Annotated in this window: 48 protein-coding genes (1 of these 48 cut by a window edge); 21 read left to right on the plus strand and 27 right to left on the minus strand. The window is 60.9% G+C overall.

Features of this window, described 5'->3' with window-relative positions; all coding sequences use genetic code 11:
- Positions 1 to 747: the 5' portion of a sterol desaturase family protein gene (locus tag HU759_RS29525; protein ID WP_017135240.1), read on the minus strand. Its footprint begins 489 nt before the window's first position; only the first 747 of its 1,236 coding nucleotides appear in the window; its start codon is at positions 745 to 747; its stop codon lies beyond the left edge, outside the window.
- Between the two features lie 116 nt (positions 748 to 863).
- Here HU759_RS29525 and elbB point away from each other — a divergent pair, with 116 nt between their 5' ends.
- A complete protein-coding gene (elbB, locus tag HU759_RS29530; RefSeq protein WP_017135239.1) occupies positions 864 to 1,529 on the plus strand; it encodes an isoprenoid biosynthesis glyoxalase ElbB in 666 nt (221 codons plus the stop codon).
- Positions 1,530 to 1,716: 187 nt separating this feature from the next.
- On the opposite strand, the gene HU759_RS29535 is transcribed toward elbB, so the two are convergent.
- On the minus strand, positions 1,717 to 2,172 hold the full coding sequence (locus HU759_RS29535) for a YaiI/YqxD family protein (protein ID WP_017135238.1): 456 nt from the start codon (positions 2,170 to 2,172) through the stop codon (positions 1,717 to 1,719).
- 2 nt (positions 2,173 to 2,174) lie between these two features.
- The gene (locus HU759_RS29540) at positions 2,175 to 4,070 is read right to left on the minus strand and encodes an FTR1 family protein (protein WP_017135237.1); all 1,896 of its coding nucleotides are present in this window, start codon (positions 4,068 to 4,070) and stop codon (positions 2,175 to 2,177) included.
- Between the two features lie 268 nt (positions 4,071 to 4,338).
- Here HU759_RS29540 and HU759_RS29545 point away from each other — a divergent pair, with 268 nt between their 5' ends.
- Genes HU759_RS29545 through HU759_RS29560 form a run of 4 tightly spaced genes read left to right on the plus strand, consistent with a single transcriptional unit; the run spans position 4,339 to position 7,482 of the window.
- On the plus strand, positions 4,339 to 5,733 hold the full coding sequence (locus HU759_RS29545) for a hypothetical protein (RefSeq protein ID WP_170036746.1): 1,395 nt from the start codon (positions 4,339 to 4,341) through the stop codon (positions 5,731 to 5,733).
- Between the two features lie 10 nt (positions 5,734 to 5,743).
- The gene (locus tag HU759_RS29550; protein WP_017135235.1) at positions 5,744 to 6,115 is read left to right on the plus strand and encodes a YcfL family protein; all 372 of its coding nucleotides are present in this window, start codon (positions 5,744 to 5,746) and stop codon (positions 6,113 to 6,115) included.
- A 35-nt stretch (positions 6,116 to 6,150) separates the two neighbouring features.
- Positions 6,151 to 6,738, plus strand: coding sequence for a penicillin-binding protein activator LpoB (gene lpoB / locus HU759_RS29555; protein ID WP_017135234.1), 588 nt, complete (start codon positions 6,151 to 6,153; stop codon positions 6,736 to 6,738).
- Between the two features lie 3 nt (positions 6,739 to 6,741).
- Positions 6,742 to 7,482, plus strand: a complete 741-nt coding sequence (locus tag HU759_RS29560; RefSeq protein ID WP_170036744.1) for a penicillin-binding protein activator LpoB — start codon at positions 6,742 to 6,744, stop codon at positions 7,480 to 7,482.
- A gap of 153 nt (positions 7,483 to 7,635) precedes the next feature.
- On the opposite strand, the gene HU759_RS29565 is transcribed toward HU759_RS29560, so the two are convergent.
- The 3 genes from HU759_RS29565 to HU759_RS29575 all read right to left on the minus strand — a co-directional run bounded on the left by HU759_RS29565 (position 7,636) and on the right by HU759_RS29575 (position 10,839).
- Positions 7,636 to 8,268, minus strand: a complete 633-nt coding sequence (locus HU759_RS29565; protein WP_017135232.1) for a LysE family transporter — start codon at positions 8,266 to 8,268, stop codon at positions 7,636 to 7,638.
- An 88-nt stretch (positions 8,269 to 8,356) separates the two neighbouring features.
- A complete protein-coding gene (locus tag HU759_RS29570; protein WP_169988013.1) occupies positions 8,357 to 8,929 on the minus strand; it encodes a mechanosensitive ion channel family protein in 573 nt (190 codons plus the stop codon).
- Positions 8,929 to 10,839: an ATP-binding cassette domain-containing protein gene (locus tag HU759_RS29575; protein ID WP_056860786.1), complete on the minus strand. Its 1,911-nt coding sequence runs from the start codon at positions 10,837 to 10,839 to the stop codon at positions 8,929 to 8,931. The genes HU759_RS29570 and HU759_RS29575 overlap by 1 nt, the downstream gene beginning before the upstream one ends.
- 50 nt (positions 10,840 to 10,889) lie before the next feature.
- Here HU759_RS29575 and HU759_RS29580 point away from each other — a divergent pair, with 50 nt between their 5' ends.
- Complete coding sequence (locus tag HU759_RS29580; RefSeq protein WP_170036742.1) at positions 10,890 to 11,351, plus strand: TIGR02444 family protein; 462 nt, start codon at positions 10,890 to 10,892, stop codon at positions 11,349 to 11,351.
- On the opposite strand, the gene HU759_RS29585 is transcribed toward HU759_RS29580, so the two are convergent.
- Positions 11,348 to 12,568, minus strand: a complete 1,221-nt coding sequence (locus HU759_RS29585; RefSeq protein ID WP_170036740.1) for an AlgP family protein — start codon at positions 12,566 to 12,568, stop codon at positions 11,348 to 11,350. The genes HU759_RS29580 and HU759_RS29585 overlap by 4 nt on opposite strands.
- 192 nt (positions 12,569 to 12,760) lie before the next feature.
- Between HU759_RS29585 and HU759_RS29590 the strand changes: the two genes are divergently transcribed.
- The gene (locus HU759_RS29590) at positions 12,761 to 13,438 is read left to right on the plus strand and encodes an FKBP-type peptidyl-prolyl cis-trans isomerase (RefSeq protein WP_170036738.1); all 678 of its coding nucleotides are present in this window, start codon (positions 12,761 to 12,763) and stop codon (positions 13,436 to 13,438) included.
- A gap of 53 nt (positions 13,439 to 13,491) precedes the next feature.
- Here HU759_RS29590 and HU759_RS29595 read toward each other — a convergent pair whose 3' ends face one another.
- From HU759_RS29595 to HU759_RS29630, 8 genes are all read right to left on the minus strand, one after another.
- Entirely contained in the window at positions 13,492 to 13,950 is a 459-nt protein-coding gene (locus tag HU759_RS29595) for an Rsd/AlgQ family anti-sigma factor (protein WP_017135007.1), read from the minus strand.
- Between the two features lie 209 nt (positions 13,951 to 14,159).
- On the minus strand, positions 14,160 to 14,681 hold the full coding sequence (locus tag HU759_RS29600; protein ID WP_186618393.1) for a disulfide bond formation protein B: 522 nt from the start codon (positions 14,679 to 14,681) through the stop codon (positions 14,160 to 14,162).
- Positions 14,682 to 14,709: 28 nt separating this feature from the next.
- On the minus strand, positions 14,710 to 14,910 hold the full coding sequence (locus HU759_RS29605) for a hypothetical protein (RefSeq protein WP_032865418.1): 201 nt from the start codon (positions 14,908 to 14,910) through the stop codon (positions 14,710 to 14,712).
- A gap of 2 nt (positions 14,911 to 14,912) precedes the next feature.
- Positions 14,913 to 16,154: a heme biosynthesis protein HemY gene (locus HU759_RS29610; RefSeq protein ID WP_138451791.1), complete on the minus strand. Its 1,242-nt coding sequence runs from the start codon at positions 16,152 to 16,154 to the stop codon at positions 14,913 to 14,915.
- 5 nt (positions 16,155 to 16,159) lie between these two features.
- The gene (locus HU759_RS29615; RefSeq protein WP_099550279.1) at positions 16,160 to 17,275 is read right to left on the minus strand and encodes a uroporphyrinogen-III C-methyltransferase; all 1,116 of its coding nucleotides are present in this window, start codon (positions 17,273 to 17,275) and stop codon (positions 16,160 to 16,162) included.
- A 41-nt stretch (positions 17,276 to 17,316) separates the two neighbouring features.
- Positions 17,317 to 18,066 carry a uroporphyrinogen-III synthase gene (locus HU759_RS29620; RefSeq protein WP_138451795.1) on the minus strand — a complete coding sequence of 250 codons (750 nt, stop codon included), beginning with the start codon at positions 18,064 to 18,066 and terminating at the stop codon, positions 17,317 to 17,319.
- Positions 18,063 to 19,004 (minus strand): hydroxymethylbilane synthase, encoded by a 942-nt coding sequence (gene hemC / locus HU759_RS29625; RefSeq protein ID WP_017135003.1) that lies wholly within the window; start codon positions 19,002 to 19,004, stop codon positions 18,063 to 18,065. Before hemC ends, HU759_RS29620 begins: the two co-directional genes overlap by 4 nt.
- Before the next feature lie 139 nt (positions 19,005 to 19,143).
- On the minus strand, positions 19,144 to 19,890 hold the full coding sequence (locus HU759_RS29630; protein ID WP_186618392.1) for a LytTR family DNA-binding domain-containing protein: 747 nt from the start codon (positions 19,888 to 19,890) through the stop codon (positions 19,144 to 19,146).
- Between the two features lie 504 nt (positions 19,891 to 20,394).
- Between HU759_RS29630 and argH the strand changes: the two genes are divergently transcribed.
- Complete coding sequence (argH, locus tag HU759_RS29635) at positions 20,395 to 21,789, plus strand: argininosuccinate lyase (RefSeq protein WP_008439335.1); 1,395 nt, start codon at positions 20,395 to 20,397, stop codon at positions 21,787 to 21,789.
- A gap of 100 nt (positions 21,790 to 21,889) precedes the next feature.
- Here argH and HU759_RS29640 read toward each other — a convergent pair whose 3' ends face one another.
- Positions 21,890 to 22,549: a glutathione S-transferase gene (locus HU759_RS29640; protein WP_170036736.1), complete on the minus strand. Its 660-nt coding sequence runs from the start codon at positions 22,547 to 22,549 to the stop codon at positions 21,890 to 21,892.
- Between the two features lie 126 nt (positions 22,550 to 22,675).
- Here HU759_RS29640 and HU759_RS29645 point away from each other — a divergent pair, with 126 nt between their 5' ends.
- The 3 genes from HU759_RS29645 (at position 22,676) to HU759_RS29655 (ending at position 26,322) form a co-directional block, all read left to right on the plus strand.
- Positions 22,676 to 22,960 (plus strand): hypothetical protein, encoded by a 285-nt coding sequence (locus HU759_RS29645; protein ID WP_017135000.1) that lies wholly within the window; start codon positions 22,676 to 22,678, stop codon positions 22,958 to 22,960.
- Positions 22,961 to 23,055: 95 nt separating this feature from the next.
- Complete coding sequence (locus HU759_RS29650) at positions 23,056 to 23,310, plus strand: TIGR02647 family protein (RefSeq protein ID WP_010207442.1); 255 nt, start codon at positions 23,056 to 23,058, stop codon at positions 23,308 to 23,310.
- Positions 23,311 to 23,481: 171 nt separating this feature from the next.
- Positions 23,482 to 26,322: a class I adenylate cyclase gene (locus HU759_RS29655; protein WP_170036734.1), complete on the plus strand. Its 2,841-nt coding sequence runs from the start codon at positions 23,482 to 23,484 to the stop codon at positions 26,320 to 26,322.
- Here HU759_RS29655 and rnk read toward each other — a convergent pair.
- From rnk to cyaY, 3 genes are all read right to left on the minus strand, one after another.
- Positions 26,319 to 26,729 (minus strand): nucleoside diphosphate kinase regulator, encoded by a 411-nt coding sequence (gene rnk, locus HU759_RS29660; protein ID WP_017134998.1) that lies wholly within the window; start codon positions 26,727 to 26,729, stop codon positions 26,319 to 26,321. The two genes, HU759_RS29655 and rnk, sit on opposite strands and share 4 nt — an antisense overlap.
- Before the next feature lie 131 nt (positions 26,730 to 26,860).
- Positions 26,861 to 27,079, minus strand: coding sequence for a DUF1289 domain-containing protein (locus HU759_RS29665; RefSeq protein ID WP_056860802.1), 219 nt, complete (start codon positions 27,077 to 27,079; stop codon positions 26,861 to 26,863).
- Positions 27,080 to 27,081: 2 nt separating this feature from the next.
- A complete protein-coding gene (cyaY, locus tag HU759_RS29670) occupies positions 27,082 to 27,414 on the minus strand; it encodes an iron donor protein CyaY (protein ID WP_099550435.1) in 333 nt (110 codons plus the stop codon).
- 239 nt (positions 27,415 to 27,653) lie between these two features.
- Here cyaY and HU759_RS29675 point away from each other — a divergent pair, with 239 nt between their 5' ends.
- The 6 genes from HU759_RS29675 to HU759_RS29700 are packed head-to-tail and all read left to right on the plus strand — an operon-like array spanning position 27,654 to position 32,242.
- Complete coding sequence (locus HU759_RS29675) at positions 27,654 to 27,821, plus strand: lipoprotein (RefSeq protein ID WP_017134995.1); 168 nt, start codon at positions 27,654 to 27,656, stop codon at positions 27,819 to 27,821.
- A 9-nt stretch (positions 27,822 to 27,830) separates the two neighbouring features.
- Positions 27,831 to 29,078, plus strand: a complete 1,248-nt coding sequence (gene lysA, locus HU759_RS29680) for a diaminopimelate decarboxylase (RefSeq protein ID WP_170036732.1) — start codon at positions 27,831 to 27,833, stop codon at positions 29,076 to 29,078.
- Between the two features lie 3 nt (positions 29,079 to 29,081).
- Positions 29,082 to 29,912, plus strand: coding sequence for a diaminopimelate epimerase (dapF, locus tag HU759_RS29685; protein ID WP_017134993.1), 831 nt, complete (start codon positions 29,082 to 29,084; stop codon positions 29,910 to 29,912).
- Positions 29,913 to 29,925: 13 nt separating this feature from the next.
- Positions 29,926 to 30,642, plus strand: a complete 717-nt coding sequence (locus HU759_RS29690) for a DUF484 family protein (RefSeq protein ID WP_056860805.1) — start codon at positions 29,926 to 29,928, stop codon at positions 30,640 to 30,642.
- A 2-nt stretch (positions 30,643 to 30,644) separates the two neighbouring features.
- Positions 30,645 to 31,544: a tyrosine recombinase XerC gene (gene xerC, locus HU759_RS29695; protein WP_017134991.1), complete on the plus strand. Its 900-nt coding sequence runs from the start codon at positions 30,645 to 30,647 to the stop codon at positions 31,542 to 31,544.
- Entirely contained in the window at positions 31,541 to 32,242 is a 702-nt protein-coding gene (locus HU759_RS29700; protein ID WP_170036730.1) for an HAD family hydrolase, read from the plus strand. Before xerC ends, HU759_RS29700 begins: the two co-directional genes overlap by 4 nt.
- 168 nt (positions 32,243 to 32,410) lie before the next feature.
- On the opposite strand, the gene sutA is transcribed toward HU759_RS29700, so the two are convergent.
- The 4 genes from sutA to glnK form a co-directional block, all read right to left on the minus strand.
- The gene (gene sutA / locus HU759_RS29705; RefSeq protein WP_017135899.1) at positions 32,411 to 32,737 is read right to left on the minus strand and encodes a transcriptional regulator SutA; all 327 of its coding nucleotides are present in this window, start codon (positions 32,735 to 32,737) and stop codon (positions 32,411 to 32,413) included.
- A gap of 101 nt (positions 32,738 to 32,838) precedes the next feature.
- Positions 32,839 to 33,264 carry a secondary thiamine-phosphate synthase enzyme YjbQ gene (locus HU759_RS29710; protein WP_099550273.1) on the minus strand — a complete coding sequence of 142 codons (426 nt, stop codon included), beginning with the start codon at positions 33,262 to 33,264 and terminating at the stop codon, positions 32,839 to 32,841.
- A 209-nt stretch (positions 33,265 to 33,473) separates the two neighbouring features.
- Complete coding sequence (locus tag HU759_RS29715; RefSeq protein WP_017135897.1) at positions 33,474 to 34,814, minus strand: ammonium transporter; 1,341 nt, start codon at positions 34,812 to 34,814, stop codon at positions 33,474 to 33,476.
- A gap of 35 nt (positions 34,815 to 34,849) precedes the next feature.
- The gene (gene glnK / locus HU759_RS29720) at positions 34,850 to 35,188 is read right to left on the minus strand and encodes a P-II family nitrogen regulator (protein WP_002555808.1); all 339 of its coding nucleotides are present in this window, start codon (positions 35,186 to 35,188) and stop codon (positions 34,850 to 34,852) included.
- Between the two features lie 421 nt (positions 35,189 to 35,609).
- Between glnK and HU759_RS29725 the strand changes: the two genes are divergently transcribed.
- Positions 35,610 to 35,873, plus strand: coding sequence for an accessory factor UbiK family protein (locus HU759_RS29725; protein WP_058421153.1), 264 nt, complete (start codon positions 35,610 to 35,612; stop codon positions 35,871 to 35,873).
- A gap of 197 nt (positions 35,874 to 36,070) precedes the next feature.
- The gene (locus HU759_RS29730) at positions 36,071 to 37,567 is read left to right on the plus strand and encodes a YifB family Mg chelatase-like AAA ATPase (RefSeq protein ID WP_138452421.1); all 1,497 of its coding nucleotides are present in this window, start codon (positions 36,071 to 36,073) and stop codon (positions 37,565 to 37,567) included.
- Between the two features lie 182 nt (positions 37,568 to 37,749).
- Here HU759_RS29730 and HU759_RS29735 read toward each other — a convergent pair whose 3' ends face one another.
- Entirely contained in the window at positions 37,750 to 38,328 is a 579-nt protein-coding gene (locus HU759_RS29735) for a TetR family transcriptional regulator C-terminal domain-containing protein (protein ID WP_170036728.1), read from the minus strand.
- Positions 38,329 to 38,440: 112 nt separating this feature from the next.
- On the opposite strand from HU759_RS29735, the gene HU759_RS29740 reads away from it, so the two are divergent.
- A complete protein-coding gene (locus HU759_RS29740) occupies positions 38,441 to 39,355 on the plus strand; it encodes an ABC transporter six-transmembrane domain-containing protein (protein WP_170036726.1) in 915 nt (304 codons plus the stop codon).
- A 3-nt stretch (positions 39,356 to 39,358) separates the two neighbouring features.
- Here the strand turns inward: HU759_RS29740 and HU759_RS29745 are convergent, their stop codons facing one another.
- Both HU759_RS29745 and HU759_RS29750 read right to left on the minus strand, forming a co-directional pair.
- A complete protein-coding gene (locus HU759_RS29745) occupies positions 39,359 to 41,335 on the minus strand; it encodes a methyl-accepting chemotaxis protein (RefSeq protein ID WP_170036724.1) in 1,977 nt (658 codons plus the stop codon).
- 167 nt (positions 41,336 to 41,502) lie between these two features.
- Complete coding sequence (locus tag HU759_RS29750; protein ID WP_017135874.1) at positions 41,503 to 42,423, minus strand: LysR substrate-binding domain-containing protein; 921 nt, start codon at positions 42,421 to 42,423, stop codon at positions 41,503 to 41,505.
- Positions 42,424 to 42,559: 136 nt separating this feature from the next.
- Between HU759_RS29750 and HU759_RS29755 the strand changes: the two genes are divergently transcribed.
- Positions 42,560 to 43,963 carry a NorM family multidrug efflux MATE transporter gene (locus HU759_RS29755; protein ID WP_017135873.1) on the plus strand — a complete coding sequence of 468 codons (1,404 nt, stop codon included), beginning with the start codon at positions 42,560 to 42,562 and terminating at the stop codon, positions 43,961 to 43,963.
- A gap of 129 nt (positions 43,964 to 44,092) precedes the next feature.
- Here HU759_RS29755 and HU759_RS29760 read toward each other — a convergent pair whose 3' ends face one another.
- Positions 44,093 to 45,757, minus strand: coding sequence for an EAL domain-containing protein (locus tag HU759_RS29760; RefSeq protein WP_170036719.1), 1,665 nt, complete (start codon positions 45,755 to 45,757; stop codon positions 44,093 to 44,095).
- Positions 45,758 to 46,012 lie beyond the last annotated feature (255 nt).

Here is a 46,012-nt window from a genome sequence, read left to right on the forward strand (position 1 = left end):
ACTCCACAACTGTGCATAAAACTGCAGGTTGGCCCATAGCGGGTTCCAACTGGCCAACGGCGTGGTTACGCCGAAGATCACCGGCTCGTTATCGTCTTCTTCCTGGAAGCTGCCGAACAGGCGGTCCCAAATAATGAACACCCCGCCGTAGTTGCGATCCATGTAGAGAGCGTTTTGCGCATGGTGGGCACGATGATTGGACGGCGTGACGAAAAACCACTCGAACCAGCCGAGCTTGGGCACGTGACGGGTGTGTACCCAGAATTGATACAGGAGATTGAGCGAGGCCACGCTGATAAACACCACCAGCGGCACGCCCACGACGGCCAGGGGCAAGTAGAAGATCCAGCTCAGCAGGAAGCCGGTACTGGTCTGGCGCAACGCGGTGGTGAGGTTGTAGTCCTCGCTCTGGTGATGCACCGAGTGCGCAGCCCAGAGGATGTTGCGCTCATGGCCGCAGCGGTGCAGCCAGTAGTAACAGAAGTCGTAAAACACAAAGGCGAACACCCAGGTCCACACGCTTTGGGCAGGCAGCTCAATCAGCGCCAGGTGCTTGAGGGCAAACGCGTAGGTCAGCAGGCCCACGCCTTTGGTCAACAACCCGGTGGTGGTGGACAGCACACCAGTGCTGAGGCTGTTGATGGCGTCCGCCACCCGATAATTGCGTTCACCGCGCCAGCGATCGGCCAGCAGCTCGACCACGATCAAGGCAATAAAAAACGGTACCGCGTAAGGCACGAAGTCCATGGGCTAGTCCGATGTATTTTTGTTACATCAAGATTAGGTGTAGCCGCAGGAGATCCCATTGGCAACAGGTGACAAATTAGTAGACATTTAACGCCACAAAAACAGGAGAGATGCCCATGAGCAAAAAGATTGCAGTGATCCTTTCCGGCTGCGGCGTGTACGACGGCGCAGAGATTCATGAAAGTGTGATCACGCTGCTGCGCCTGGATCAGCGCGGCGCTCAGGTCCAATGTTTTGCGCCAGACATTGCGCAGCTGCACGTGATCAACCACCTTACCGGTGAAGAGATGCCCGAGTCGCGCAATGTGCTGGTGGAGTCGGCGCGCATCGCTCGAGGTGAGGTGAAAGACATTCGTGAAGCCAACGCCGACGAGTTCGACGCACTGATCGTGCCTGGCGGGTTTGGCGCAGCGAAGAATCTCTCGAACTTTGCCGTGGAGGGCGCCGGTTGCAGCGTCAACCCGCAAGTGCTGGAGCTGGCCGAAGCCTTTGCCGAAGCCGGCAAGCCTGTGGGACTGATCTGCATCTCGCCAGCCCTGGCCGCAAAAATCTACGGCCCCGGCGTGACCTGCACCATCGGCAACTGCCCCGACACGGCGGCGGCCCTGGACAAGATGGGCGCCACTCATCAGGAGTGCGCTGTCGAGGATATCGTCGAGGACAAGGCCCGCAAGCTGGTGACCACGCCGGCCTACATGCTCGGCAAGCGCATCAGCGAGGTGGCGTCAGGCATCAACAAGTTGGTGGATCGCGTGCTGGAACTGACCCACGAGAATGATTAACCCGCGATAAATGGGGTGGCGAGCAGGCTTGCCCTGCGCTGGGTGGCGAAGCCGCCCCAATTCAGGCCGCGCGGTGTGTCAGGCTGGGCGAGGTTGTGGGGTCTAGGGCTGCTGCGCAGCCCAACGCAGGGCAAGCCTGCTCGCCACAACAAGCCCAGCTGCTACAACAAACCCACTCACTGCAAGGTCAGGCCTGGCGCATTAATCGGGTGAGGATACGATCCAGCGCATTGGCAAACGCCTGCTTGTCCTTTTCCCCATGGGGCGGTGGGCCGCCGCCCATCTGGCCCTGCTCACGCAGGTCAGTGAACAGGTTGCGCACCGCCAGCCGTTCACTCATGTTCGCCGGGCTGAACTCCTTGCCGCGGGGGTCGAGGGCTGTGACGCCCTTCTTCACCAGGCGGTCGGCCAACGGCACGTCGCTGCAGATCACCAACTCACCGGGCACGGCGTGCTCCACCAGATAGTCATCCGCCGCGTCCGGGCCGCTGGGCACCACGATCAGCTTCACACAGGCAAAGCTCGGCTTGATCTGGCTCTGACCCGCCACCAGCACCACTTCGAACTGGCGCTTGAGCGCGAACTTCACCACTTGGTCCTTGGCTGCTCGCGGGCAGGCGTCTGCATCGATCCACACCCGCATGCTTATGCCACCACTCGACGCTTCTCGGCCAGGCGACTGCGGCCGTACAGCACCACAATCGCCAGGATCGCCACAGCCTGCGCACTCAACGAGTACGCATCGGCGTGAATGCCCAGCCAGTCGAAATCAAAGAACGCCACCGGCCGTGTGCCGAAGATGCCCGCTTCCTGCAAGGCCTTGACGCCGTGCCCGGCGAACACCACCGACAGCGCGCACAGCAGCGCCGCGTTGATACCGAAGAACAACGCCAGCGGCAGTTTCGCCGAGCCGCGCAGGATCACCCACGCCAACCCTACCAGTAGCACCAGCGCCGTGGCGCCGCCCGCCAGTACCGCGTTGTGTCCGGCAGGACCCGCCTGCAGCCACAGGGTTTCGTAGAACAGGATCACCTCGAACAGCTCGCGGTATACCGAGAAAAACGCCAGCATCGCGAAACCGAAACGGCCACCGCCACCGACCAGGCTGCTCTTGATGTAATCCTGCCAGGCCGCCGCGTGGCGTCGGTCATGCATCCATACGCCCAGCCACAACACCATCACACTGGCGAACAACGCCGTGCAGCCTTCGAGCAATTCGCGCTGGGCGCCGCTCACGTCGATCACATATGCCGCCAGTGCCCAGGTCGCCAAGCCAGCCAGCAGCGCCAAACCCCAGCCGACGTTGACACTGCGCACCGCCGATTGCTGGCCGGTGTTACGCAGGAACGCCAGGATCGCCGCCAGTACCAGGATCGCCTCAAGGCCTTCGCGCAGCAGAATCAGCAAACCAGAGATGTAGCTCAGCGACCAGCTCAGGCCATCACTGCCCAACAATCCGGCGGATTCGGTGAGTTTGCCTTTGGCCACGTCCAGGCGCTGTTGCACCTGCTCGACCGGCAGGCCGTCCTGCAACGACTGCCGGTAGGCCATCAAGGCTTTCTCGGTGTCTTTACGCACGTTGGCGTCGACGTTATCCAGGGAGCTTTCTACCAGCTCAAAGCCTTCCAGGTACGCTGCGACCGAAAGGTCATAGGCCTGTTCGTGATCGCCGTTGCGGAACGCGGCGAGGCTCTTGTCCAACGTGGTCGCGGTGTAGTCGAGCAACTGCGCCGGGCCACGCTTAACCTGTGGCGGCTGCGCACGCTGGGCGCGGAACGTCGCGGCAGCGGCTGGGCCACTGGCTGCCAGCACCTCGTTGGGGGTTTGGCGAGCGAGGTCGGCAAGGTTGAAAGGCTGTTCGCTTTTGGCGGCAGCCGGGTCGGCGGTGAAGCCTGCAATGTAGGTGGCCAGGTCCCAGCGCTGACGGTCATCCAGTTGGTCGGCGAAGGACGGCATGTCGGTGCCTTCAACACCCAGGCCCAACGTGTTGTAAATCGCGTAGAGACTCAGGCGGTCCAGACGTACCGCATCGCGCAGGTTCGCTGGCGGCGGCGTCATGCCCGTGGACGCCGGGCCATCACCCGCACCGGCAGTACCGTGGCACACCGAGCAGTGCTGGGCGTACAGCGGCGCCCCCCGCGCAGGGTCTGGCGTGATAGCCGGTGCCTGGCTGACTTCATAGGCCACCGCCAACTTGGCGCCCAGCTGACGGGCTTGGCGGGCGACGGTCGCGCCGTCCTGGTGAGCGGATACAGCCGCTAACAATTCGTCGACGCCCTTGACCAACTCGGCGCGCTCCGGCCTTTGCGGCAGCTCGGCCACCAGCCCCTGCAACACCCCGAGAAACTCTACTTGTTCGCGATATTCGGATTCATCGATAACCTTGCCCGCCTCCACCGTCGGAGGGTAGTCAGCGCCAATGTAGTCCAACAAATGCAGGGCTTGTGGGGCGCCCTCGGCAGTCGCGGCCAGCAGGTTGAAGCTGCATGACATCAAGGCTGGCAGCAGCAACCAGGCGAGAAAACGGATGGGGGCAATCATGAATGAATCTCAAAGGGAAATACGAAGTAACACATTGTTGAATTTTAAAGCGTTTGACTCAAGGCGTTCGTGATTTGGCGCCTGTGAGCCCCGTGCAATCAAGAGACAAGCAATGGCATCTCAGCGCCACTTGCAGCGGCAAAAAGCCATTGTTTTGCCAGCAATGACGCCTATAATGCCGCGCCCTGTTATTGCAAAAGGGAATTTATTTCCTCGTTTTTATGAGGAATTTGCACATCAGCCGATCACTCTCAGGGAAGAAGTTTGCATGGCATTTCGCGCCTTAACCCCGCTCACACTGGCGGCGGTTACCTTGCTCTCCGGTTGTTCAATGTTTCGCAGCTACGACACCGAGCTGCAAGCCACCAACCAGCAGTTGGCCACCGGTAACGTCGACGGCGCCCTGACCCTGCTGGAAAAAAACAACACCGGCGAAGACAAGGACCTGCTCTACTTCTTTGAAAAGGGCGAGTTGTTGCGCGCCAAAGGCGACCTCACCGGCAGCCAGACCGCCTGGCGCAGCGCCGACCTGCAAGTGTTCAAGTGGGAAGAATCGGTCAAGTTCGACAGCGAAAAGTACCTCGCCCAGTTCGGCAGCTTCCTGGTCAACGACAAGGTGCGTCGCTACGAAGGTTATGACTACGAAAAAGTCATGCTGACCACCCAGATGGCCCTGAACCTGCTGGCCCTGAATGATTTCGACGGCGCCCGCACCGAGATCAAGAAGACCCACGAGCGCGAAGCCGTAATCGCCGACCTGCGGGACAAGGAATACTTAAAGCGCGAAAACGAAGCCGAGCGCCAGGGCGTCACTACCCAGATCAAAGACCTGCGCGGCTACCCGGTGGAAGCGCTGGACGCGCCGGAAGTGGTCGGCCTGAAGAACAGTTACCAGAGTGCGTTCAGCCATTACCTGGCAGGCTTTGTCTACGAAGCCCTGGGTGAAAAAGACCTGGCTGCACCGGGCTATCGCAAGGCTGCCGAGTTGCGCCCCAACACACCGCTGCTGGAACAGGCGTTGTTGGACCTGGACAAGTCCAAGGTCGGCGCCGACGAGACCGATGTACTCATCGTGGTGCAGAGTGGCCTGGCACCGGCGCGTGACTCGATCCGCCTGCCGCTGCCGATTCCGATTGACGGCCACTTGGTGATCACCCCGCTGTCGTTCCCGGTGATCAAGGCCGACACTTCCACCCAGGCCTTCGGCCAGATCGGCGTCGACGGAAAACAGCAGAACCTCACCGCGCTCAACAGCACCACCGCCATGTCCCGCCGCGCCCTGCGTGACGACATGCCGGGGATCATCCTGCGCACCACTGTGCGTGCGGTCAGCCGTGGCGTGACACAAAACAACCTGAACAAGACCAACCCCATGGCGGGGCTGGTGCTGGGCATCGCCTCGGCCGTGACCGAAGGCGCCGACACCCGCACCTGGCGCACCCTGCCGGACATGACCCAAGTGACACGCCTGCGCCTCAAGCACGGCGAGCACCAAGTCAGCTTGCCCAACGCACTGGGCGGCACGCGGGTGACGGTCAAGGCCGACCAGCGCTATCAGGTCATCACCCTGCGCGTGGTCGGCAACCAGGTGTTCGCCGGTGGCCTTGCAGCCCATGTGGTGCCGAGCACTTCCGTCCAGGCTATCGCCCTCAAACAACCTTAAGGAGCACGCTATGCGTCATTTCATCCTCGGCGCCCTGGCGCTGGTCCTGCTCGCCGGCTGCGCCACTGCGCCGCCACCGGAACCCGGCAGCGCCGCCAGCAAAATCGTGGTGATGGGCAAGTTCAAGGGCATCGCCGTCGGCGCCATTCGCGTGGCCCGCGAAAATGGCTTCCTGACCGCCAAGGTGCAGTTGAGCAACATCACCAGCAGCAACCAGATGATGTATTACCGCTTCGCCTGGCTGGGTGCCGATGGTTTCCCGGTGGGTGATGAAGAAACCTGGAAAGTGCTGAACCTGTACGCCAACCAGGCAACGTTCCTGCCTGCGATCGCCAACCTGCCCCAGGCCGCTGACTTCCGTCTCGAAGTGAAAACCCCTTGAGCCGCTGCGCTAACCGTATTCAGAGAGATTTCCCCATGTTTGCACGCTTCTCGATTCTCGCCCTCGTTGCCCTTCTGGCCAGCGGTTGCTCCAACACCTCGCCGGTACTCGGCGGCAAGAACATCAGCTACGGCGACTCCAAGGCCGTGGAACTGGTGACCAACGAGTTCGGCTCCACCGACCTGCAGATGATTGCCGAGAGCATGACCCGCTCCCTGGCCCAGTCCGGCATCCTGCAAGGCCGCCCGGTGGTACAGGTCTATGACGTGAAGAACAAGACCAGCGAGTACATCGATACCCGCGAGATCACCACGTCGATCAAGACCCAGCTGATGAAAACCGGCACCGCGCGTTTCGCCAGCGATAACACCGACATGCAAAGCCAGGTCGACCAGCTCAAGCTGCAAAACCAGAGCGGCCTGTACAAGAAATCCACGGTGAGCAAGACCGGCAACATGGTCGCCGCCAAATACCGCCTGGAAGGTTCCATCAGCTCCATCGTCAAGCGCAGCTCGGACTACAAGGACGTGTTCTACAAGTTCAGCCTGCAACTGATCGACGTTGAAAGCGGCCTGGCCGAATGGATGGACGAGAAAGAAATCCGCAAGACCACGGAGCGCTAAGCAATGCGTGCATGGATCGGCATGATCAGCCTGCTGTGCGCCTTTGGCGCCTCGGCCGCCCCGAAGATCGCGGTCACCGACCTGGCGTATGAGGCGCGCGTCGAGGAGTACATCCACGCGGTGTCGGCCAGCAACAACTTCCAGGCCAGCGCGTACAACGCCAGCGGTGCCTCGACCTACAGCGAGTACGAGAGCCGCACCAGCTACATCGAACAGACTGAGTTGCGTAAATTCAGCGGTGATATCAAGGGCGAGATACTCAAGTCACACCAGTTTCAGCTGGTTCAGGGCACGCCCTACACCGCCGACGCCAAGGGTGACGTCTATGATGTGATCAAACGCATCAAGGCCGGTAACTTCAAGGGCGCGGACTATGTGCTGTTCGGTACGCTGTCAGACATCGACTTCACCCAGGACATCAACGCCCTGGACCACACCAACAGCTACTCCGCAGTGCTGGGCCTGACGTTGGTGGCCGATTTCAGCCTGATCAATACCCGCACCTTCGAGATCACCTCGGCATTTACCGCCATGGGTGAAGGCCAGGACACCAAGCTGGTGAACAACCGTGACGTGCGTGTGAGCCTGAACCGGCCGCGTGTGGTGCGGGAAGTGTCGAAAGCCTTGGGTGAGGATGTGGCGCGCCAACTGGCGGAACAGCTGGGAGGTGGCTACGCAGACCCGGGCAAGCCTGCATTGCGCAATAACCTGCCAAGGGACGAAGCGCCGAAGATTCTGCGCTGAGCACGCGTTTCAAAGCCAACACATAACAAATGTGGGAGCTGGCTTGCCTGCGATGCAGACACTGCGGTGCGTCAGTTACACCTCGGTGATGCTATCGCAGCGGTGCGACGACTCGACAAGTCAGCTCCCACATTTTTAGCCGGTTTTCGTCAATCAAGCCGTTGCGCGATGCAAACTGGCGAGAAACCCCGCAGCTCCCACAAACAAGCCTGCAAACGTGCGGTTCATGCGTTTTTGCTGCTTGGGTGTGCGCAGCAGCCGCAAGACTTTCGACGCAAGCCCCGTGTAACCCGCCATTACGATCATATCGACGCTGATCATGGTTGCGCCCAGGATCAGGTACTGGACCAGCAGCGGCGCTTGCGGGTTCACGAACTGCGGCAGAACCGCCAGCATGAACACCAGGGCCTTGGGGTTGCTGGCGTTGACCAGGAAGCCACGGAACATCATCGCCATTGGCTTGCCGATCGGGCGTATCGTCGCATCCTCGCTCATGTCCATCGGCAAGGCGCGCCACTGTTTGATGGCCAGGTACACCAGGTACGCCACACCAAACCATTTGATCGCATAAAACGCGGTCGAAGAGGCCGCAAGAATGGCACCCAGGCCGCCCGCCACCACGGCGATCTGCATCGCCAGGCCCAGTTGCAGGCCAATGGCGTTCCAGTAGCCGCGCAGGAAACCGTATTGCAGGCCGCTGGACATCGAAGCGATGGCACCAGCGCCGGGGGAAAGAGAGATGATCCAACTGGCCAGGAAAAAGGCAAGCCATGTGTCGAGTGCCATTACACACCTCGGAGAAGAATTAGCGGTTGTGCCTAAAGCTAACTCCGCCGAGTGAAGGCTGGCTACAGATTTTTACCCGCATTGAGTGTCAACGGTCACCCGGAAACATATGGGTACCTGGCCAACGTCGCACCGAGCGCTGGAAGAACAGACTATTTGGCACCTGTACCATCGCACTGTCAGTGCCAGCCTCCTCCACTTCGATCAATGTGGTGTAGAGCAAGTTAATCGCCACCACCCGGCCTTTTACACCCGGCTTGTCGACGGTATCCACCAGCTCGACGATATCACCGAGGCGAAACGGCCCGACAGTGAAGATTAAAATCGCACACAGCAGGTTGGACAGTACCGACCACATGGCAAAAAACGCCACGGCCGCGACTGCGACAAACCCCGACAACGCCGTCCACAAGACAGTGGCGGAAACGCCCAGGCGCTCCAGCACAAAAATCAGCGCACTGCCCATGATCAGCCAGCGCAGGCCGCCACGCAGTGGCATCAGCAACTGCGGTGGGAACGGGTAGCGTTCACCCAGTCGATTCAAGCCTTTGGCCACGAAGCGCTGGGCGAAATAACCCGCCAGCAGGATCAGCAGTATCTGCACGCCGACCCAGATCGGCGCGATCCATTGTGCCGGCAGCGGCAACTGCAACGCTTCCATCAGGACAGCGCCTCCAGCTCCGCTTGCAAGGTTTCGAGCACTTCGAGGGCTTCCATCCAGGTTTCCTCCAACTGCCCTTCGCGCACCTTGAGCTTGGCCTGTTCGGCCAGCAGGTCGCGCAGCTCGTCCTTGCGCGCCGCCTCGTAGACGGCGCTGTCGCCCAGGCTGGTTTCGATTTTGGCCAGGCGCTCATGCACCTTGCCCAGTTCGGCTTCCAGCTTGTCAGCTTCGCGCTTGTGCGGCGCCAACTGCTGGCGCAGGGCAGCGGCGGCCTGGCGCTGGGCCTTCTTGTCGGTCTTGTCGGGGTTCACCGGCGTATTACTCACCGGCGCGTTGCGCAGGCGGTAATCGGTCAGCCAGCGCGCATAGTCGTCCAGGTCGCCGTCGAACTCTTCGACCTTGCCGTCAGCCACCAGCAGGAAGTTGTCGGTAGTGCTCTTGAGCAAGTGGCGATCGTGAGACACCACCAGCACCGCGCCACTGAACTCCTGCAGGGCCATGGTCAGCGCCAGGCGCATTTCCAGGTCCAGGTGGTTGGTCGGTTCGTCGAGCAGCAGCAGGTTCGGCCTGTCCCAGGCAATCAACGCCAGGGCCAGACGGGCTTTTTCGCCACCCGAGAAATTCAGCACCGGCTCATCGATGCGTGCGCCACGGAAGTCGAAGCCGCCGAGGAAGTCGCGCAACGTTTGCTCGCGCTCTGTCGGCGCCAGACGCTGCAGGTGCAGCAACGGGCTCGCCTTGGAATCCAGGGAATCCAGCTGATGCTGGGCGAAGTAGCCCACCACCGTGTTCTCGCCACGGGTCAGGCGGCCGGCCAAAGGCTCAAGCTCGCCGGACAGGTTCTTGATCAGCGTCGATTTGCCCGCACCGTTAGGGCCAAGCAAACCGATGCGCGCACCCGGCGTGAGCTGCAGCTTGACCTTCTCCAGGATGGTTTTGTCGCCATAACCCAGGCGGGCGTCCGACAGGTCCAGGAGTGGGCTGGAGATCTTCACCGATTCACGGAATACAAAGTCGAACGGCGAATCGACATGGGCCGCCGACAGCTCTTCCATGCGCTCCAGCGCCTTGATCCGGCTCTGGGCCTGGCGGGCCTTGGTGGCCTGGGCCTTGAACCGGGCGATGTAGCTTTCCATGTGCGCACGTTGCGCCTGCTGCTTTTCGAAGGCCTGTTGCTGCTGGGCCAGACGCTCGGCGCGCGCGCGTTCGAACGCGGTGTAGCCGCCTCGGTACAGCGTGATTTTCTTCTGTTCGACGTGGGCAATGTTGTCGACCACGGCGTCGAGGAAGTCCCTGTCGTGGGAAATCAGCAACAACGTGCCCTGATAGTTCTTGAGGAAGTCTTCCAGCCACAGGATCGCATCGAGGTCCAAGTGGTTGGTCGGTTCGTCGAGCAGCAACAAGTCCGAGGGGCACATCAGCGCCTGGGCCAGGTTCAGGCGCATGCGCCAGCCACCCGAGAAGTCGGCGACCGGGCGATCCATCTGTTCGTTGGTAAACCCAAGACCGGCCAGCATCTTGCGGGCGCGGGCGTCGGCGGTGTAACCGTCGGCACTGTCCAGCTCCGAGTGCAGGCGGGCCTGAGCGGCGCCGTCCTGGGCTTTCTCGGCCTCGGCCAGGTCGTGTTGCACCTGGCGCAGGCGCAGGTCGCCATCGAGCACGTAGTCGATCGCAATGCGGTCGAGGGTGTCGATCTCCTGGCGCATATGGGCGATGCGCCAGTCGGCCGGCAGCAAGCAGTCCCCGGAATCCGGGGTCAGCTCACCCAGCAACAGGGCGAACAACGTGGATTTGCCGGCGCCGTTGGCACCGATCAGGCCGGCTTTGTGACCGGCGTGCAGGGTCAGCTCGGCGTCTTCAAGAAGACGTTGCGGGCCACGCTGTAATGTTAGGCTTTGAAGTCGGATCATAATGGCGGCGGAGTCTACCAGCTTCGTTGGCCGCTGGCTTGGGTGTGAATATGTGCGCTGACCTGTGGAGCTTTGCCCTATCAATTTACGCCCGCCCAGGGTGCGAAGCCGCCTGCCTGCGCTTGCAGGAACACGGCGCGGATGTGTGCCTGTTGCTGTGTGGCGCCTGGCTGGAGCAGCGTGGCGTTGCACTTGAGCCTGCGCGTATTCAGGCACTGCAGCAGCTAGCACGCCCTTGGCAAAAAACGGTGGTCAAACCGTTACGACAGATGCGCATGCAATGGCGATCCCTGGCGCAACAGGATTTGCCGCTTGCGGCGTTACGCGAGCGAGTCAAAGCTCTGGAGCTGGAGGCCGAACGGGAATTGTTAGCGCGCCTGGAAGCGTTGGCGCAGGCATGGCCGACTGGGGAAGTGAGGCAACCGAAATGGCTGGAAGGCTTGGCGACCGAAGCCGCCAACCTTGACCACGACGCGCTGCAGCAGCTGCGCGTCGTGGCCACCCGCACTTAGGAAGCGCTGGTTGGGGTGGTGCTTGGCGCTACCGGTGCAGGGGTGCTGCTGGCCGATGCGGTTGGAGCGCTGGACGCTGCCGGGGTAGCAGGCGCGGCTGCCGGAGTTGCTGGCTTGGCCGGAGCAGGCTTGGCAACGGCTGGCTTTGCAGCTGGCTTAGCGGCAGCAGGTTTGGCAGCTGGCTTAACGGCCGGTTTCGCGGCAGCAGGTTTGGCAGCTGGCTTAGCGGCTGGTTTTGCAGCAGCGGGTTTAGCCACTGGCTTGGCGGCTGGTTTCGCAGCAGCAGTTTTAGCAGCTGGCTTGGCCGCTGGTTTTGCAGCAGCGGTTTTAGCTGCTGGCTTGGCCGCTGGCTTTGCAGCAGCGGTTTTAGCTGCTGGCTTGGCCGCTGGTTTTGCAGCAGCGGTTTTAGCTGCTGGCTTGGCCGCTGGCTTTGCAGCAGCGGTTTTAGCTGCTGGCTTGGCCGCTGGCTTTGCAGCAACGGTTTTAGCTGCTGGCTTGGCCGCTGGCTTTGCAGCAGCGGTTTTAGCTGCTGGCTTGGCCGCTGGTTTTGCAGCAGCGGTTTTAGCAACTGGCTTGGCCGCTGGTTTTGCAGCAGCAGTTTTAGCAGCTGGCTTGGCCGCTGGTTTTGCAGCAGCGGTTTTAGCAGCTGGCTTGGCCGCTGGTTTTGCAGCAGCGGTTTTAGCAACTGGCTTGGCCGCTGGTTTTGCAGCAGCGGTTTTAGCAGCTGGCTTGGCCGCTGGTTTTGCAGCAGCAGTTTTTGCAGCTGGCTTGGCCGCAACCTTGGCTGGAGCTTTCGACGCGGCAGCTTTTGCCGGTGTGCGGGCGCCCAATACTTTAGCCACAGCTTCTTTCACTCGACCAACGCCCTGGGCCAGTTTCAGGCTTTCCTGAGCATCTTTTTTGAGTTGGGAAATGTAAGTGCGGGTTTCAGCTTGGCGATCCTTGAGAGCGTCCAGCAGGTCCTCAAGTTCTTTGACCGCGTCTTTGGCTTTGGCTTGTGCCTTGGCTTTGCCGGCAGTCGCGGCGTCTTGCAGTTTGGTGCGGGATTTGTGCAGCTTTTCTTGCGCTTTACCGCGTTGTTTTTCCAGTTTGGCGAGCAGTTTTTCTGCATCGGCCAACGCTTGGGAACATGCGCTTTCCAGATGTTCGAGCAAGCTGCCCGAAAGTTGTTGGAGTAAATGCAACGGGGTATTAACAGGCTTCTGTTTGGCCGACATGGTTTACCTCCTGGCTGACGTGGGTGCGGCTCATACTAGCCCTCTGCTCTTACCGCCGCTAGGGCATGTTGACAGTATCGTTTGCCTTGCGTTGCACCGTGAGTAAATTCTTATCGATATAACAAAAAACTGCGGCACTTTTTGCCCACTCACACTGGCATAATCCGTCGCACTTTCGGCGGGAGAAACAGCATGTCGCGTTATCTTTTTTTAGTGCTTGGCTTGGCGATTGGCGTGGCCAATGCAGGCGAGCAATCGCCGTCCAAAACCACCGCCCCAGACCCACACGACCTTGCCTACAGTTTGGGCGCAAGCCTCGGCGAGCGCTTGCGCCAGCAGGTTCCCGACCTGCAGATCCAAGCCCTGCTCGATGGCCTCAAGCAAGCCTATCAGGGCAAGCCATTGGCGCTGGACGATGCACGCATCGAACAGATCCTTGCGCAACACGAAGCACAAAACGCTGCCGACGCCGAGGTTCCACAAAGCGAAAAAGCCCTCGCTGCCGAACAGCAGTTTTTAGCCAAGGAAAAATCCGTCAGCGGCGTGCGTGAACTGGCAGATGGCATCCTGCTAACCGAGCTGGCACCCGGCAACGGCAGCAAACCGCTGGCCAGTGATGAGGTGCACGTAAATTACGTAGGACGGCTGCCCGATGGGACAGTCTTCGACAAGAGCATTCAGCCCCAATGGTTTCGCCTGGACAGTGTGATCAGTGGTTGGAGCAGCGCGCTGCAGCAGATGCCGGTAGGCGCGAAATGGCGCTTGGTAATTCCCTCCGCCCAGGCCTATGGCGCCGACGGTGCGGGTGAGTTGATCCCGCCGTATACGCCACTGGTGTTCGAGATCGAATTGCTCGGCACTCGCCACTGACCCAATAAAAAACGGTGCGCCATGCGCACCGTTTTTTTATCTCACTCTGAGGGTCAAGCCTGGGCGGCCGACTCTTCTTTGTGAGCGTTGTGCAGCACTTCGATCAGGCAGTCTTCCAACTCGAAGCGCTCATGCAGCAACCCACCCAGCTCTTTGAATTTCTCAATGACACACTTGCCGGCATCACACAGGTCGTTAAAGGCAACGAGCTTCTCAGTGATAGCCTCCAAGCGCGGATAGATAGTATCAGCCAGCTCCAACCCTCGATCATCGCCAAAGGCTTTAGCCTCCTTGGTCAGTTGATCGTAGACACCAAAGTGGCCCGTAGATACGTAATCCATCAGCACGCCGCAGAACTCTTGCAACGGTTTGCGATTCTCAGCCAGTGCCTCGGGCTTGGCGCCAAGAGCATCAAAGGCTCGAACCAGTTCGTGACGTGCCTTCAACCAGCTGTCGATCAGCTTGTGCACCCCACCCCAGCGTTCCTGAGCATTCTGACAACTTTCCAGCATGGTGATCTCTCTTCCCTATAGGGGCGCTGCCGCCTGTGCCCGCGCAACACCTCAAACATTGAGGCGGGAGCCGGACAAGGCCGCATGTCACAAACGGTTTCTATAACGCGTGCGGGCCAGATTATGCCCGCATGACTATGGCTTCAAGGTACGCAGGAGAGAAAGTTCATACAAGTGTTTAATCCCGTCCTACACATTACGGCGAATTTTCAATACCTCGCAGGGTGCAAGCGACGGCCCGGCAACAATCGTGAAAACTGCATGATGCCGAGCACCAGCATCGCCAAAAAGAACAACAGGCTCCATTCGGGCAGGCTCAGGTCAAACAGTGTCCAGTTGAGCTCTACGCAGTCCACGGTGCCTTTTACAGTCAGTTGCAGTGCTTGCCATAACGACAGGTTTTCAATCATGTAGTGAAGGCTGGGCCAGCAATCATTGGCCTGCTCCGGCGCGGCATTTTGTAGCAGCACCTGGCGTACCGCAGTGATGGCCCCGAGCATTGCGCAGCCCATGCTGGCCAACCCGTATAGGTAGACCCCTGAACGTTTTGGGTTATGAATCGCCGCAGCCAGGTTAATCAGAGTGAATGCGACCAAAAAGATGCGCTGCACCTGACACAGGAAGCAAGGACGCAAGAGCGCGCCGAACTCAAGATAAAAAGACGCACCCAACGTCAGCGCACCAGCCAAGAACGCCAGGAGAAACAGAGAGCGTGAAGGGGCCAAAGACATTGTCATCCGTACCGCAGGAGATAGACCCTTACGGTAGAGTAAAGGCCTGACTCCTTTCAATACGCGCCAGAGCAGACAATTCCGCAACAGCCTGGGGATATGCCGTCAGAACCTGGATGACTTCAAGCAGTTGGCGGTAGGAATTTGCTACGTAGAGCTTTAGCGCCCGGGTTTTACGCGATAAAGAAAGGTTGGCCCTCAGAAAGGTCCGGCCAACCTTGACCTTCATTCCTACACTCGCGCAGGCACCGGCAGCGGTGATGCCAGCAAGCGGCTGTCCAGAAGCCCCAGACCTTCCTGGAACAACTGGTTGCTGCGCTCGGTGTCGCCCAGTTGGGCCAGCAAGCGCGCCAGCTCGGCACAGGCTTCGGGATTACGCTGCACTTGCAGGCTGCTTTCCAGATAGTCGCGTGCTTTGCCCCACAGACTGTTTTGCAGACACAGGCGACCCAGTGTCAACAACAGGCTGGCATCCCCCGGATGGTCTTTGAGCCAGCCTTCGGCAAATTTCAGCTGACGGCCCGGGTCACTGCCACGCAACAAACCGTAAAGCCGGATCAGATGGCTGTCATAGCCGCGCTTGATTGCGCCACGCAGCACTTCTTCGGCCTTGGTGTCAGCACCCAGCCGACGCAGTTGCTCAGCGTAAGCCAACACCAGTTGCGGTTCCTGGCGCTGGGCGGAGGTCAGTTGCTCCCACGCTCTCTCCAAAGACTGCAACCCGGCTTCGCCCTGCTGTTCACGCTCGACCGCCAGCCCAAGGTTTTCACCCCAGGCACGGCGCTCAAGCTCAGCCAGCTCGGGAGCGGGAAGTACCTTGTCCTTTCGCAGTTCGGGTAACAAGCGAATCACCGACGGCCAATCGCCCCGCTGCTGATGCAGACGCTGCAATTGGCGCAAGACCTGCGCGTTATGTGGGTGACGCTCGTACATCGCTTGCAACGTCACCAGCGCACCTTCAGTGTCGCCACGGTCCATCTGCAGTTGCGCATGGCTCAGGGCCACAGCCAGTTCCGCCTGTGGCTGGCGTTCCAAGGCACGCTCCAGCAAACCGTCGGACTCCGCATACCGGCCCAGTTCGTTGGCAGCACGTGCGGCGCCGAGGTAGTACAACAAGGGCTGACGCTCGGCTTCAGCAGCGCGATGCAGGTGACGTTCGGCGCTGGCCCAGCGGCCCTCGGCGAGGTCCATCTGGCCTTGCTCGATGGCTATCTGCACACGACGGCTGCGGTTACGCCGCGACCATGGGTTGACTACGCCACCGGAGGTGGTGAGCAAGCTGAGCAGCACACGCAGCAGGTAGATCACCAGAAAGACGGCAAACACCGCCACCAGCGTGGCCCACAGGCTCGATTCGTAATGCAGCAGATGGGGATAGGTAATCAGCACGTAGCCGGTGTGTTTCGAAATACCCACGCCCAGTGCCAGAGCGATCGCAACCGCCAACACCAGGATCACATAAAAACGCTTCATCGGCTCTACTCCTGGGTCGCCGGCGTGCCCGCCGACGCCTTGGCTTCATCGGCAGACAGATGACGGCGCTCAAGATAGGCCTGCACTGCGGCCAGGCTGCTGGCCAGGTCCGGCGTCACCACCGAAACCGCCTTGGGCTCGAGCTCGGCAATGCGCGCCAGCATCGCCTTGCTCTGCGGGTTGTCCTGATTGAAGTTGTCCTGCAGCACGCTGCGCGCTTCACCCAGCGAGCGGCTGTACACCGCCGTTTCGCCGTTAAGTGCGGCCCACTGGGCTTGCTCCAGCGCCAGGCTCAGCGCCAGGCGCACCTGATTCAGGCCTTGGCCGGCGAGCAACGGGCGAATGTTGTCATCGGGGTTGAAGTCGATTCGGAAGTAACGAGAGATCTGCTCCCACCACTGGCTCAGGCGATTTTCCGTATCGGTGGTCGAGCGCCCTTCGGACGCAGGTTCAGTGAGCTGATACTCCGGTGCGATAGCCGCAAGCGCTACGACCTGATCGCGCAGTGCCGCCAGTTGCAGGTACAAACCGGTGCGGTCGGGTTGCTCGGTACTGCGTAGCGCGGCAAGGCTCTTGGCCAACTGCTCGCGGGCGGCGTAGGCGCCTGGGTCACTCTGTTCGCGCAGAATTTCGTCAGCACCCTGGACCAGTGACTGGGCGCTGTTGATGTCCTGCAAGGCAGAGAGGCGCAAGCTGGCCAGGCGGATCAGGTGTTCGGCTTCAGCCAGGCGCCAGTCCTGGCGACTGGCGCCCAGCACGGTTTCAAGGCGTTGGCTCAGACGCTGCTGGTCACCCTGCAATTGGGCGACCAGGCGGCGGCGCTCCTCAAGCTCGTCCGCCCCAGGCAACTGCGCCAGGCGCGCCGCCAGCTGTTGCTGGCTTTGCTTGAGGGATTGGGATTGATCATCAAGGGTCTGTACCTGGCCCAACTGCTGCTGGTTGCTGGCTTGCAGGGCACGGACCTGCCAGATCCCCCAGCCACCGGCGGCGACGCCTGCGGCACCGAGCAACAGGGCCACAACCGCCAGGCCATTGCCACGGCGTGGCGCGGCGACCTGCGACTCTACCGGCGCATCAAGTGCGGGTTGGGTGTCATCTTTAGGCAAGGTTGTTTCGCTCACGTATCCGTCCTTTGCGTATCAGAGAGTGGGCGCCGCATGCCTTATGAGGCAGCGCTGCGCAACGCCACTAACAAAGCCGCGGCACTCGCGCCGCGACAATCCACAACTTTTTCTGCACCAGCGGCCCGCGCCATTTCAGACACGCGAGGGCTGGGCACGAACAACGGCAGCTGAGCCACCTTCGGCCAATCGGGGCCGGCCAGGGCTTGCAGGTGTAAAAAACCCTGCCCACTGCTGACCACCAGGCCGTTCAAGCGTTCCAACTGGATGCGTTGCATCAGCGCCCCGGCGGGGTAAGCCGGGAGGAAACGACGATACAACTCCAGATAATCGACACTAGCACCTTGCTCACGCAAACGCTCAGCCAGCAACTCCCGGCCGCCCTCGCCACGCAGGATCAACACCCGGGCACCGGGCTGCGCGGCAGCTTCGCGCAAGGCCGGCAATTGAAGCAAGGCCTCGCTGTCGTCGCCGGTTTGCGGATAGTGAACGTTGAGACCGTGATCGGCCAGTACCTGCGCAGTGGCAGCGCCCACACTGAACCACGGCAACGATGGCCAGGGCTGCTGCAATTGCTGCACAGCCAGGCGTGCAGCCGGTTTGCTCACCACAATCACCGCGCTATAGCGGCCCAGGTCAGCAAAAACAGCCCGTTGCTCGGGCGTGGCGGGCAAAGCTTCGGTATCCAGCAACGGCAGGCTGCTGCTGAAAATACCAGCTTGGGCCAACAACGCAGCCACGGCCGCCGACTCTTCAGCGGGCCGCGTCAGCAGCACGCGCCAATCGGTCACTGCGGGCCGGCCTCGCCGTAGACTTTTTGCAGAATGGCGCCGGCGCCCTTGCCCAGCAACTCTTCTGCGACCTGGATACCCAAGGCGGTCGCGTCACGTTGTGGCCCACGCACCTGGGCGGTGAGCAACGTGCCGCCGTCCGGATCACCGACCAAGCCACGCAGCCAGAGGTTTTCACCTTCAAGCACCGCGTAGCAGGCAATCGGCACTTGGCAGCCACCGTTGAGGTGCTTGTTGAGGGCACGTTCAGCAGTGACACGCACTTCGGTGTCGTGGTGGTCGAGGGGTTTGAGCAAGGCATGGATTTCGCTGTCGGCGGTGCGGCATTCAATGCCGACTGCGCCCTGCCCGCCGGCTGGCAAGCTGTCTTCGACGCTGATGGCCGAGGTGATGCGGTCTTCGAAGCCCAGGCGGATCAAGCCGGCAGCCGCAAGGATGATCGCGTCATATTCGCCGGCGTCCAACTTGGCCAATCGGGTGTTGACGTTGCCGCGCAAAAAACGAATCTGCAGGTCCGGGCGACGGGTCAGCAATTGCGCCTGACGACGCAGGCTGGAGGTGCCGACGACGCTGCCCAACGGCAGGTCATCCAGGGACACGTAGGTATTGGAGACGAAGGCATCACGCGGGTCTTCACGCTCGCAGATGCAAAAAAGGCCCAGGCCTTCGGGGAAGTCCATGGGCACGTCTTTCATCGAATGCACGGCGATGTCGGCTTGGTTTTCGAGCAGCGCGGTTTCCAGTTCCTTGACGAACAAGCCCTTGCCGCCGATCTTCGACAGGGGTGAGTCAAGCAGCTTGTCGCCGCGACTCACCATGGGCACCAGGGATACTTTGAGGCCTGGATGAGCCTGTTCAAGGCGTGCTTTGACGTATTCGGCCTGCCACAAGGCCAGGGCGCTTTTACGAGTGGCGATGCGGATTTCGCGAGAGGACATGGATCAATCCGTACTGAATAGATACGGCAGATAATAACAGCTCAGGCAAACACGCTTTGATTTGAATCAGCAAGTGCGGGGCCTCCCTGGCCACGTCGCACCGGGATATCGGAATGCAGGCCTCGCTACAGCCCTTGGGCTAAAGCTGCTGCATCATCTTGCGCACGCCGGCGACATGACGTCGGCTGACGATCAAGGAATCACCGTTAAGCCCTTTAAGGAACAACTGAAAGTGCCCCAAAGGCGTGCGCTGCAAGCGTTCTATTCGCTCGCGCGCCACCAGTGCGTTGCGGTGGATGCGCACGAAGCGGTCGCCAAACTCATCTTCAAGGGCCTTGAGCGGCTCGTCGAGCAACACTTCGCCGGTCTCGTGACGCAGGGTCACGTACTTGTGATCGGCAATAAAGTAGACCACCTGGTCCAACGGGATCAGCTCGATGCCCTTGCGGGTCCGCGCGCTGATATGGCTGCGCGGCCCATTGCCACTTTGGGCGGCCGGCTGGGTCAGCGCAGCGAGTTGCACGCGGTTTGGTCGCTCGGCCTTCTTAAGGGCCTTGAGCAATGCTTCACTCGCCACCGGCTTGACGATGAAGCTGACACCGCTGGCTTCCAGGGTCTCGGTGGAAAACTCTTCTTGAGCGGCACACAGCACCACGGCAGGTGGCGATTCTCGCTCACTCAAACGGGCGGCGACTTGCAGGCCATCAAGGCCCGGCAAGCGGATATCGAGCAACACCACGTCCGGCTTGAGGCTGTCGATCAGCGTCAACGCCTCTTCGCCGTTGGTGGCGCTCGGTTCAAGGACTGTATAACCCTCGAGTTCACTGACCAAACGGCTCAGTCGCTCGCGGGCTTGGGGTTCGTCATCAACGATCAGGACATTCATATTGCGCTGGATTCCTGCGTGAGTCTCGCACAAGGATAGCGTAGACAGGTGCGGTGACTTGCGTCACAGCGATCCACGCTAAGACTAGCGCGAGCGGCAAAAAGTGCCCCGGCAGCGGCACCCAAATTTACCCGGACCTGTTCAATTGCGCCCAAGACCTGCTGCCTTTGGGCATCGTCGTAGGGTTTGCTGATACACAATCCGAATACCCCCCTTTTTTAATGGATAGTCTGGGCTATGACCGCATCACCCGACTTTGGTGCATTCACGCTCTATCAGTGCAACTGTAGACGCTCGCTGAGACGATATTGCTCAATCGTCAAATATCGTTTCAATTAACGCCTGCCCCCAGTCTCGTCCCGGATGCGTTCGGCGGCAAGGCACTTAGCCATCCTTGGCGCAAATAAAAATGCCGATCACCCGTAGCATCGCCTCAACGGGCAACCCTGTTATTATCGGCGGCACACCTCCACGCCTCTTTTTAAGCAGATCACGAGCGAATCCATGAGCACCGACAAGACCAACCAGTCCTGGGGCGGCCGCTTCAGTGAACCCGTCGACGCCTTCGTCGCGCGCTTCACCGCCTCCGTCACCTTCGACCAGCGCCTGTACCGCCACGACATCATGGGCTCGATCGCCCACGCCACGATGCTGGCCAAGGTCGGCGTGCTGACCGACGCCGAGCGCGACAGCATCATCGACGGCCTGACCACCATCCGCGGTGAGATCGAAGCCGGCACGTTCGACTGGCGCGTCGACCTGGAAGACGTGCACATGAATATCGAGGCGCGCCTCACCGACCGCATCGGTGTGACCGGCAAGAAACTGCACACCGGTCGCAGCCGTAACGACCAGGTGGCCACCGATATCCGCCTGTGGCTGCGCGACGAGATCGACCTGATCCTGGCCGAAATCACCCGCCTGCAAAAAGGTCTGCTGGAGCAGGCCGAGCGTGAGTCCGGCACCATCATGCCCGGTTTCACCCACTTGCAAACCGCGCAGCCTGTGACCTTCGGCCACCACTTGCTGGCCTGGTTCGAAATGCTCAGCCGCGACTACGAGCGCCTGGTGGACTGCCGCAAGCGCGCCAACCGCATGCCGTTGGGCAGCGCGGCATTGGCCGGCACCACTTACCCGATCGACCGCGAATACACCGCGCAGCTGTTGGGTTTCGACGCCGTGGGCGGCAACTCCCTGGACGGCGTGTCGGACCGCGACTTCGCCATCGAATTCTGCGCCGCCGCCAGCATTGCGATGATGCACCTGTCGCGCTTCTCCGAAGAGCTGGTGCTGTGGACCAGTGCGCAATTCCAGTTCATCGACCTGCCGGACCGCTTCTGCACCGGCAGCTCGATCATGCCGCAAAAGAAAAACCCCGATGTACCGGAGTTGGTGCGCGGCAAGAGCGGCCGTGTGTTCGGCGCGCTGATGGGCCTGCTGACCTTGATGAAAGGCCAACCTCTGGCCTACAACAAGGACAATCAGGAAGACAAAGAGCCGCTGTTCGACGCTGCCGACACCCTGCGCGATTCGTTGCGTGCGTTTGCAGACATGATCCCGGCGATCAAGCCCAAGCACGCGATCATGCGTGAAGCGGCATTGCGCGGTTTCTCCACTGCCACCGACCTGGCGGACTACCTGGTGCGCCGTGGCCTGCCATTCCGTGACTGCCACGAAATCGTCGGCCATGCTGTGAAGTACGGCGTGGACACCGGCAAGGACCTGGCGGAAATGAGCCTGGAAGAACTGCGCCAGTTCAGCGACCAGATCGAGCAGGACGTGTTCGCCGTGCTGACCCTTGAAGGCTCGGTGAATGCCCGTAACCACGTGGGCGGCACTGCGCCGGCGCAGGTCAAGGCAGCCGTTGTGCGCGGCCAGGCACTGCTCGCCAGCCGCTAAAAGCATCGCAGGCAAGCCAGCTCCCACACTTGAATGGGTTCACAATTCAAAATGTGGGAGCTGGCTTGCCTGCGATAGCGTCATCCCTGCCGCCAAATATCTACTTCTTGGCCGCAATCATCGCCATAAACGCCGGCATCGCTGCCTCCCTGTCCGCCGCCACCCTCCTGGCGTTGGGCATCTCATGCAAGCGCTCCAGCAAGGCCTTGGCCTTCGGCAACTGCGCCAGCAAATCCAGGCCAAACAGCTTCTCGCCCACCGCGCAGGCGAGGTTCACGCTGTACATGAAATACAGATCGGCAATCGTGAAGCTCTCACCCGCCACATACGGCGCGAACTTGCCGTGCCGGCCCAAAGAACCAACCCCCAGCAACAACTCAGCCTTGGTTTTGTCCTTGATCGCATCCGGCACCGGCATACCAAAGAACGCCTCGGCAAAACACGCGCGGGCGGGCAACTCGATATACAGCTCGATCTCCCGGCACAACGCCAGCACCTGGGCGCGCTGATACGGGTCGGCGGGTAGCAATGACGGGCCTTCCTGGGTTTGCTCGATGTACTCGAGGATCACGCTGGTTTCGTTGATAAAGCCTTGCTTGACGCCCAGCACCGGCACCTTGCCACGCGGGCTGACGGCCAGGGCTTCAGGGGTTTGGCCTGCGTAAAACGGCACTTCTTCGAACGGCAGGCCTTTCTCCAGCAGCGCCAGTTTGACCATGTTGTAGTAGTTGCTGACCGAAAATCCGTAAAGCTTGAGCATTGCGAATGCCTCCAGGCCGGGTGTGGGGTTGGCTGCAAGAGTTATAGATCCATGCAGGCCGCCTGACCAGCAGCATCAGTTGCCTGAATGGCGGTAGACTGGCGCCCTTTCCTTGAGGAGCCTGCCATGAGCGAGCCGACCGATATCGACAGCGACGAAGAAGAGTTCACCGAAAATACACTGATCGAAGCGATCGAAAATCAGATCGAAAGCGACAACCCGCCTGCCGCCAAGGCTACGTTCAACAAACTGACCCTGGTGGGTTATGAGCGTGAAGAGATCCTGAATCTCATGGCTCACGTGCTGGCTTTCGAGATCGACGCGATGCTGGACGAGGATCGCGCATTCAATACCGAATGGTACGAAACAGCACTGCGGGCGCTGCCTGAGTTGCCGCCGGAAAAGGAATAGTCCGGGCACGCAGCAACACGCTGGACAGTTCGGCAAAGTGCGTTCACCTTATGGCCTGCTAGCCTCTAATAAATTTTAGAAAGTCTGGAGTCCTTATGTCGTATACCCCTGAGTTGGTTGCCGAACTGGAAATCCTTGTACTCTTCCCCTTGGACAGCACCAAGGAAGGTCTGAAAGTCCACCAGACCGCCGCGCCTACTGCCATCGCCGCTGCCAAACGCCTTCATGCCAAAGGCCTGATCGACCAGCCGGATGGGGGCTACCTGACCAGCCTCGGCCGCGACGCTGCCGAGCAAGCGCAAACCCTGCTGACTATCCTGACTACCGCCACTACCAAAGAAGCTGCCTGACACCTTACTGTCGCCCATGGGGTCCGCCTGCTGCGGATTCCGAGGGCGTTGCTGTGGGCCGCACAAAATTCTGACGCCAAAAAGCCACATATCATCTAAACCTCCTACGCTTCTGGCTGTAAACTCCTACACGGCCGCCCACGTCGGGCTCTGCGAGCCAACGACCCAGAAATGACCCGCACCCATGAAATCCGCCCCGACTTGGACGAAGGCATCGACCGCAAGGTGCTGGCCCAGTTGCGTGCGCGCTTCATGGCCCTCAATGCAGGCCGCATGGCCCGCGCCGTCGAAGGGCTGACGCCGCGCCAACAAAACGTGCTGACCCTGCTGCCGTTGTTTTTCCACGTCAACCACCCGCTGTTGCCCGGCTACGTCTCGAGCAGCACGCCGGCAGGCTTGTCGAATTTCGAACCCGACGCCCAGGCCCTCACCGAAGCCCAGCGCCTGACCCGCTCGTTCTCCTATAAGCCGCGCCATGGCAACCCGCCGCGGCCGATCCATGGCCTGTTCCTGATGGGCAGCCTCGGCACCCTGGCCCAGGCGGACCAGAGCGACATGGACGTGTGGGTCTGCCACGCTCCGGACCTTGGCGAGAACGAACTGGCCGAGCTGCGCAAAAAGTGCCAGTTGCTGGAAGCCTGGGCCTTGACCATGGGCGCCGAGGCGCATTTCTTTCTGATCGAGCCGACGCGCTTTGTTTCAGGCGAGCGCGATACGCAACTGAGCTCTGACGATTGCGGCACCACCCAGCATTACCTGTTGTTGGATGAGTTCTACCGCACCGCCATCTGGCTCGCCGGGCGCACGCCCATCTGGTGGCTGGTGCCGGTCTATGAAGAAACCCGTTACGCCGAGTTCACCCACGCGCTGATCTCCAAACGTTTTATCCGCGCCGATGAAACCCTCGACCTCGGCCACCTGGCGCACATCCCGCCTGGCGAATTTATCGGCGCGGGGTTGTGGCAACTGTTCAAGGGCATCGAGTCGCCTTACAAATCGGTGCTCAAGCTGCTGCTGACCGAGGTGTACGCCAGCGAACACCCGAACGTGCACTGCCTGAGCCTGCGCTTCAAACGTGCGGTGTTTGCCAACCAGATGGACCTGGACGAGCTGGACCCGTACATCGTGGTCTACCGTCGCATCGAGGAATACCTCAGGGCGCGCAATGAACCCGATCGCCTGGAGCTGGTACGCCGCGCGCTGTACCTGAAGGTCAATCGCAAGCTCAGCGCCGGCCAACGCAGCACCAGCTGGCAGCGGCTGTTGCTGGAACGCCTGGCCCATGAATGGGGTTGGGACCAGCGCCAACTGGCCTTGCTGGACAGCCGCAGCCAGTGGAAAGTGCGCCAGGTGGCTTCCGAGCGCCGCGCATTGGTCAGCGAACTCAATTACAGCTACCGCTTTCTCACCCAGTTCGCTCGCACCGAGCAGACCGTCAGCCTGATCAACAAGCGCGACCTCAATGTGCTGGGTCGGCGCCTGTATGCCGCGTTTGAGCGTAAAGCCGGCAAGGTCGAGTTCATCAACCCCGGCATCGCCCCGGACCTGGCCGAAGACACCCTGACCCTGGTGCAATCGCCCAACCGCAAAGAGCCCGGCCAGCACCACTGGGGCTTGTACAACGGCAACCTCACGGCGCTGGAATGGGAGCACTTCGCGCCGATCAAGCGCAGCCGCGACCTGTTGGAAATGCTCACCTGGTGCCATCGCAACGGCGTGATCGACAGCAGCACGCGCCTGGCCTTGCACCCAGGCGTCAGCGACATGACGGAATTCGAGCTGTTCAACCTGCTGGGCTGCCTGCAACAGACCATCGCCCTGCCCCTGGCCAGCGTTGATGAAGACCGCCTGTTGCGCTCGGCGGTACCGGAAGAGGTGCTGTTGCTGATCAACGTCGGCGTCGACCCGCTCAAGCATCACCGCGACTTGAATATCCTGATGACCACCGAGCGCACTGACTCCCTGAGCTACGCCGGTGTGCGCGACAACCTGGTGCTGACCCTGGATCAGGTCACGCTCAACAGTTGGAACGAGGTATTGGTCAGCCGCTACGACGGCCCCCATGCACTGCTCGACTGCCTGCGCGACTACCTCAACCAACTGCCGCCGAACCACCTGCCACGCCTGCGGGTGCGCTGCTTCTGCCACAACCGTGCGCAATTCATTGCCCAGCGGGTGGAAGAAATTTTCGACACCGTGCAGAACCTGCTGCTGAGCCAGTCCAATCACCGCTACCTCCTGCAGGTGCAGCAGCACTATCACGTGATGGAACTGACGCCGGGCCAGGCCACTCACGTGCCACTGCTGACCCAGGATGCGCTGATCGCCTACCTCAGCGAAGAACTGGCCAGCTACAGCCCGCTGCACCTGGATGCCATGGCGCTGGAAGACCACGACCTGGCCCTGCTGCTGCCCATGGGCATGGCTGATTGTGTGCAGGTGTTCTACCGGGTCAATGAAGGCTTCGCCGAGCTGTATGTGCTGGATGAGTTCAACGCGCTGTGGCAGCAACGCTTGCCGTTTCATGATGAGCAAAGCCTGCTGGCGCCGCTGCAGCGCTTCCTGCAGTCGATCATCTATCGTCGCGAAGCCCTGGCACCGCTGGATACACAGCAACAGCTAGGTGAAGTGCAGACTTTGTATTACCAACTGTTGCCGTCAGGCAGCCACCGCGCCCGCGGCATCGAGCCTCGGCCGGTGCCGCAAAACCCGACCAACAAGCCGTTTTATGACGTGCAGGCGATTATCGGCAAGGCCGCACCCGGCCAGGTCGGCATCACGCTGTATTGCAATCAACGGGAGTTTTCGGAGTTGGAGTTCGGCGACCAACTGTTTGCCGTGGTCGCCCAGGAAATCGTCGGGCAACGCCGGGAGACCGAGCTTTACCGCTGCTACATCACCGACCTGGACCTGTCCGGCCTGCTCGGTGATGTGCAAAGCCCGAGCAACTTGTATCTGCGTTACAAGGCCGAGCTGGAGTTGTCGCTGAATGCGGCGCTGAGCCAGATTTAGAGAGGGAAGGCGCCGCCATCTTTGGGCTGGCCTTCGACGCTGAGCAATTCAAGCTTGAGGGTTTTGCCGCCCGGCGCCGGCCAGTCGATGTGCTGGCCCACTTGCAGGCCAAGCAAGGCGCTGCCTACCGGAGCCATGATCGAAATTTTGCCTTCATCGGCGTTCGCGTGCTTCGGGTACACCAGGGTCAGGTGGTAGTCCTTGCCGCTGCCTTGCTCACGGCAATGCACGCTGGAGTTCATGGTCACGACACCCGCAGGCACTTCATCGTGGCCAACCACGTCTTCGGCGCGGTCGAGTTCGGCTTGCAACGCTTCGGCGCCGGGAGAGTCGTCGCCCAAGCGGTCGATCAATTGCTCCAGACGCTGCACGTCAAGACGGGTAAGAATGATGGAAGGTGCGGTCATGATTCAGGCAGACTCCTTTTTTCTGCACAAAAAAGCAAAACCCCGCCAGGAAAAGGCGGGGTTCTCACGGGCCTCGATGAGTTGAGGCGTACCCGGACACTACCACAGCGTCACAAATAAACAAGACGGCCTCAGGCGCGCGCCCTGCGCTGTTCGGCCTCGGCGCAGATCACTCGACGCCGGGCATCGTCGGCGGAGCGCCATTCGCGGATGTCTTCCACGTGCCGGTAGCAGCCAAGGCAGACTTTTTGCTCGTCCAGGCGACACAAACTGATACAAGGTGACGGCACTGCCGGGCTGACATTGCTGAACAGCGGCTTGGGTGGGCGTACAGGTGCAGGCTGGGTCACGATCAGATCTCGTCGAAGTCCAGCTCGGCGCCGGCTTGTTCCTGGACCAGGCGTGCGAGCATTTCGCTTAACAGCTCATCGCTGGTATCGCACTGCCAGTTTTTGTCTTCTTCGTTGTAGTCGAAGTGAAAACCACCCGAACGCGCCGCCAGCCATAGCTGACGCAGCGGCTCCTGACGGCTGAAGATCAGTTGGGTGCCGTTTTCAAACTTAACGGTCAGCACGCCAGCCGAGTTCTCCAGGTCCACATCCAGGCCGCTGTCGTCGAAAATATCTTCCAGCGCCTGCTGGGTCGAATCCACCAGGTCGTGAAAACGGGCTTCGGTCAAACTCATTGTGGGAACCTCGAAAAGTGTCTGGTCACGCTCAAGCGGCGCACGATACGGACGCGCCATGATGATTGCAAAGGATACCGATTTCATTACCCGCAGCCGCGTGAAATATCCTCATTTAGCGTAGGCCGAATCGCGACATGCTCGGCAAACCCCCGCCGGACGGGTATTACGGCGCATAGGCAAGCTGCCGGGTGGTCGGTATACTCGGGCGCAATTAATGCATATTCAAGGATTTCGCCATGAAGCGCCTGATCTCTTCCCTTGCTGCGCTCGTCGCGGTCGCTTGCCTCGTTAGTGCCTGTGGTCAAAAAGGCCCGCTGTACCTGCCCGATGACAGCAAAGACCCGAACGACCAGGCACAGTCGTCGCAGAAAGCTGCGAAAGCGCATAAGCACGACACTTACTAAGGGAACATCATGGACGCTTTTAACTACCGGGACGGCGAGCTGTTCGCGGAAGGCGTGGCGCTGTCCGCGATTGCCGAGCAGTTTGGCACCCCGACCTATGTGTACTCGCGTGCGCACATCGAAGCCCAATACCGCTCGTTCACCGACCCACTGGAAGGCGTTCCACACAGGGTGTGCTACGCGGTCAAGGCCAACTCCAACCTGGGTGTACTGAATGTCCTGGCGCGTCTTGGCGCTGGTTTTGACATCGTTTCCCGTGGCGAGCTGGAACGTGTTCTGGCTGCCGGCGGCAAGGCTGACAAGATCGTCTTCTCGGGCGTCGGCAAAAGCCGCGAAGACATGCGCCGCGCGCTCGAAGTGGGCGTGCATTGCTTCAACGTCGAATCCACCGACGAGCTGGAGCGCCTGCAAGTGGTCGCCGCCGAGATGGGCGTTCGCGCGCCGATCTCCCTGCGCGTCAACCCGGACGTCGATGCCGGCACGCACCCTTACATCTCCACCGGTCTCAAAGAGAACAAGTTCGGCATCGCCATTGCCGACGCCGAGGACGTGTACATCCGTGCCGCACAGCTGCCGAACCTGGAAGTGCTGGGTGTCGACTGCCATATCGGCTCGCAACTGACCACCCTGCCTCCGTTCCTGGACGCCCTTGATCGCCTGCTGGCGCTGACCGATCGCCTTGGCGAGTGCGGCATCTACCTGCAACACATCGACCTCGGTGGTGGTGTGGGTGTGCGTTATCGCGATGAAGAACCGCCGCTGATCGCCGATTACATCAAGGCTGTGCGTGAGCGCACCGAAGGCCTCGGCCTGACCCTGATGTTCGAGCCGGGCCGTTATATCGTTGCCAACGCCAGCGTGCTGCTGACCCAGGTCGAGTACCTCAAGCACACCGAACACAAGGATTTCGCCATCGTTGATGCGGCGATGAACGACCTGATCCGCCCGGCGCTGTACCAGGCGTGGATGGACGTCACTGCCGTAACCCCGCGCGAGGGTGAAGGCCGCACCTACGATATCGTCGGCCCGATCTGCGAAACCGGCGACTTCCTGGCCAAGGATCGTCAGTTGGCCCTGGAAGAAGGTGACCTGCTGGCCGTGCATTCGGCCGGTGCCTACGGGTTTGTCATGAGTTCCAACTACAACACCCGCGGCCGTGCCGCCGAGGTGCTGGTGGACGGTGATCAAGCGTTTGAAGTGCGTCGCCGCGAGACGGTAGCCGAGTTGTTTGCTGGCGAAAGCCTGCTGCCGGAGTAAGCCATGCTGCTGCGTTTTACCAAGATGCACGGGCTGGGTAATGATTTTATGGTCCTGGACCTGGTCAGCCAGCACGCGCACATCCTGCCCAAGCACGCCAAACAGTGGGGCGACCGGCACACCGGCATCGGTTTCGACCAATTGCTGATCGTCGAGGCGCCGAGCAACCCGGAGGTGGATTTCCGTTACCGGATCTTCAACTCCGACGGCTCCGAAGTGGAACAGTGCGGCAACGGTGCGCGCTGCTTTGCGCGCTTTGTGCTGGACAAACGCCTGACTGCCAAGCGCCAGATTCGTGTCGAGACCAAAAGCGGCGTGATCGAGCTGGACATTCGCAGCGACGGCCAGATCAGCGTCAACATGGGCGCGCCACGCCTGGTGCCAGCGGATATTCCGTTTCAGGCCACCGAGCAGGCCGCCAGTTACGCGCTGGATGTAGAAGGCAAAATCGTCGACATCGCTGCCGTCTCCATGGGCAACCCCCATGCCGTACTGCGGGTCAACGACATCAACAACGCCCCGGTGCATGAGCTGGGGCCGAAGATCGAGCATCACCCGCGCTTTCCAGCGCGGGTCAATGTGGGCTTTTTGCAGGTGATCGACCGTACCCGCGCGCAGCTGCGTGTATGGGAACGCGGCGCCGGCGAAACCCAGGCGTGCGGCACCGGTGCTTGCGCCGCAGCCGTCGCCGCGATCAGCCAGGGGTGGATGGATTCGCCCCTATTGATCGACCTGCCGGGTGGGCGTTTGTCCATCGAGTGGGCAGGGCCTGGCCACCCGGTGATGATGACCGGGCCGGCCTCGCGTGTATACGAAGGACAGGTCCGTCTATGAGTGAGCCAAGCTAATGACCGATAAGCCTCAAGTACCCGCCCAAGCAACCCCAAGCGAAAGTCTGGAGGCCGCTGCTGTCGCGGCGTACCTTGAGGCTAATCCGGACTTCTTCGTCGAACACGAAGAACTGCTGCCCGCCCTGCGCATCCCCCACCAGCGTGGCGATACCGTGTCGCTGGTGGAGCGGCAGATGAAGATCCTGCGCGAGCGCAATATCGAAATGCGCCATCGGCTTTCACACCTGATGGATGTGGCCCGCGACAACGACCGCTTGTTCGACAAGACCCGCCGCCTGATACTGACCCTGATGGACGCCAACAGCCTGGAAGAAACGGTCATCGCCGTGGAAGACAGCCTGCGCCAGGACTTTCAGGTGCCGTTTGTCAGCCTGATTTTGTTCAGCGACAACCCGATGCCGGTGGGCCGTTGGGTCAGCGGCAGCGACGCGCAAACCGCAATCGGCGGCCTGCTCTCGGAAGGCAAGACCATCAGCGGCACCTTGCGTGAACACGAGCTGGATTTCCTGTTTGGCGCCGAACAGCGCAAGCAGATCGGCTCCACCGCCGTAGTCGCCCTCAGCCATCAAGGCTTGCACGGCGTGCTGGCGATTGCCAGCCGTGACCCTGCGCACTACAAAAGCTCGGTGGGCACGCTGTTCTTGACCTACATCGCCGAAGTGCTGGGTCGCGTCTTGCCCCGCCACACCACCACCCTGCGCGCGGTGCGCTAGCCATGGAACGGCAACTGGACGCTTATTGCGCTCACCTGCGCAACGAGCGCCAGGTGTCGCCTCACACCCTGGAAGCCTATCGACGGGACCTGAACAAGGTCCTGGCGTACTGCGAAAAACAACAGATCACCAGCTGGAAGGCGCTGGATATCCAGAGCCTGCGCAGCCTGATCGCGCGCCTGCACCAGGCGGGCCAGTCTTCGCGCAGCCTGTCGCGCCTGCTCTCAGCGGTACGCGGCCTCTATCACTACCTCAACCGTGAAGGCCTGTGCGACCACGACCCGGCCAACGGCCTGTCGCCGCCCAAGGGCGAACGGCGCCTGCCCAAGACCCTCGACACCGACCGCGCCCTGCAACTGCTGGACGGCGCCGTTGAGGATGACTTCCTGGCCCATCGTGACCAGGCGATTCTTGAGCTGTTTTATTCCTCGGGCCTGCGTTTGTCGGAGCTGACCGGCCTGAACCTGGATCAGTTGGACCTGGCGGACGGCCTGGTACAAGTGCTCGGCAAGGGCAGCAAGACCCGTGTGCTGCCGGTGGGCAGGAAGGCCCGCGAAGCCTTGCAGCTGTGGTTGCCGCTGCGCCTGTTGACCAACCCGGCCGACGATGCGGTGTTTGTCAGCCAGCAAGGCCGACGCCTGGGGCCACGGGCGATTCAGGTGCGGGTCAAGGCTGCCGGCGAACGCGAGCTGGGGCAAAACCTGCACCCTCACATGCTGCGACATTCTTTTGCCAGCCATATGCTGGAGTCGTCCCAGGACCTGCGCGCCGTGCAGGAGCTGCTCGGCCACTCCGATATCAAGACCACGCAGATCTATACCCACCTCGACTTCCAGCACCTGGCGACGGTATACGACAGCGCCCATCCACGGGCCAAACGCATCAAGGGCGGCGACTCATGAGTATCAAGCTGATCACCTTCGACCTGGACGACACGCTCTGGGACAACGTACCCGTCATCATCAACGCCGAGGCGTCGATGCGCGAATGGCTGGCACTTAACGCCTCCAAGGTTGGCGACTTGCCCCTGGAACATTTCGCCAGCCTTCGCCAGCAGGTGTTGGAGCGCCATCCAGAGCTTAAATATCGCATCAGCATCCTGCGTCATAAGGTCCTGATGCACGCGTTTGAAGAGGCGGGTTACCCACAGCCTGAGGCCACGCAGATGGCGGATGTGTGCTACGAGGCGTTTATTCACGCCCGTCACCAGCTCACTCCGTTCCCGGAAGCGGAGCCCATGCTAAAGGCGTTGCGCCAGCACTTCCTGCTGGGCGTGATCACCAACGGCAATGCCGATGTGCAACGCGTGGGGCTGGCGGATTACTTCCACTTTGCCCTGCGCGCCGAGGATATCGGCATTGCCAAGCCGGATGCGCGGCTGTTTCAGGAAGCCTTGCAGCGCGGTGGCGTGGATGCAAATCAGGCCGTGCATATTGGCGATCATCCTGGCGATGACATCGCCGGTGCGCAGCAGGCCGGGCTTCGCGCGGTGTGGTTCAACCCGACGGGCAAACCGTGGGAAGCGGATAAACAGCCGGATGCAGAGATTCGTAGCCTGACAGAGTTGCCGGAGCTGCTGCGCAGCTGGCAGTCACGCTGAAGATTCAAAGTGGGAGCTGGCTTGCCTGCGATAGCGGTCTGTCTGACCCACCGCTATCGCAGGCAAGCCAGCTCCCACAGGGCTATGCAATGAATTTTAAGAATTTGTTTCAGGCATGAAAAAGCCCGCAGCGACGGCGGGCTTTTTCTTACAAGCAGTCTGCTGACCTCAGATAGGTCGGCTGCCGTACTTGTTATCCGGCTTCTTCGGTGGGTCTGCCACCACGTTGGCCTCGACTTCCTGCACTTTGCCGCCTTTAGCGAGGAATTCTTCCATCGCACGGGCCAGCGCATCGCGCTCTTTGTTCTTGGCTTCAACGCTCGGCAGTTCGTCTACCGAGACAGCGGCCTTGGCTTTGCCTTTGGCTGCCGGGGCGGGTGCATCATCGCCACCGTCGTCGTCAGCAACGTCTTCAGCTGCCGCTTCAAGGCCTTCTTCAGCCTCGTCGTCGTCGCCTACTTCAAGGTCGTCGTTTTCCAGATCATCGTCGCTCATGTTCTACCTCATGACTTGCGAAAAGCAGATTAGTTATAGCCCAGCTTCACCCTCTGTCGAGGTCGCCGGAAAAAAATCACATCCACTGGATAACCAGTGGCTTATGCCCCATCACCGTGCAAGGTGGCGAGGACTTTACGAGCACCGCCATGATCACGGTGCTCGCCCAGATAAACACCTTGCCAAGTCCCTATCGCCAAGCGGCCGGCCTTGACCGGCAAACTCAACTGGCAGCCCAGCAGACTGGCCTTGAAGTGCGCCGGCAGATCATCCGGACCTTCGTCGTTGTGTTCGAACCCTGCACGCCCTTGCGGCACCAGCGAGTTGAAAAAACGCTCGAAGTCACGGCGAACCGCCGGGTCGGCATTCTCGTTGATGGTCAACGAGGCCGAGGTGTGCTGCAGCCACAAATGCAACAGGCCTACTCGGCAAGCCTTTAACTCAGGCATGCCGGCAAGCAACTCATCCGTTACCAGGTGAAAGCCCCGGGGCTTGGCCCGCAGGGTAATCAGGGTCTGTTGCCACATACAGTTCTCCGCCCATCGGCGCGCATTCTAGCGCGGTCTGGGAAAAAACAAAGTGTCGAATACGCCTACATGCATGTAAGACTTTCGCATCCTCAAAAGTGCCGTGTGGATCCCATCACAAACTCGGCAAAAAACCCATCCGCCTTTAGCCACAGACAAACACCAGACAAAAAAATGCCCGGCAAGCCGGGCATCTTTTTTTCGCGTACTTACAAGTTGTAGCCGCGCTCGTTATGTTGCGCCAGATCGAGGCCCACCGCCTCTTCTTCGTCGGTCACCCGCAGGCCCATCACCATGTCCAGCACCTTGAGGATGATGAAAGTCACGATGGCCGTGTAGATCACGGTGAAGCCCACGCCTTTGCACTGGATCCAGACTTGCGCCGCGATGTCAGTAGTGGCCGCGTTGAAGCCGCCCAGCGAAGGCGCTGCGAACACGCCGGTTAGGATCGCGCCGAGGATACCGCCGATACCGTGCACACCGAAGGCGTCCAGGGAGTCGTCGTAGCCCAGTTTGCGTTTCAGGGTGGTGGCGCAGAAGAAGCACACCACGCCCGCTGCCAGGCCGATGACCAGAGCGCCCATCGGGCCAACAGTGCCGGCAGCCGGAGTGATTGCAACCAGGCCGGCTACTACGCCCGAGGCAATGCCCAGTGCGCTTGGCTTACCGTGGGTGACCCACTCGGCGAACATCCAGCCCAGTGCCGCAGCAGCGGTAGCGATCTGAGTGACCAGCATCGCCATACCGGCAGTACCGTTGGCCGCCGCAGCAGAACCTGCGTTGAAGCCGAACCAGCCAACCCACAGCATGGCTGCACCGACCAGGGTGTAACCCAGGTTATGCGGTGCCATCGGGGTGGTCGGGAAGCCTTTACGCTTGCCAAGTACCAGGCACGCCACCAGGCCAGCCACACCGGCGTTGATGTGCACCACGGTGCCGCCGGCGAAGTCCAGCACGCCCCAGTCGCCCAGCAACGAGCCCGGACCGCCCCACACCATGTGGGCAATCGGCGCATAGACCAGGGTGAACCAGACGCCCATGAAGATCAGCATCGCGGAGAACTTCATACGCTCGGCGAATGCACCGACGATCAGCGCAGGGGTAATGATGGCAAAGGTCATCTGGAAGGTGACAAACACCGCCTCAGGGAACAGCGCCGCAGGGCCGGTGATGCTCGCCGGGGTTACACCCGACAGGAACAGTTTGGACAGGCCGCCCACGAACGAGTTGAGGTTGACGACGCCTGCTTCCATACCGGTGGTGTCGAACGCCATGCTGTAGCCGTAAACGAACCACAGGATGGTGATCAGGCCGGTGATGGCGAAGCACTGCATCATCACGGAAAGAATGTTTTTGGAGCGCACCATGCCGCCGTAGAACAGCGCCAGGCCCGGAATGGTCATGAACAGTACCAGCGCGGTGGATGTGAGCATCCACGCCGTGTCGCCGGAATTGAGGACTGGAGCAGGGGCTGGGTCCGCCGCCAATGCCAGGGCCGGCATTACGAGGGACAACAGGGCTCCTAGCCCTGCGAATTTACGCAGAGTCATATTGTTTTCTCCTGGGGCGTTGGGGGTTTGGCGGCTTAGATTGCGTCGGTATCGGTTTCGCCGGTACGGATGCGAATAGCCTGTTCCAGATTGACCACGAAGATCTTGCCGTCACCGATCTTGCCGGTGTTGGCCGCCTTGGTTATCGCCTCGATAACCCGGTCAAGATCCTTGTCGTCAATGGCGACATCAATCTTCACCTTTGGCAGGAAATCGACCACGTATTCCGCGCCGCGATACAGCTCGGTGTGCCCCTTCTGCCGACCGAAGCCTTTGACCTCAGTAACGGTAATGCCCTGCACGCCGATCTCGGACAGTGACTCGCGTACATCGTCCAACTTGAACGGCTTGATGATGGCAGTGACTAGCTTCATGAAAACTCTCTCCCGAATTGGTGGACTTGCCCCAGGAAAACAAACCCGTCTCAAGTCTAAGCGCAGTGCCTGGCTTTGTAACGCGTCGTCGCCTCGGCATTTGCCGTTGCGACGCCAGCGAACCACTGGTGACGAAACCTGTACCCCTGATCCGTCGGCGCACTGCATTCGTCACAGCGACTGCATCAGTGCATGGGTCATGATCGTCTAAGCAGAAACCTTGCCAGCTCCGTAAAAACCACTGAAATCAGTCCTTTGCCCACTTATGCCCACCTGCGGGGCGTATTGGCGGCTGCAATGCGCACAAAAACAGTGCGTAGCCGCCCAGCCCTCTGCGCGAAAAGCGTGCGCTCGCGGCCGTGAAAGGACTATAGACGCTGCGTGATACACTGCCGACCAACAGTTTTCCGGAATATTTCCCATGCTCGCGCCCAAAGACCTCCTCGACGCCCTGAGCGGCCACGCCTCTCGCCTGTTCAGCGGCGAAACCCCGCTGCCCCGCAACGAAATCGAAAGCCAGTTCAAGGCGCTGCTGCAAAGCGGCTTCAGCAAGCTTGACCTGGTGAGCCGGGAAGAATTTGACAGCCAGATGGTCGTGCTGGCCCGCACCCGTGCGCGGCTGGAGAGTCTGGAAGCGAAGGTAGCGGAGCTGGAAGCGCGGTTGACGCCACCCGCTGCTGAATAAACCCGGCCCCTGTGGGAGCTGGCTTGCCTGCGATAGCGGTGTTGAATTCACTGGCGCTATCGCAGGCAAGCCAGCTCCCACGGTGTTCTGCGTCGCTCTTTGGATACGTTCAGTAAAACCTCCCGCCCTCGAAAGCATCTCACCTCGTCTACCCTTGAAAAACCCGCAGGAAGCGGCCTCCCACTCAAGGAACGAGCATGTCCCTCGCCATCGTCCACAGCCGTGCCCAAATTGGCGTAGAAGCCCCCGCCGTTACCGTCGAAGTGCATATGGCCAATGGTCTTCCATCGCTTACCTTGGTGGGCCTGCCGGAAACCGCCGTCAAGGAAAGCAAGGACCGCGTGCGCAGCGCCATCCTCAACTGCGCGCTGCAATACCCGGCCCGCCGTATCACCCTCAACCTGGCGCCCGCCGACCTGCCCAAGGATGGTGGGCGTTTTGATTTGGCGATTGCCTTGGGCATCCTGGCCGCCAGCGTGCAGGTGCCGGCATTGATGCTCGATGACGTGGAATGCCTGGGGGAATTGGCCCTGTCCGGTGAGGTGCGGGCGGTCAAAGGTGTGCTGCCGGCCGCGCTGGCCGCACGCAAGGCCGGGCGCACCGTGATAGTGCCGCGGGCAAATGCCGAGGAGGCGTGCCTGGCGTCGGGGTTGAAGGTGATTGCAGTGGACCACCTGCTGCAAGTGGTGGCGCACCTGAATGGGCTGGTGCCGATTGAGCCGTATAAATCCGACGGCTTGCTGTACTTGAACAAACCCTACCCGGACCTGAGTGAGGTGCAAGGCCAGCTTGCCGCCAAGCGCGCACTGCTGATTGCGGCTGCGGGCGCGCACAACCTGCTGTTCAGCGGACCACCCGGCACCGGCAAGACCTTGCTCGCCAGCCGCCTGCCTGGTTTGCTGCCGCCCTTGAGTGAGCAGGAAGCCCTGGAAGTGGCGGCCATTCAGTCAGTGGTCAGCCTGGCGCCGTTGAGCCATTGGCCGCACCGTCCGTTTCGTCAACCGCACCATTCAGCGTCGGGGCCGGCGCTGGTGGGCGGCGGGTCAAAACCGCAGCCGGGGGAAATTACCCTGGCCCATCATGGCGTGCTGTTTCTGGATGAGCTGCCGGAGTTTGATCGCAAGGTGCTGGAAGTGCTGCGCGAGCCGCTCGAATCCGGGCATATCGTGATCTCCCGCGCCCGCGACCGGGTGAGTTTTCCGGCACGTTTTCAATTGGTGGCCGCCATGAACCCCTGCCCTTGCGGCTATTTGGGTGAACCCAGCGGGCGCTGTCGGTGTACGCCGGAGCAGATTCAGCGTTATCGCAACAAGCTCTCAGGGCCGTTGCTGGACCGGATCGACTTGCACCTGACCGTGGCACGGGAGACCACTGCGCTGAACCCGACCCAACACACTGGCGATAATACGGCGACGGCTTCGGCGCAGGTGGCAGAGGCTCGAGAACGCCAGCAAAAGCGCCAGGGCTGCGCCAATGCCTTTCTGAATCTGCCGGGGTTACGCGAGCACTGCACACTGGCAAAAGCCGATGAAGGCTGGCTGGAAAGCGCCTGCGAGCGACTGACCTTGTCCCTGCGCGCAGCCCACCGGCTGCTCAAGGTAGCGCGCACCCTGGCGGACCTTGAGCGGGTTGAAAACATTGCCCGGCATCATTTGCAGGAGGCCTTGCAGTACCGGCCTGCGGCAGTCGGCTAGCGCTTAACGAACGCAAATTCTGTGGCATGTGGGCTTTTGTGGCGAGCGGGCTTGCCCCGCGTTGGAGTGCGAAGCGCTCCTGGTCCGGCCAATACGATTCAACCGGTAGAGCCGGGGCCGCCGTGCAGCCCAACGCGGGGCAAGCCCGCTCGCCACAGTGAAATGGTGTAAATACCGAGCCCTTATGCGGAGAAACCCAACAGCAGCTGCGCCACTTCCATGACCTCATCCAGCACCGCCTCGGCCGACGCCGCAGACGGTTTGAGCATCAGGTCATCGGCATACCCCATCGCCAATGCGAAAATTTGCCGGGCCGCGCGTTGCGGCGAGTCGCAGCGAAAAATCCCCTCAGCCACGCCTCGCTCAATCACCTCAGCCAGCATGCCTTGCCACTGCGCGTTGATCACCAGATACGCCTGGGCCATTTGCGGGTCGTGCATGGCTTCGTCCCAGGCATCCAGCCACAACGCCCAGCCGGCATCAGCGGTGCTCGGCAGGCAATCACCTAAAAAACCCACCAGCGCCTCAAGTGGCGGAGCATCTGCCAAGGGCTCGCGCACTTCATCCAATTGCTCATTGGCAAAGCGCACAAAGGCTTCGCGACGCAGTTCGTTCCAGTCGCTGAAGTAGTGATAGACGTGGCTGCGCGACAAGCCGGCATGCTCGGCCAGGTCGCGGGTGGACACATCGGCAAAGCCCTTGCTGCGAAACAGCTCCAGGGCAGCGGCGATGATCTGGTCTTTACGGTCGATACGCGACATGGGCAATTCCTTTGGGCGCCGGTAGATAAGCGGCGCTTGCTTTTTGAGCGATCGCTCAAGGATACTTGAGCAGTCGCTCAATAATAGCGTCTATCACTCCTTTGGTGCACCCATGTCATCCGTGACCCCGCAAATCCTGATTGAAGAAAGCAAGAAAATCGGCCAGCAATCCGCCGGCCAAACGCTCAAGGCGATCGCCAAGGCATACCCCGGCAAGCTGTTCTGCACACTGTCACTGGTGGCGCTGGAGAATGCGCTGCTGTTGGCCTACCCGTTGTTTGCCGGGTTTGCGGTGGACTCGATTATCCGTGGCGATGCCACCAGCGCATTGTTCTATGCGTTGGTGGTGATGGCGTTCTGGGTGGTCGGCGCGGCGCGACGGGCGCTGGATACGCGCACCTTTACGCGAATCTACGCCGACCTTGCGGTGCCGGTGATTCTTAACCAGCGCCTGCAGAACCACAGCACCTCAAAATCCGCCGCACGGGTGGTGCTTGCGCGCGAATTCGTCGACTTCTTTGAAAAGCACGTGCCGATTATCGCCACGGCGCTGGTCTCGATTATTGGCGCGGCGGTGATGCTGATCGTGATTGAGCCTTGGGTCGGCCTGGCGTGCCTGGCCGCCCTGCTCTTATGCGTGACGCTGCTGCCACGCTTTGCCCAGCGCAACCAGGAACTGCATGAGCGCCTGAATGATCGCCTGGAGAAAGAAATCGGCCTGGTGGAAAAAGTCGGCGCACCGACCTTGCGTCGCCACTACCACGTGCTGTCACGCCTGCGCATCTGGCTGTCCGACCGCGAGGCCGCCGCGTACCTGTTTCTCGGCACGCTGGCAGCCCTGCTGTTTGTGGTCGCGATCAGCCAGCTGGCTTTGTCGCCGGCGGTCAAGGCCGGCCACATCTACGCGGTCATGACCTACCTGTGGACCTTCGTCACCAGCATGGACGAGGCGCCTGGGATGGTCGACCAACTGGCGCGCCTCAAGGATATCGGCAAGCGCGTGGACCCAGGCCTGGGCGAGCATTAAGCCTTAACGAAAACGGTCGACCTCCTGCCGCAAGCCTGCCGCCAGGGTTTCCAGTTCCTTGGCGGTAATGGCCAGGTTCGACACCACTTCGCGCTGTTCGCTGTTAGCCAATGCGATGCTTTGCAAGTTGCTGCTCAGCACGTTGGCCGTGCTGCTCTGCTCCTGGGTCGCGGTGGTAATGGCAGCAAATTGCTGGCCTGCCGAACGGCTTTGCTCGTCGATGCGCGCCAGGGCCGAGGCCACGTCGGCGTTGCGCGACAGGCCTTCCTGCATCAACACGTTGCCGTGCTCCATGGTGCTGATGGCGTTGCCGGTTTCCTGCTGGATGCTTTGGATCATCACCGAGATTTCGTCGGTGGCCTGGCGCGTACGCGAGGCCAGGTTACGCACCTCGTCGGCAACCACCGCAAAGCCCCGGCCTTGTTCACCGGCCCGCGCCGCCTCGATGGCGGCGTTGAGCGCCAGCAGGTTGGTTTGCTCGGCAATCGAGGTGATCACGCCGACGATTCCGCCAATTTCCTGGGAGCGCTGGCCCAAGGTGTTGATCACCGTGGCCGTGCTGTTGAGGGCAGTGGCGATATGCTCCAGCGACGACGACGCCTCTTGCATCGAGGTGCGGCCAATACGCGTCTGCTGGGCGTTTTCCTGGGCCAATCGCTCGGTATTGCCCATGTTGTCGGCGATGTTCAGCGAGGTGGCGCTGAACTCTTCCACTGCGCCAGCCATGCTGGTGATTTCGCCGGACTGCTGCTCCATGCCCTCATAGGCCCCACCCGACAGGCCGGACAACGCCTGAGCCCGGCTGTTGACCTCTTCTGCCGCTTTGCGAATATGCGAGACCATGGTCGAAAGCGCCTCACCCATCTGGTTGAAGCTGCTCGCCAACTGGCCGATTTCATCATGGCTGGACACATTCAAGCGTGCGCTCAAATCGCCAGCGCCCAAGGCTTCGGCCTGGCGCACCAAGTCGCTCAAAGGCTGCAATTTGCTGCGCAGCAACCACACCGCTGCGCCTACTGCCAGCAACATCGCCAGTACGCTGCCGATCACCAGGCGAATGCCGACCGCCCATGTGACTGCACGTATTTCGGACTTCGGCATGCTCGCCACCACCGACCACGGCCCGCCTTCAAACGGCACCGCAACGCTGTAGAAGTCTTCGTCCTTGTCGCTCCAGAAGCGGCCTTTGCCTGGGTTCTTGGCCAGATCAAGCATCACCGGAACCGCCTGATCCAGCGCCTGCACACCCGCCGGTGGCACCAGCCAGTGCTTCTGTTCGTCCAGCAAGGCAAGTGAGCCAGTCTGGCCGATACGGAAGCGCTTGAGGTTGTCGAACTGGGCCTTCTGCTCATCGGTGTAATCAAAGCCGATAAACAACACGGCGATCACCTTGCCGGCGGCATCGCGCACGGGGCTGTACTGGGTCATGTAGGCGCGATCGAACAACACCGCCCGCCCGATGTAATTCTGCCCGGCCAACAGGCGCTGGTAGGCCGGATGCTGGTGATCCAGCACAGTCCCGATGGCCCGATTGCCATCTTGTTTGGTCAGGGAGGTACTGATGCGAATGAAGTCTTCGCCACTGCGCACAAACACAGTGGCCACGCCGCCGGACATCTGCTTGAACTCGTCCACCTCCGCGAAGTTGTTGTTCAACACCTCATCGCCCAACAGCAGGCTCGGGGTCTGCACACCGGCCACGGCGACTTGCTGGTCAGCGCGCACACTCAACCCGGCGCCAAAGCGCTTTTCAAACAGCCCGCTCAATCGCTGAGTACTTTCGCGCAAGGTGCTGTGGAAGGTGTTGAGTTGATCGGCCAGCAAGCGTGCCTCGCTGGCCAGGTGTTCCTCGCGGGTGTCGAGGTTGGCCGAATCCAAGGAACGCAGGGCAAAAACAGTACTGCCGCTGATGACGACCGCCAAAATAACGGCCAAGGCGAGGCCTAACTGGGAGGCGATCCGAGCGCGAGGTTGAGACATGACAGCTCCTGGCCGAGGCCAGGATCATCCTGATCTCTTAGCGCAGCTCGGCAAATTATCTGGTGGGAAACGCTGGAAAATAAAGGTTCCAGCACACCTTATTCGGCAAGCGCAGACAATACTTGAGCGATTTACAGGGGTACCGCGCAAACGATTGCACCGAAGCGCTAGGCAAGGCGTTCGACCTGGGGCAATTCCATGGCATTGACTTCGCCTTGAAGAAACTCCGCCAATCGCCGCAAACGCTCACCACCGGGACGGGTTTTCGGCCACACCAGGTAGTAATTTTCCCCACTGGCCACCGCCGTCGGCCACGGCAGGCTCAAACGGCCCTGGGCCACATCTTCGGCCACCATCAGCAAATCGCCCATGGACACGCCGTAACCCCGCGCGGCGGCGATCATGCCCAACTCCAAGGTATCGAACACCTGCCCACCCTTGAGCGACACCTGGGACGACAACCCCATGCGCTCCAGCCAATTGCGCCAGTCACGGCGGTCGGGTGTGGGGTGCAGCAGCTCGGCGCTTGCCAGTCGTGGGACGTCCCACGGCCCGTCATTGAGCAGGTTGGGCGCACCCACCGGAATCAGCAACTCGGGGAACAGGTAACAGGCCTCCCAGTCCGCAGGAAAGTGCCCGTAGCTCAGTAATACAGCGCAGTCGAAGGGTTCCTGGTTGAAGTCCACTTCATCCACGCTCATCCATGCACTGGTCAGTTGCACTTCATTGCCAGGCTGCAAGGCGCGAAAGCGACTGAGCCGCGCCAGCAACCAGCGCATGGTCAGGGTCGATGGCGCCTTCATGCGCAGGATGTCGTCTTCGGCGTTCAGGGTGTGGCAGGCGCGTTCCAGCGCCGCGAAGCCTTCGCGCACGCCGGGCAACAGCAGGCGCGCCGCTTCGGTGAGCTGCAGGTTGCGGCCACTGCGCTGGAACAGGCGGCAGGCGAAGTGCTCTTCGAGCGTACGGATATGCCGGCTGACAGCACTTTGCGTGATGGAAAGCTCATCCGCCGCACGGGTAAATGAGTTGTGCCGGGAGGCGGCTTCAAAGGCGCGCAAGGCATAAAGCGGCGGTAGACGGCGTGCCATAGAAGAACCCCCTCAGATCAATACCCAACCCTACCATGAGTTTTAATCATGCGAATGATCGCTTTTATCCTTTTGTGTAATGCCTCGGGAGCGCCGAGAATCAGCCCTTTCCCAACCCTCTGACTTTTTGAGTGTGATGATCATGCAACATCCGGTGCGTACTGAACTCTGGGCCATTCTGCGGCTGTCGGGGCCGTTGATTGCCTCACAGTTGGCGCACATGCTGATGGTGCTGACCGACACGCTGATGATGGCCCGCCTGAGCCCCGAAGCCCTGGCCGGTGGCGGCTTGGGCGCCGCGAGCTATTCGTTCGTCGCGATCTTCTGCATCGGTGTGATTGCCGCCGTCGGCACGCTGGTCGCCATCCGTCATGGCGCCGGTGACATCGAAGGCGCCACTCGCCTGACCCAAGCAGGTCTTTGGTTGGCGTGGTTGATGGCGTTGGTGGCCGGCTTGCTGTTGTGGAATCTCAAGCCCGTGCTGCTGATGTTCGGCCAGACCGAAACCAACGTGCAGGCGGCTGGGCAATTCTTGACCATCCTGCCGTTCGCCCTGCCCGGCTACCTGAGCTTCATGGCCTTGCGCGGTTTCACCAGCGCCATCGGCAAGGCAACGCCGGTGATGGTGATCAGCCTGGGCGGCACGGTACTCAACTACTTGCTCAACCATGCCTTGATCGAAGGCATGTTCGGTCTGCCGAAGCTCGGCCTGATGGGCATCGGCCTGGTAACAGCGATCGTCGCCAACAGCATGGCCCTGGCGCTGATGTGGTACATCCGCAGCAACCGGGCTTACGCAGCCTACCCGCTCGGCGCGGGCCTGCTGCGCCTTAACACTCAGTATCTGCGTGAGCTATGGCGCCTGGGCCTGCCGATTGGCGGCACCTATGCAGTGGAGGTCGGTTTGTTTGCCTTCGCGGCGTTGTGCATGGGCACCATGGGCAGTACGCAATTGGCAGCGCATCAGATTGCCCTGCAAATCGTTTCGGTGGCGTTCATGGTGCCGGCGGGGATGTCCTACGCGATTACCATGCGCATCGGCCAGCATTACGGCGCCGGGCAATTGCTGCAGGCGCGCATGGCCGGGCGGGTCGGCATCGGTTTTGGCGCGTTGGTGATGTTGGGATTTGCCGTTGTGCTGTGGCTGTTTTCCGATGCGCTTATCGGGCTGTTTCTGGACCATAACGACCCAGCCTTCCACGACGTCATCGTGCTGGCGGTCAGCCTGTTGGCCGTGGCGGCGTGGTTTGAGTTGTTCGACGGCGTGCAAACCATTGCCATGGGCTGTATTCGCGGGCTGAAGGACGCCAAGACCACCTTCCTGGTGGGTTTGGGTTGCTATTGGCTGATCGGCGCGCCGTCTGCTTGGTTGATGGCGTTCACCCTGGGCTGGGGCCCAACGGGCGTGTGGTGGGGTTTGGCGCTTGGGCTGGCGTGTGCGGCCGTCAGCCTGACGTGGGCGTTTGAGGCGAAGATGAAGCGGATGATTCGGCAGGAGCCTGAAGTGCGCACGCAATTCCCGGCCATGCAACCAGACTAGAGAATGTACTCGGTCAATGTGGGAGCTGGCTTGCCTGCGATGGCGGTGTGTCAGATGCCAAATTGGCTGGCTGGCCCACCGCCATCGCAGGCAAGCCAGCTCCCACATTTTTGATTGGGTTTACAACCTTCAGCCCAGCAGCGCCTGCTGGCTCTTGCCGAACGTCAAATACTCCACCAGTTCCGGCAACGGCAACGGCTTGCTGATCAGGTAACCCTGGGCCTGATCACACCCAAACAGCCGCAACAACGCCAGCTGTTCAGGGGTTTCCACCCCTTCGGCCACCACTTCCAGGTTGAGGTTGTGGGCCAGGTTGATCATGGCATGCACCAGCTTGCGGTTTTCTTCGCGCTCTTCCATGCCGCCGACGAAGCTCTTGTCGATCTTCAGCAAGGCAATTGGCAGGCTGTTGAGGTGCACGAATGAGGAAAAACCGGTGCCGAAATCATCCAGGGAAAACCGCACACCCAAGCGGCCAAGGGCGTCCATGGTCTGCTTGACCAAGTCACTGCGGCGCATCACGGCGGTCTCGGTCAGCTCGAACTCCAGCCACTGCGCTTCGACACCACGCTCGGCGATCAGCCGGCTCAACGTCGAAAGCAACTGGCTGTCCTGGAATTGGCGAAACGACAGGTTGACCGCCATATGCAGCGGCGGCAGGCCGCGTTCGCGCAGGTCTTGCATATCGCGCAAGGCCCGCGAGATCACCCAGTAACCCAATGGCACAATCAGGCCACTCTGTTCGGCCAAGGGCACGAATTCGCTGGGTGGCAACAGGCCACGCTCGCCGTGGCGCCAGCGCACCAGCGCTTCCAGGCCGACGATATGCCCGTCGTCCAAATCCAGGCGCGGCTGGTAATGCAGCTCCAGTTCGTCGCGGCGCAGAGCACGGCGCAGCTCACTTTCCAGGTCGGCCAGGCTGCGGGCGTTGCGGTTGATGCGTTCGTTGAAGATGTGAAAGGTACAGCCCTGGGTACTCTTGGCCTGCTGCATGGCGATGTGCGCGTGCCACATCAGCGGGTCGGCCCCGGCGCGGGCACGGGCATGTGCCACGCCCAGGCTGCAGCCGATCAGCAGGCTTTCGCCATCCACCCAATACGGCTCGGCCATGGCTTCGGTAATGCGCTCGGCCATCCACTCGGCGCGCTGGGGCGCACGGCGGGTGTCGATCAGCAGGGCGAATTCGTCGCTGCCCAGGCGCGCCAGTTGGTCACCGGCTTCGAGTTGGCTCTTGAGCCGCGAGACCACTTGCAGGATCAAACGATCGCCGGCCTGATGGCCCAAGGCGTCGTTGGCGTGACGAAAATTGTCGAGGTCCAGATGGCCGAGGGCCAGGCCACGGCCTTCGTTTTCGGCTAGACGCGCCGCCAGCAAGGTCTGGAAACCCTGGCGGTTGGCGATACCGGTGAGCGGGTCCTGCTCGGCCAGGCGCTGCAGGGTGTTTTCCAGCACGCCGCGCTCACGCACGTGGCGCAGGCAGCGGCGCAAGGTATCGGTATCCAATGCACCAAAGACCAGCCAGTCGCTCACACCCAGCGGTGAAACCAGCGGTTCCTGCTCCAGCAGCAATATGCACGGCAGGCTGCAACGGCCTGGGCCGGGTTGCAGGCTGGGCGTGGTCAATAACATGGCACTGTGGTCGTCATCGAACAGACGACTCACCGAGTCCCAGTTGGGCGCGCTGACCAGCACAGCCCCATCGCCCATCGGCGCCAGGCACTCGCGCAACAACGCTGCCCACGCTGGCTCATCGGCCAGTAGCAGCAAACGCAAGGGTTCGACAGGCGTAGACAAGCTAGCTCCCTAGACTCTGCAAAATTTTTTGGCGGCGGGCATTATGACGCGCGGCCTGATAATCACCAATGATAAGGGTTATCAAATACGCTAACGGTATACATTCGCTGCAGTTACCCGTCACATCCTGCGGCAAAGTATCAAAACCGGCAAATTTAGATCGAGTGGTACGTCACACCGTCGTTCTAAAGCAGCAGAATCTTGCCAGCCTGTTAAAATGCCCGCCCTTTTGAACAACGACTCCCTGATTTCTGT

The sequence above is a fragment of the Pseudomonas sp. OE 28.3 genome, assembly GCF_014268205.2.
GTDB lineage: Bacteria > Pseudomonadota > Gammaproteobacteria > Pseudomonadales > Pseudomonadaceae > Aquipseudomonas > Aquipseudomonas edaphica.

Coding starts and splice junctions, on each gene's coding strand:
- elbB (WP_017135239.1), top strand. CDS start 864: ATGAGCAAAAAGATTGCAGTGATCCTTTCCGGCTGCGGCGTGTACGAC.
- HU759_RS29535 (WP_017135238.1), bottom strand. CDS start 2,172: ATGCGGGTGTGGATCGATGCAGACGCCTGCCCGCGAGCAGCCAAGGAC.
- HU759_RS29540 (WP_017135237.1), bottom strand. CDS start 4,070: ATGATTGCCCCCATCCGTTTTCTCGCCTGGTTGCTGCTGCCAGCCTTG.
- HU759_RS29545 (WP_170036746.1), top strand. CDS start 4,339: ATGGCATTTCGCGCCTTAACCCCGCTCACACTGGCGGCGGTTACCTTG.
- HU759_RS29550 (WP_017135235.1), top strand. CDS start 5,744: ATGCGTCATTTCATCCTCGGCGCCCTGGCGCTGGTCCTGCTCGCCGGC.
- lpoB (WP_017135234.1), top strand. CDS start 6,151: ATGTTTGCACGCTTCTCGATTCTCGCCCTCGTTGCCCTTCTGGCCAGC.
- HU759_RS29560 (WP_170036744.1), top strand. CDS start 6,742: ATGCGTGCATGGATCGGCATGATCAGCCTGCTGTGCGCCTTTGGCGCC.
- HU759_RS29565 (WP_017135232.1), bottom strand. CDS start 8,268: ATGGCACTCGACACATGGCTTGCCTTTTTCCTGGCCAGTTGGATCATC.
- HU759_RS29570 (WP_169988013.1), bottom strand. CDS start 8,929: ATGGAAGCGTTGCAGTTGCCGCTGCCGGCACAATGGATCGCGCCGATC.
- HU759_RS29575 (WP_056860786.1), bottom strand. CDS start 10,839: ATGATCCGACTTCAAAGCCTAACATTACAGCGTGGCCCGCAACGTCTT.
- HU759_RS29580 (WP_170036742.1), top strand. CDS start 10,890: ATGTGCGCTGACCTGTGGAGCTTTGCCCTATCAATTTACGCCCGCCCA.
- HU759_RS29585 (WP_170036740.1), bottom strand. CDS start 12,568: ATGTCGGCCAAACAGAAGCCTGTTAATACCCCGTTGCATTTACTCCAA.
- HU759_RS29590 (WP_170036738.1), top strand. CDS start 12,761: ATGTCGCGTTATCTTTTTTTAGTGCTTGGCTTGGCGATTGGCGTGGCC.
- HU759_RS29595 (WP_017135007.1), bottom strand. CDS start 13,950: ATGCTGGAAAGTTGTCAGAATGCTCAGGAACGCTGGGGTGGGGTGCAC.
- HU759_RS29600 (WP_186618393.1), bottom strand. CDS start 14,681: ATGTCTTTGGCCCCTTCACGCTCTCTGTTTCTCCTGGCGTTCTTGGCT.
- HU759_RS29605 (WP_032865418.1), bottom strand. CDS start 14,910: ATGAAGGTCAAGGTTGGCCGGACCTTTCTGAGGGCCAACCTTTCTTTA.
- HU759_RS29610 (WP_138451791.1), bottom strand. CDS start 16,154: ATGAAGCGTTTTTATGTGATCCTGGTGTTGGCGGTTGCGATCGCTCTG.
- hemC (WP_017135003.1), bottom strand. CDS start 19,004: ATGTCCTCTCGCGAAATCCGCATCGCCACTCGTAAAAGCGCCCTGGCC.
- HU759_RS29630 (WP_186618392.1), bottom strand. CDS start 19,890: ATGAATGTCCTGATCGTTGATGACGAACCCCAAGCCCGCGAGCGACTG.
- argH (WP_008439335.1), top strand. CDS start 20,395: ATGAGCACCGACAAGACCAACCAGTCCTGGGGCGGCCGCTTCAGTGAA.
- HU759_RS29640 (WP_170036736.1), bottom strand. CDS start 22,549: ATGCTCAAGCTTTACGGATTTTCGGTCAGCAACTACTACAACATGGTC.
- HU759_RS29645 (WP_017135000.1), top strand. CDS start 22,676: ATGAGCGAGCCGACCGATATCGACAGCGACGAAGAAGAGTTCACCGAA.
- HU759_RS29650 (WP_010207442.1), top strand. CDS start 23,056: ATGTCGTATACCCCTGAGTTGGTTGCCGAACTGGAAATCCTTGTACTC.
- HU759_RS29655 (WP_170036734.1), top strand. CDS start 23,482: ATGACCCGCACCCATGAAATCCGCCCCGACTTGGACGAAGGCATCGAC.
- rnk (WP_017134998.1), bottom strand. CDS start 26,729: ATGACCGCACCTTCCATCATTCTTACCCGTCTTGACGTGCAGCGTCTG.
- cyaY (WP_099550435.1), bottom strand. CDS start 27,414: ATGAGTTTGACCGAAGCCCGTTTTCACGACCTGGTGGATTCGACCCAG.
- HU759_RS29675 (WP_017134995.1), top strand. CDS start 27,654: ATGAAGCGCCTGATCTCTTCCCTTGCTGCGCTCGTCGCGGTCGCTTGC.
- lysA (WP_170036732.1), top strand. CDS start 27,831: ATGGACGCTTTTAACTACCGGGACGGCGAGCTGTTCGCGGAAGGCGTG.
- dapF (WP_017134993.1), top strand. CDS start 29,082: ATGCTGCTGCGTTTTACCAAGATGCACGGGCTGGGTAATGATTTTATG.
- HU759_RS29690 (WP_056860805.1), top strand. CDS start 29,926: ATGACCGATAAGCCTCAAGTACCCGCCCAAGCAACCCCAAGCGAAAGT.
- xerC (WP_017134991.1), top strand. CDS start 30,645: ATGGAACGGCAACTGGACGCTTATTGCGCTCACCTGCGCAACGAGCGC.
- HU759_RS29700 (WP_170036730.1), top strand. CDS start 31,541: ATGAGTATCAAGCTGATCACCTTCGACCTGGACGACACGCTCTGGGAC.
- sutA (WP_017135899.1), bottom strand. CDS start 32,737: ATGAGCGACGATGATCTGGAAAACGACGACCTTGAAGTAGGCGACGAC.
- HU759_RS29710 (WP_099550273.1), bottom strand. CDS start 33,264: ATGTGGCAACAGACCCTGATTACCCTGCGGGCCAAGCCCCGGGGCTTT.
- HU759_RS29715 (WP_017135897.1), bottom strand. CDS start 34,814: ATGACTCTGCGTAAATTCGCAGGGCTAGGAGCCCTGTTGTCCCTCGTA.
- glnK (WP_002555808.1), bottom strand. CDS start 35,188: ATGAAGCTAGTCACTGCCATCATCAAGCCGTTCAAGTTGGACGATGTA.
- HU759_RS29725 (WP_058421153.1), top strand. CDS start 35,610: ATGCTCGCGCCCAAAGACCTCCTCGACGCCCTGAGCGGCCACGCCTCT.
- HU759_RS29730 (WP_138452421.1), top strand. CDS start 36,071: ATGTCCCTCGCCATCGTCCACAGCCGTGCCCAAATTGGCGTAGAAGCC.
- HU759_RS29735 (WP_170036728.1), bottom strand. CDS start 38,328: ATGTCGCGTATCGACCGTAAAGACCAGATCATCGCCGCTGCCCTGGAG.
- HU759_RS29740 (WP_170036726.1), top strand. CDS start 38,441: ATGTCATCCGTGACCCCGCAAATCCTGATTGAAGAAAGCAAGAAAATC.
- HU759_RS29745 (WP_170036724.1), bottom strand. CDS start 41,335: ATGTCTCAACCTCGCGCTCGGATCGCCTCCCAGTTAGGCCTCGCCTTG.
- HU759_RS29750 (WP_017135874.1), bottom strand. CDS start 42,423: ATGGCACGCCGTCTACCGCCGCTTTATGCCTTGCGCGCCTTTGAAGCC.
- HU759_RS29755 (WP_017135873.1), top strand. CDS start 42,560: ATGATCATGCAACATCCGGTGCGTACTGAACTCTGGGCCATTCTGCGG.